The 56,763-nt window shown below is 70.8% G+C and carries 54 protein-coding genes and 1 riboswitch (2 of these 55 cut by a window edge); of the genes, 27 read left to right on the top strand and 27 right to left on the bottom strand.

Annotated features, from left to right (window positions below; all coding sequences use genetic code 11):
• Together DEU34_RS05200 and DEU34_RS05195 are read right to left on the bottom strand one after the other, a co-directional pair.
• A protein-coding gene (locus DEU34_RS05200) for a glycine cleavage system aminomethyltransferase GcvT (RefSeq protein WP_121149738.1) crosses the window boundary here: on the bottom strand, nt 1–766 show its 5' portion. Its footprint begins 416 nt before the window's first position; 766 of the gene's 1,182 nt are visible here — the first part of the coding sequence; its start codon is at nt 764–766; its stop codon lies beyond the left edge, outside the window.
• Between the two features lie 155 nt (nt 767–921).
• Nucleotides 922–1,017, bottom strand: a riboswitch (glycine riboswitch).
• A 74-nt stretch (nt 1,018–1,091) separates the two neighbouring features.
• On the bottom strand, nt 1,092–2,264 hold the full coding sequence (locus DEU34_RS05195; protein WP_121149106.1) for a MarP family serine protease: 1,173 nt from the start codon (nt 2,262–2,264) through the stop codon (nt 1,092–1,094).
• Between the two features lie 101 nt (nt 2,265–2,365).
• Here DEU34_RS05195 and DEU34_RS05190 point away from each other — a divergent pair, with 101 nt between their 5' ends.
• The 7 genes from DEU34_RS05190 (at nt 2,366) to DEU34_RS05160 (ending at nt 9,958) form a co-directional block, all read left to right on the top strand.
• Nucleotides 2,366–3,082, top strand: a complete 717-nt coding sequence (locus DEU34_RS05190; protein ID WP_121149105.1) for an NrtR DNA-binding winged helix domain-containing protein — start codon at nt 2,366–2,368, stop codon at nt 3,080–3,082.
• Nucleotides 3,083–3,093: 11 nt separating this feature from the next.
• Nucleotides 3,094–4,422, top strand: coding sequence for a quinolinate synthase NadA (gene nadA / locus DEU34_RS05185; RefSeq protein ID WP_121149736.1), 1,329 nt, complete (start codon nt 3,094–3,096; stop codon nt 4,420–4,422).
• Nucleotides 4,419–6,026, top strand: coding sequence for an L-aspartate oxidase (nadB, locus tag DEU34_RS05180; protein WP_259460032.1), 1,608 nt, complete (start codon nt 4,419–4,421; stop codon nt 6,024–6,026). The genes nadA and nadB overlap by 4 nt, the downstream gene beginning before the upstream one ends.
• A complete protein-coding gene (nadC, locus tag DEU34_RS05175) occupies nt 6,023–6,880 on the top strand; it encodes a carboxylating nicotinate-nucleotide diphosphorylase (RefSeq protein WP_121149104.1) in 858 nt (285 codons plus the stop codon). Before nadB ends, nadC begins: the two co-directional genes overlap by 4 nt.
• A gap of 3 nt (nt 6,881–6,883) precedes the next feature.
• Nucleotides 6,884–8,023, top strand: coding sequence for a cysteine desulfurase family protein (locus tag DEU34_RS05170; RefSeq protein WP_121149103.1), 1,140 nt, complete (start codon nt 6,884–6,886; stop codon nt 8,021–8,023).
• Entirely contained in the window at nt 8,020–8,916 is an 897-nt protein-coding gene (locus tag DEU34_RS05165; protein ID WP_121149102.1) for a glycosyltransferase family 2 protein, read from the top strand. The genes DEU34_RS05170 and DEU34_RS05165 overlap by 4 nt, the downstream gene beginning before the upstream one ends.
• 154 nt (nt 8,917–9,070) lie before the next feature.
• Nucleotides 9,071–9,958, top strand: coding sequence for a DUF559 domain-containing protein (locus DEU34_RS05160; RefSeq protein ID WP_121149101.1), 888 nt, complete (start codon nt 9,071–9,073; stop codon nt 9,956–9,958).
• A gap of 60 nt (nt 9,959–10,018) precedes the next feature.
• On the opposite strand, the gene DEU34_RS05155 is transcribed toward DEU34_RS05160, so the two are convergent.
• Both DEU34_RS05155 and DEU34_RS05150 read right to left on the bottom strand, forming a co-directional pair.
• A complete protein-coding gene (locus tag DEU34_RS05155; protein WP_121149100.1) occupies nt 10,019–14,503 on the bottom strand; it encodes a glycoside hydrolase family 97 protein in 4,485 nt (1,494 codons plus the stop codon).
• Between the two features lie 228 nt (nt 14,504–14,731).
• Nucleotides 14,732–16,612 carry an ABC transporter ATP-binding protein gene (locus tag DEU34_RS05150; RefSeq protein ID WP_396652111.1) on the bottom strand — a complete coding sequence of 627 codons (1,881 nt, stop codon included), beginning with the start codon at nt 16,610–16,612 and terminating at the stop codon, nt 14,732–14,734.
• A gap of 170 nt (nt 16,613–16,782) precedes the next feature.
• Between DEU34_RS05150 and DEU34_RS05145 the strand changes: the two genes are divergently transcribed.
• Nucleotides 16,783–18,276 (top strand): DHA2 family efflux MFS transporter permease subunit, encoded by a 1,494-nt coding sequence (locus DEU34_RS05145; protein WP_121149098.1) that lies wholly within the window; start codon nt 16,783–16,785, stop codon nt 18,274–18,276.
• A gap of 104 nt (nt 18,277–18,380) precedes the next feature.
• Here DEU34_RS05145 and DEU34_RS05140 read toward each other — a convergent pair whose 3' ends face one another.
• From DEU34_RS05140 to DEU34_RS05130, 3 genes are all read right to left on the bottom strand, one after another.
• Complete coding sequence (locus DEU34_RS05140) at nt 18,381–19,193, bottom strand: DNA-formamidopyrimidine glycosylase family protein (RefSeq protein WP_121149097.1); 813 nt, start codon at nt 19,191–19,193, stop codon at nt 18,381–18,383.
• A 132-nt stretch (nt 19,194–19,325) separates the two neighbouring features.
• Nucleotides 19,326–20,219: an SDR family oxidoreductase gene (locus tag DEU34_RS05135; RefSeq protein WP_121149096.1), complete on the bottom strand. Its 894-nt coding sequence runs from the start codon at nt 20,217–20,219 to the stop codon at nt 19,326–19,328.
• 78 nt (nt 20,220–20,297) lie between these two features.
• Nucleotides 20,298–20,855 (bottom strand): Dps family protein, encoded by a 558-nt coding sequence (locus tag DEU34_RS05130; protein ID WP_121149095.1) that lies wholly within the window; start codon nt 20,853–20,855, stop codon nt 20,298–20,300.
• 171 nt (nt 20,856–21,026) lie between these two features.
• Here DEU34_RS05130 and DEU34_RS05125 point away from each other — a divergent pair, with 171 nt between their 5' ends.
• From DEU34_RS05125 to DEU34_RS05115, 3 genes are all read left to right on the top strand, one after another.
• Nucleotides 21,027–22,835, top strand: a complete 1,809-nt coding sequence (locus DEU34_RS05125) for a glycoside hydrolase family 15 protein (RefSeq protein ID WP_259460031.1) — start codon at nt 21,027–21,029, stop codon at nt 22,833–22,835.
• A 65-nt stretch (nt 22,836–22,900) separates the two neighbouring features.
• Nucleotides 22,901–23,791 carry an SMP-30/gluconolactonase/LRE family protein gene (locus DEU34_RS05120; protein WP_121149093.1) on the top strand — a complete coding sequence of 297 codons (891 nt, stop codon included), beginning with the start codon at nt 22,901–22,903 and terminating at the stop codon, nt 23,789–23,791.
• Between the two features lie 86 nt (nt 23,792–23,877).
• A complete protein-coding gene (locus DEU34_RS05115; protein WP_116646195.1) occupies nt 23,878–24,372 on the top strand; it encodes a DUF1269 domain-containing protein in 495 nt (164 codons plus the stop codon).
• Between the two features lie 95 nt (nt 24,373–24,467).
• Here the strand turns inward: DEU34_RS05115 and chrA are convergent, their stop codons facing one another.
• Entirely contained in the window at nt 24,468–25,658 is a 1,191-nt protein-coding gene (gene chrA, locus DEU34_RS05110) for a chromate efflux transporter (protein ID WP_121149092.1), read from the bottom strand.
• A 3-nt stretch (nt 25,659–25,661) separates the two neighbouring features.
• A complete protein-coding gene (locus tag DEU34_RS05105) occupies nt 25,662–26,075 on the bottom strand; it encodes an arsenate reductase ArsC (protein WP_121149091.1) in 414 nt (137 codons plus the stop codon).
• Nucleotides 26,076–26,161: 86 nt separating this feature from the next.
• Between DEU34_RS05105 and DEU34_RS05100 the strand changes: the two genes are divergently transcribed.
• From DEU34_RS05100 to DEU34_RS16190, 4 genes are all read left to right on the top strand, one after another.
• Nucleotides 26,162–27,193, top strand: a complete 1,032-nt coding sequence (locus tag DEU34_RS05100) for an acyl-CoA dehydrogenase family protein (protein WP_121149090.1) — start codon at nt 26,162–26,164, stop codon at nt 27,191–27,193.
• Nucleotides 27,190–28,542, top strand: a complete 1,353-nt coding sequence (locus tag DEU34_RS05095) for a PIG-L family deacetylase (RefSeq protein WP_121149089.1) — start codon at nt 27,190–27,192, stop codon at nt 28,540–28,542. Before DEU34_RS05100 ends, DEU34_RS05095 begins: the two co-directional genes overlap by 4 nt.
• Nucleotides 28,539–29,249, top strand: coding sequence for a glycosyltransferase (locus DEU34_RS05090; protein WP_259460030.1), 711 nt, complete (start codon nt 28,539–28,541; stop codon nt 29,247–29,249). The genes DEU34_RS05095 and DEU34_RS05090 overlap by 4 nt, the downstream gene beginning before the upstream one ends.
• Nucleotides 29,250–29,325: 76 nt before the next feature.
• A complete protein-coding gene (locus DEU34_RS16190; RefSeq protein WP_183042366.1) occupies nt 29,326–29,487 on the top strand; it encodes a hypothetical protein in 162 nt (53 codons plus the stop codon).
• 16 nt (nt 29,488–29,503) lie between these two features.
• Here DEU34_RS16190 and DEU34_RS05085 read toward each other — a convergent pair whose 3' ends face one another.
• The gene (locus DEU34_RS05085; protein ID WP_121149088.1) at nt 29,504–30,106 is read right to left on the bottom strand and encodes a hypothetical protein; all 603 of its coding nucleotides are present in this window, start codon (nt 30,104–30,106) and stop codon (nt 29,504–29,506) included.
• Nucleotides 30,107–30,245: 139 nt separating this feature from the next.
• On the opposite strand from DEU34_RS05085, the gene DEU34_RS05080 reads away from it, so the two are divergent.
• A complete protein-coding gene (locus tag DEU34_RS05080; RefSeq protein WP_121149087.1) occupies nt 30,246–31,628 on the top strand; it encodes a flotillin family protein in 1,383 nt (460 codons plus the stop codon).
• A gap of 141 nt (nt 31,629–31,769) precedes the next feature.
• Here DEU34_RS05080 and DEU34_RS05075 read toward each other — a convergent pair whose 3' ends face one another.
• On the bottom strand, nt 31,770–32,489 hold the full coding sequence (locus DEU34_RS05075; protein ID WP_121149733.1) for an SUMF1/EgtB/PvdO family nonheme iron enzyme: 720 nt from the start codon (nt 32,487–32,489) through the stop codon (nt 31,770–31,772).
• Between the two features lie 63 nt (nt 32,490–32,552).
• On the opposite strand from DEU34_RS05075, the gene DEU34_RS05070 reads away from it, so the two are divergent.
• A complete protein-coding gene (locus DEU34_RS05070) occupies nt 32,553–32,903 on the top strand; it encodes a LysR family transcriptional regulator (protein WP_121149086.1) in 351 nt (116 codons plus the stop codon).
• A gap of 28 nt (nt 32,904–32,931) precedes the next feature.
• Here DEU34_RS05070 and abc-f read toward each other — a convergent pair whose 3' ends face one another.
• Together abc-f and DEU34_RS05060 are read right to left on the bottom strand one after the other, a co-directional pair.
• Nucleotides 32,932–34,581 carry a ribosomal protection-like ABC-F family protein gene (abc-f, locus tag DEU34_RS05065; RefSeq protein WP_121149085.1) on the bottom strand — a complete coding sequence of 550 codons (1,650 nt, stop codon included), beginning with the start codon at nt 34,579–34,581 and terminating at the stop codon, nt 32,932–32,934.
• Between the two features lie 33 nt (nt 34,582–34,614).
• Nucleotides 34,615–35,394, bottom strand: coding sequence for an alpha/beta fold hydrolase (locus DEU34_RS05060; RefSeq protein WP_121149084.1), 780 nt, complete (start codon nt 35,392–35,394; stop codon nt 34,615–34,617).
• Nucleotides 35,395–35,625: 231 nt separating this feature from the next.
• Between DEU34_RS05060 and DEU34_RS05055 the strand changes: the two genes are divergently transcribed.
• Nucleotides 35,626–36,279 (top strand): histidine phosphatase family protein, encoded by a 654-nt coding sequence (locus DEU34_RS05055; RefSeq protein ID WP_121149732.1) that lies wholly within the window; start codon nt 35,626–35,628, stop codon nt 36,277–36,279.
• A 22-nt stretch (nt 36,280–36,301) separates the two neighbouring features.
• Here DEU34_RS05055 and DEU34_RS05050 read toward each other — a convergent pair whose 3' ends face one another.
• Entirely contained in the window at nt 36,302–36,724 is a 423-nt protein-coding gene (locus DEU34_RS05050) for a DUF2000 domain-containing protein (protein ID WP_121149083.1), read from the bottom strand.
• 97 nt (nt 36,725–36,821) lie between these two features.
• Here DEU34_RS05050 and DEU34_RS05045 point away from each other — a divergent pair, with 97 nt between their 5' ends.
• The gene (locus tag DEU34_RS05045) at nt 36,822–37,562 is read left to right on the top strand and encodes an AraC family transcriptional regulator (protein WP_259460029.1); all 741 of its coding nucleotides are present in this window, start codon (nt 36,822–36,824) and stop codon (nt 37,560–37,562) included.
• A 101-nt stretch (nt 37,563–37,663) separates the two neighbouring features.
• On the opposite strand, the gene DEU34_RS05040 is transcribed toward DEU34_RS05045, so the two are convergent.
• The 3 genes from DEU34_RS05040 to DEU34_RS05030 form a co-directional block, all read right to left on the bottom strand.
• Nucleotides 37,664–38,248, bottom strand: a complete 585-nt coding sequence (locus DEU34_RS05040) for a GNAT family N-acetyltransferase (RefSeq protein WP_147424007.1) — start codon at nt 38,246–38,248, stop codon at nt 37,664–37,666.
• Nucleotides 38,249–38,285: 37 nt separating this feature from the next.
• The gene (gene ychF, locus DEU34_RS05035) at nt 38,286–39,359 is read right to left on the bottom strand and encodes a redox-regulated ATPase YchF (protein ID WP_121149081.1); all 1,074 of its coding nucleotides are present in this window, start codon (nt 39,357–39,359) and stop codon (nt 38,286–38,288) included.
• Nucleotides 39,360–39,420: 61 nt separating this feature from the next.
• A complete protein-coding gene (locus DEU34_RS05030; protein WP_121149080.1) occupies nt 39,421–40,170 on the bottom strand; it encodes a class I SAM-dependent methyltransferase in 750 nt (249 codons plus the stop codon).
• A 152-nt stretch (nt 40,171–40,322) separates the two neighbouring features.
• On the opposite strand from DEU34_RS05030, the gene DEU34_RS05025 reads away from it, so the two are divergent.
• Entirely contained in the window at nt 40,323–40,928 is a 606-nt protein-coding gene (locus tag DEU34_RS05025) for an exonuclease domain-containing protein (RefSeq protein ID WP_121149079.1), read from the top strand.
• 33 nt (nt 40,929–40,961) lie between these two features.
• Nucleotides 40,962–42,242, top strand: a complete 1,281-nt coding sequence (locus DEU34_RS05020; protein WP_121149078.1) for a DNA recombination protein RmuC — start codon at nt 40,962–40,964, stop codon at nt 42,240–42,242.
• Nucleotides 42,243–42,279: 37 nt separating this feature from the next.
• Here DEU34_RS05020 and DEU34_RS05015 read toward each other — a convergent pair whose 3' ends face one another.
• Entirely contained in the window at nt 42,280–42,531 is a 252-nt protein-coding gene (locus DEU34_RS05015; protein ID WP_121149077.1) for a UDP-N-acetylmuramyl pentapeptide phosphotransferase, read from the bottom strand.
• Between the two features lie 151 nt (nt 42,532–42,682).
• The gene (gene glpX / locus DEU34_RS05010; protein ID WP_121149076.1) at nt 42,683–43,672 is read right to left on the bottom strand and encodes a class II fructose-bisphosphatase; all 990 of its coding nucleotides are present in this window, start codon (nt 43,670–43,672) and stop codon (nt 42,683–42,685) included.
• A 186-nt stretch (nt 43,673–43,858) separates the two neighbouring features.
• On the opposite strand from glpX, the gene fbaA reads away from it, so the two are divergent.
• Entirely contained in the window at nt 43,859–44,890 is a 1,032-nt protein-coding gene (fbaA, locus tag DEU34_RS05005; protein WP_121149075.1) for a class II fructose-bisphosphate aldolase, read from the top strand.
• A gap of 99 nt (nt 44,891–44,989) precedes the next feature.
• Here the strand turns inward: fbaA and DEU34_RS05000 are convergent, their stop codons facing one another.
• From DEU34_RS05000 to DEU34_RS04980, 5 genes are read right to left on the bottom strand one after another with little or no spacing between them, the layout of a single operon-like run.
• Nucleotides 44,990–45,538 carry an MOSC domain-containing protein gene (locus DEU34_RS05000; protein WP_121149074.1) on the bottom strand — a complete coding sequence of 183 codons (549 nt, stop codon included), beginning with the start codon at nt 45,536–45,538 and terminating at the stop codon, nt 44,990–44,992.
• Between the two features lie 30 nt (nt 45,539–45,568).
• Nucleotides 45,569–46,246 (bottom strand): zf-HC2 domain-containing protein, encoded by a 678-nt coding sequence (locus tag DEU34_RS04995; RefSeq protein WP_121149073.1) that lies wholly within the window; start codon nt 46,244–46,246, stop codon nt 45,569–45,571.
• A complete protein-coding gene (locus DEU34_RS04990) occupies nt 46,243–46,749 on the bottom strand; it encodes a sigma-70 family RNA polymerase sigma factor (protein WP_116646174.1) in 507 nt (168 codons plus the stop codon). The genes DEU34_RS04995 and DEU34_RS04990 overlap by 4 nt, the downstream gene beginning before the upstream one ends.
• Nucleotides 46,750–46,792: 43 nt before the next feature.
• Entirely contained in the window at nt 46,793–47,416 is a 624-nt protein-coding gene (locus tag DEU34_RS04985) for a DUF6264 family protein (protein ID WP_121149072.1), read from the bottom strand.
• Nucleotides 47,413–48,456 (bottom strand): 4-hydroxy-3-methylbut-2-enyl diphosphate reductase, encoded by a 1,044-nt coding sequence (locus tag DEU34_RS04980; protein WP_183042363.1) that lies wholly within the window; start codon nt 48,454–48,456, stop codon nt 47,413–47,415. The genes DEU34_RS04985 and DEU34_RS04980 overlap by 4 nt, the downstream gene beginning before the upstream one ends.
• Before the next feature lie 69 nt (nt 48,457–48,525).
• Here DEU34_RS04980 and xseA point away from each other — a divergent pair, with 69 nt between their 5' ends.
• Genes xseA through DEU34_RS04955 form a run of 5 tightly spaced genes read left to right on the top strand, consistent with a single transcriptional unit; the run spans nt 48,526 to nt 52,789 of the window.
• Nucleotides 48,526–49,812, top strand: coding sequence for an exodeoxyribonuclease VII large subunit (xseA, locus tag DEU34_RS04975; protein ID WP_121149071.1), 1,287 nt, complete (start codon nt 48,526–48,528; stop codon nt 49,810–49,812).
• A gap of 31 nt (nt 49,813–49,843) precedes the next feature.
• Entirely contained in the window at nt 49,844–50,089 is a 246-nt protein-coding gene (locus DEU34_RS04970) for an exodeoxyribonuclease VII small subunit (protein ID WP_121149070.1), read from the top strand.
• Nucleotides 50,089–50,721: a DUF4245 family protein gene (locus DEU34_RS04965; protein ID WP_121149069.1), complete on the top strand. Its 633-nt coding sequence runs from the start codon at nt 50,089–50,091 to the stop codon at nt 50,719–50,721. Before DEU34_RS04970 ends, DEU34_RS04965 begins: the two co-directional genes overlap by 1 nt.
• 38 nt (nt 50,722–50,759) lie before the next feature.
• A complete protein-coding gene (locus DEU34_RS04960; RefSeq protein ID WP_121149729.1) occupies nt 50,760–51,359 on the top strand; it encodes a carbonic anhydrase in 600 nt (199 codons plus the stop codon).
• A 35-nt stretch (nt 51,360–51,394) separates the two neighbouring features.
• Complete coding sequence (locus tag DEU34_RS04955; protein ID WP_121149068.1) at nt 51,395–52,789, top strand: aspartate ammonia-lyase; 1,395 nt, start codon at nt 51,395–51,397, stop codon at nt 52,787–52,789.
• A 273-nt stretch (nt 52,790–53,062) separates the two neighbouring features.
• Here the strand turns inward: DEU34_RS04955 and DEU34_RS04950 are convergent, their stop codons facing one another.
• From DEU34_RS04950 to DEU34_RS04940, 3 genes are all read right to left on the bottom strand, one after another.
• Entirely contained in the window at nt 53,063–53,719 is a 657-nt protein-coding gene (locus DEU34_RS04950) for a response regulator transcription factor (RefSeq protein WP_121149067.1), read from the bottom strand.
• Nucleotides 53,716–55,119 carry a HAMP domain-containing sensor histidine kinase gene (locus tag DEU34_RS04945; protein ID WP_259460028.1) on the bottom strand — a complete coding sequence of 468 codons (1,404 nt, stop codon included), beginning with the start codon at nt 55,117–55,119 and terminating at the stop codon, nt 53,716–53,718. Before DEU34_RS04945 ends, DEU34_RS04950 begins: the two co-directional genes overlap by 4 nt.
• Nucleotides 55,120–55,532: 413 nt before the next feature.
• Nucleotides 55,533–56,763: the 3' portion of a PhoH family protein gene (locus tag DEU34_RS04940; protein ID WP_121149065.1), read on the bottom strand. The gene runs 125 nt beyond the window's last position; the window shows 1,231 of its 1,356 coding nt (coding positions 126–1,356); the start codon falls outside the window, past its right edge; the stop codon is at nt 55,533–55,535.

The raw sequence follows: 56,763 nt of genomic DNA, 5'->3' as shown, positions 1-56,763 counted from the left end.
CCGCGAGGCCGGCGGGCACGAGGCCGAACGGTCGGCCCGCGGCGAGCAGGGCGTCCCACAGGGCGACGGCCACTCGGTTCGGCACGAGGAGTTCGAAGCCGTCCTCCCCGGTGTACCCGGTGCGTGCGACGAGGAGGGAGGCACCGGCGAAGGTGCCGCCGGTCCAGGCGTAGTACCCCACATCGGCGAGCGCGGTGCCGGTGATGTCGACGCCGGCCGTGGCCTCGACGATCGCGCGCGCCCGCGGCCCCTGCACCGCGAGGAGCGCGGTCTGATCGCTCACGTCTTCGACACGGGGCAGCTCCCCTCCGAATATGCCGGCGAAGTTCCCCTCGACGGGTCCGTCACGGAAGGCGCGCACGCGGGCCCAGGCGGCGAGCGCCGCATCCAGCGCCGCGGCGACGGCCGCACGGTTTCCGGCGTTGGCGACTACGAGGAAGTACTCCCCGCCCGTGCGGTAGACGATGACATCGTCGACGATGCCGCCGTCGTCGGCGAGCACGAGCGAGTACTTCGCCTTGCCGACGCCCATTGCACAGACGCGACCGGCGAGGGCGTAGTCGAGGAAGTCGGCGGCGCGGCCGTCGTGCACCCAGAATTCGGCCATGTGCGAGATGTCGAAGAGTCCGGCGGCCTCGCGGACGGCTCGATGCTCGGCGAGGTCGGAGGCGTAGCGCACCGGCATGAGCCACCCGCCGAAATCGGTGAACGCCGCGCCGAGCGACTCATGGCGCTGATGAAGCGGGCTGGAGCGGGGTTCTGACATCGAGTTCTCCCGGCGGTCGGGTGCCACCTCGCGATGGCGGGAACTCCCCCTCTGTCATGGGCCTGAGAGTTTCAGCTCGGCATCGAAGAGCGGATGCTGCGCCTTTCACCGTCGGCGGATGTCGAGCACCGCTCGGCATCGCTTTCCAGAGTGGCCCGATCGGCGCGGTACGCGTACCTGAGAGATTGGCGGGGAGGCTTGCTCCTTCGGTGCCCGGCAGGATTGTGCCGAGGCTCTCCCGCAACGATCATGGGGCCGTATGGACTTGTCGCGCTCAGCATAGCGGGAGCTGCTCGCCGTGGCGGGAGCTGCTCGCCGCGCCGCCTCAGGCGGTGCAGGCCCCGGAGGCGACCGGGGCGCCGAACTCGCCCAGGCGCGCGATCACGGGGTCGAGTTCGACCGGGGTCATGGCGTATCCGACGTCGTCGTCGCTGTCGGACCGCGCGAAGACGACCCCGGCCACCTCGCCCGACGGGGTGAGGAGCGGCCCTCCGGAGTTGCCGGGACGCACGATGGCCGACAGCGCGTAGATGTCGCGGGGTGCCGAACCCGAGTCGTAGATGTCGGGGACGCTCGGCGCGCCGACCGAGACGACCTGCGCGTTGCCCGAGGTGAACGGACCGCCGTGAGGGTAGCCCTGCACCACGGCGGCCGATCCGACCGGGAGGGTGTCGGCGATCGCGAGGGGCGTCGCGTCCAGTCCGTCCACCGCGATGACGGCCAGGTCGTCGACGGGGTCGAAGTAGACGATGCGTCCGTCCTGCGCCGGGCGTCCGGGCAGTTCGACCACGGGCTGCTCGACCCCGGCCACCACGTGGGCGTTCGTCACGATGCGATCGGGTGCCACGGCGAAGCCCGTGCCGGTGGCCGTGATGCCGCACGCGTACGCGACACCGGTGATCTTCGCGACCGACTGGGCTGCGGCGGTGAGCGCGGGGTCGTCGAGCGACACCGCGGGGGCGGCCGGCACGAGCGCCGGCTCGAGCAGCTCGCCCAGTCGCGGAAGGCCGTCGCCGAACACCGAGCCGCGCAGCTGGGCGAGGGTGGCCCGCACGGGCGCGGGGGTGACGGTGTCGATGGTGCGCAGAACGGTCGATGACGCGAGCGCACTGGAGATCACGGGGGTTCCGGTGGAGACCAGCGCTCCGCCGAGGAACGAGATCGCGAGCGCGGCGCCGACGAAGCTGGCGAGTCCTCCGAGGATCCGTTCCGGCACGCGGAGCTTGATGCGGTCGACGCCTCGTCGCAGCGAGCGCCCGATGGCGGAGCCGACGGCCGCGCCCAGGAGCAGCAGGCCGATGCCGACCGAGATGACCGTCACGAGACGCCACGACGGGTCGGAGACCCACGACCCGGCCAGCGGCATGAGCCAGTAGGCCACCGCCGCGCCGAGCGCGATGCCCGCGAACAGCCCGACGCTGGCGAGCAGGCCACGGCGCAATCCGACGATCGCCGACACGACGAGCAGCACGATGAGAACGACATCGACGACGAGCACGGGTACCTCCTCCGGACAGCGTAGGGGTGGTGGCTGAGCGGGTCCTGGTTTGTGCTTCGAGTCGCTGTGACTATAAGATCGTCCGCGAGGTAATAGTCATCATGACACAAAGCACACCCCCCGAAGCCGCCCGCGTCGCCGTCTCCACGGTGATCTTCAGCCTGCGGCGCACCGACGACTCCGCGCCGGCCGAGCTGATGCTGCCGCTCGTCCGTCGCACGCGCGATCCGTTCGACGGCCTGTGGGCGCTGCCCGGGGGCTGGCTCGATCCCGCCGAAGAGCTGGAAGACGCCGCATCCCGCACTCTCGCCGAGACCACCGGACTCTCGGCCAGCTACCTCGAGCAGCTCTACGCGTTCGGCGGCGTCGACCGCTCCCCCGCTCGTGTCGTCTCGATCGTCTACTGGGCGCTGCTGCGCGCCGACGAGGTCGACGCCCAGGTCGCCGCGCACGCGGCCCAGGGCGATGCCCCCGAGAACGTCGAGTGGTTCGACGCCGCCTCGCTCCCCCGCCTCGCCTTCGATCACAACGAGATCGTCGAGTACGCGCTCTGGCGACTGCGCTCCAAGGTCGGCTACAGCCGGATCGCACACGGGCTGCTGCCGCCGGAGTTCACCCTGGCGGAGCTGCGCGAGGTGTACGAGTCGATCCTCGGCCGCCGACTCGACCCCGCCAACTTCCGCCGCCAGGTCGAGGGCTCGGGCACCCTCTTCCCCACCGACCGCTTCCGCACCGGGAGCCACCGCCCCGCCCGCCTGTACCGCTACGACCCCGACGTCGAGCTCGCCGAGCGCGGTCCGTTGACCGCACGCCACTGATGGGAGCCCCCATGACCGCGACACCCCTGACCCTCGACCTTCGCCGCGGCGACGGCCCCCCGCTCGACCCGTCGGTCGACCACGAGATCCAGGCGATCGTGGCCGGCGCGTCACTCAACTCCACCTGCACCACTGATCTCGCCGCGGGTCCGTGGAACTTCGACACCCGCCCCGGGTACGGTCCCGGGTCGTCGATGGGCGACGTGATCCCGACGGGTTCGCCGCGTCAGGGCGAGCTGCCGCAGGAGTATCGCGATGCCTCCGACGACGAGCTCGACGCCCGCGTACGAGCCGCAAAGGCGACCCTCGGCGACCGCGCCGTGGTGCTGGGGCACTTCTACCAGCGCGAAGAGGTCGTGCGCCACGCCGACTACGTGGGCGACTCCTTCCAGCTCGCCAACGCGGCCAAGGCCCACCCCGAGGCGGAGGCCATCGTCTTCTGCGGCGTGCACTTCATGGCCGAGACCGCCGATCTCCTCTCCCGGCCAGAGCAGGCGGTCATCCTCCCCAACCTCGCCGCCGGATGCTCGATGGCCGACATGGCCGACATCGACCAGGTCGAGGAGTGCTGGGAGCAGCTCGAAGACGTCTACGGCGACCTCGAGGCGGTCGACGCCGACGGGCGCGTGCCGGTGATCCCCGTCACTTATATGAACTCCTCCGCCGCCATCAAGGGTTTCGTCGGACGCCACGGCGGCATCGTCTGCACGTCGTCGAACGCGCGCACCGTGCTCGAGTGGGCGTTCGCCCGCGGGCGCCGGGTGCTCTTCTTCCCCGACCAGCACCTCGGCCGCAACACGGCCAAGGCGATGGGCGTGCCGCTGGAGCAGATGCCGATGTGGAACCCCCGCCGGCCCCTCGGCGGCAACGACGGCGCGACCCTCCTCGACAGCCGCGTGATCCTGTGGCACGGCTTCTGCTCGGTGCACCGGCGCTTCTCGGTCGAGCAGATCGACAAGGCGCGCGTCGAGCACCCGGGAGTCCGCGTGATCGTGCACCCCGAGTGCCCGATGGACGTGGTGGATGCGGCGGACGAGGCCGGATCCACCGACTACATCCAGAAGGCCATCGCCGCTGCGACCGAGCCGACCACCTTCGCGATCGGCACCGAGGTGAACCTGGTGCAGCGTCTGGCCGCGCAGTACCCGCAGCACGAGATCTTCTGCCTCGACCCCGTCGTCTGCCCGTGCTCGACGATGTACCGCATCCACCCCGGCTACCTCGCCTGGGTGCTCGAGGCGCTCGTCGCGGGGGTGGTGCTCAATCGCATCACCGTTCCCTCATCGGTGTCCGAGCCCGCGACGGTCGCCCTCGAACGCATGCTGGCGGCCAAGCCGTGAGCGATTTTCCGCGCCCCGGCGTGTCCCGCTCGTCGGTGGTGGTGGTCGGATCCGGTATCGCCGGGCTGACCGCGGCGTTGCATGCGCTCGACGCGGGCTGCCACGTCACCGTCGTCACCAAGGGAGCGGTGAGCGAGTCGAACACGCGGTACGCCCAGGGCGGCATCGCCGCGGTCTGGACCCCGACCGACAGCGTCGACGACCACGCGCACGACACGCTCGTCGCCGGCGCGGGCCTGAACGACGAGACCGCGGTGCGCACGCTCGTCACCGAGGGTCCCAGGCGCGTCGAAGAGCTCATCGCCCGCGGCGTGGCCTTCGACCGCGACCCCGACGGCACGGTGAGCGCCGGGCTCGAGGCCGCGCACTCCGCACCCCGCGTGCTGCACGCCGGCGGCGATGCCACGGGCGCGGCCATCGAGGCGGCGCTCGTCGCACGGATGCGTGAGAGCGCGGCGACGCTCGTGGAGCACGCGCTGGTCACCGACCTCGTCCTCGATCGCGGTCGTGTCGTCGGTGTCGAGGTCTTCCACGGCGGCGAGCGCCGCGGGATCGACGCCGACGCGGTCGTGATCGCCACCGGCGGCGCCGGGCAGCTGTACGCCCACACGACGAACCCGACGGTGGCGACCGGTGACGGGATCGCCCTGGCCCTCCGCGCCGGTGCAGCGGTCGCCGACCTCGAGTTCGTGCAGTTCCACCCGACCGTCCTGCCGGCGCGCGCGGGTCTCGCCGGCGACGCCGCCGCGCCGTTCCTCATCTCCGAGGCCGTGCGCGGCGAGGGCGCGGTGCTGCGCGACGCGACGGGGCGCCGGTTCTCCTTCGACGCGCACCCCGACGGCGAGCTGGCCCCGCGCGACGTGGTGGCGCGCGCGATCGACCGCGCGATGGCGGCCCAGGGCGGCGCGCCCGTCGTGCTCGACGCCACCGCTCTCGGGGCGGAGTTCCTCGCCCGACGCTTCCCGACCATCGACCGCACCGTGCGCGAGCGCGGCTACGACTGGTCGCGTGAACCCATCCCCGTCACTCCCGCCGCGCACTACCTCATGGGCGGCGTCGTCACCGACCTCGACGGCCGCACGACCGTGCCCGGCCTGTACGCGGCGGGTGAGGCGGCGCGCACCGGAGTGCACGGCGCCAACCGACTCGCGTCGAACTCGCTCCTGGAGGGCGCGGTGTTCGGCGCGCGGGTGGGCGATGCGGTCGGCGCCGACGCGGCATCCGGTCACTGGCCCGTCGCCGCGGCGTTCCCCTCGCCTCTCCTTGAGCCGCCCATGACCGCTCGCGCCGAACCGTTCTCGCGCGCCGCGTTGCAACGGCTGATGTGGGCGGATGCTGCGCTCACCCGCACCGCCGAGGGTCTCGGGCGCGCCGCATCCGTGCTCGCCGCCTGGTCGGCCGAACCGCGCGCGCCCCGCACCGTCGCCGATCACGAAGACGCGCACCTGCTGCTCGTCGCCGCGCACGTCGTCGACGCCGCCCGCCGTCGCCCCCTGTCGGTCGGAGCCCACCACCGCGCCGACGGCGCGACCCCGGGCACACGGCGCCCCGCCGCAGCGTCGCACGCTCCCCTGCGCCGTGTTCTCGAAGGGACCAACGCATGATGAACCGCGCCCAGATCGACAGCGTGGTCGCCGCCGCCCTCGACGAGGACGCCCCCTGGGGCGATCTCACCAGCGAGAGCCTCATTCCCGAGACGGCCACGGCACGGGCCGACCTCGTCGCGCGGGAGAGCGGGGTCTTCAGCGGCGGGGAGGTCTTCGCCGCCGCGTTCCGCCTGACCGACGACCGCATCGCCGTCGAGCTGCTCGCCGGCGACGGCGCCGCCTTCGCGCCGGGCGACGTGCTCGCCCGGGTGACGGGGCCCGCGCGCGGCGTGCTGACCGCCGAGCGCATCGGGCTCAACTTCACCCAGCGGATGTCGGGGATCGCAACCCTCACCGCCGCGTACGTCGCCGAGGTCGCCCATACCGGCGCGCGCATCGTCGACACCCGCAAGACGACTCCCGGACTCCGCGCGTTCGAACGGCACGCGGTGCGCAGCGGCGGCGGTCACAACCACCGCTTCTCGCTGTCCGACGCGGTCATGGCGAAGGACAACCATCTCGCCGTCCTCACCGCGACAGGACTCTCGGTCACCGCCGCCCTGCAGGGTGCCATCGCGCGCCTCCCCCACACCGCGCACGTGGAGGTCGAGGTCGACCGGCTCGACCAGATCGACGCGGTGCTCGCCGCGGGGATCGGCACGATCATGCTCGACAACTTCTCGCTCGACGACCTGCGCGCCGGCGTCGAGCGGGTCGCCGGTCGTGTCACGGTCGAGGCATCCGGCGGCGTGAACCTCGAGACGGTGCGAGCGATCGCCGAGACCGGGGTCGACGTCATCTCGGTGGGGGCCCTCACCCACTCCGCGCGCGCGCTCGACCTCGGACTCGACATCGCCATCGACGCGGGCTGAGCCGTGCGGTATCTCGACAACGCCGCGACCACCCCGGTGCGCGCCGAGGTGCTCGAGGCGATGATGCCGTTCCTGACCCGCTGGTTCGGCAACCCGTCGAGCCACCACACCGTGGGCGAGGCCGCAGCATCCGCCCTCGACGACGCGCGGTCGCGGGTCGCGGCCGTTCTCGGCATGCGTCGCGGCGATGTCATCTTCACCTCCGGCGGTACGGAGGCGAACAACCTCGCGCTCAAGGGGATCGCGATCGCGGCGCAGGCGCATCGCGGCGCGAGGCGCGTCGTGACGACGCCGATAGAGCACGAGTCGATCCTGCAGTCGGCCGACTACCTGCGTCGGATCCACCGGTTCGAGGTCGATGTGCTGCCCGTCGACGCGTCCGGCCTCGTCGACGCGGAAGAGCTCGCCGCCGCAATCGCCGATGACACCGCGCTCGTGTCGATCGGGTACGCGAACAACGAGATCGGCACGATCCAGGATGCTGCGGCCCTCGCCGCTGCGGCGCGGGGTCGAGGGGTGCCACTGCACCTCGATGCCGTGCAGGCGGCCGGCTGGCTGCCCCTGCGGGATCTGGGGGCCGATGCCCTGACGATCGCCGGCCACAAGCTCGGCGCACCGAAGGGTACGGGCGTGCTCGCCGTGCGCGGCCGCATCCCGCTCGAACCGCTCATGCACGGGGGCGGCCAGGAGCGCGGCCGCCGGTCGGGCACCGAAGACGTCGCGGGTGCGGTCGGCATCGCCACCGCTCTCGAACTCGCCGAGGCCGAGCGCGAGGAGTCCGCCGCCCGAGTGGGCGCGTTCCGCGACGCGTTCGTCGCCCGGGTGCTCGCGACGGTCCCCCGGGCCGCCCTCACCGGCCACCCCGCGAGGCGCCTTCCCGGCACGGCGAGCTTCGTCTTCCCCGGAACCAGCGGTGAGGCGATCCTGCTGGAGCTCGAGCGGCGCGGGGTCGTCTCCTCCAGCGGGTCGGCGTGCGCGGCCGGGAGCGACGAGCCGTCGCACGTGCTGACCGCGCTCGGCCTCGACGCGGACGTCGCCCGAACCGCGGTGCGGTTCACCTTTCCTCACGACCTGAGCGCTCCTCTCGACGACGTCGCCGCCGCCCTCGCCGCCTCGGTCGCGGTCGTAGGATCGGGCGCGTGAGCGCCATCACGATCGTCGTCCCCGGGTACGACGTGGCCGAGTACGCCGCCGAGGCGCTCGACTCCCTGCGGGCGCAGACCCGCGCCGACTGGACGGCCGTGCTCGTCGACGACGGGTCGACCGACGACACCGGGGCGATCTTCGCCGCGGTCGCCGACGCCGACCCTCGCTTCCGCGTGGTCACCCACGCCCATCAGCGCGGGCTCGGCGCCGCACGCAACGCCGGGCTCGACCTCGTCGAGACGCCCTTCCTCGGCTTCCTCGACGCCGACGACCTGCTGACACCGATAGCGCTCGAGACGCTCCTCGGCACGCTCGAGGGCTCCGGCAGCGACTTCGCCGCGGGCGCGTACGTGCGCCTGCGGCCCGACGACGAAGGGCACTACCGCCCCGGGGTCGTCCAGTCGTGGGTGGCCGCGGCGACCGACCCCGCGCGCGTCGCCACGACGCTCGAGGCACACCCCGCAGCATCCGGCAACATCGTGGCGTGGTCGAAGGTCAGCCGCACCGACTTCTGGCAGCGGACAGGACTGCGCTTCCCAGAGGGGCGCCTGTACGAAGACCAGGTCGTCGCGCAGCTGATGTACACCCGGGCCCGCGCGTTCGACGTCGTCCCCGAGGTCGTCGTGCACTGGCGCCAACGCGCCGACGGCTCGTCGATCACGCAGCGCACGGCCCGCCTCGACGTGCTGACCGACTACCTCGAGGCGCTGCGGGCGGGCATCGGAATCCTGGATGCTGCGGGCCACACCGCCGCCGTCGCCGAGCGCGTGCGTCTCGTGCGGGCGATGGATCTGCCCCCGCTGCGCGAGATCGCCCACAGCCACCCCGACGACGCCTACCGCCAAGCGGTGGAGGCCTTCGAGCGCGGCCTCGCCGCCCTCTCGCGCTGAGTTGCCGCAATCCGGGCCCTCCCGCGCGGAGTGAGCCCGCATCGCGGCAACTCGGCGAATCGGGCTCGCCTCCCCAGGTCGTCGGGCGGGCCGGGTCGTCCACAACGAGGGGCGGATGCGGCGCGGTACGGCGAGTGCGCGGGAGGCTGGCCGCATGCCCGCCGCACCGAGACCGCTGCCGCCGGGGCTCCGCGGCGTCCCCTTCACGGTCGCCGACGCGCGACGGCACGGGGTGTCGCCCGACCGGCTGCGCGCCTCCGATCTCGCCGCTCCCTTCTACGGGGTGCGCACGGGTGTCGGCGAGCCCTCGCTGATCGAACGGTGTCGCGCCAGGGCGACCAGGCTCCCGCACTTCGCCGCCTTCAGCCACGCGACCGCCGCCGGTCTGCACGGCCTCCCCCTGCCGCCGGAGATGACACGCCGGTCCGACCTCCACGTCAGCGTTCCCCGCGGAGCACGCGCGCCACGCGGCGCCGGCACGATCGGCCACCAGGTCTCGTGCCGTCGTGACGACGCCGACCGGCGCCACGGGGTGCTCTGCACGACGCCGGCCCGCACCTTCTGCGATCTCGCCGCCGTCCTGAGCCTCCGAGAGCTGGTCGCCGTCGGCGACGCCCTGCTGCACCGGCGTCTCGCGACGATCGCCGACCTCGCAGCCGCCGCCGCAGCGTGGCCGGGCCGGCGCGGACGACCCCGTCTCGACGCCGCCCTCGAGCTCCTCGACGGTCGCGCGGAGTCGCCGAAGGAGTCGGAGCTGCGGGTCGTCCTCCACGAGGCGGGCGTGCTCATCCCGGAGGTCAATCACGTCGTGCGTGATGACGCGGGGCGGTTCGTGGCCCGGGTCGACCTCGCCTACCCCGAGCGCAAGATCGCCATCGAGTACGAGGGCGACTACCACCGCGACAAGGACCAGTGGCGCAGAGACATCGCGCGCCGCCGTCGCCTCGAGGCCCTGGGCTGGACCGTACTGCAGGTCACCCAGCGGGATCTCCAGGACCCCACCGGGTTCCTGTCCGACCTGTCCGCCGCCCTCTCGCGCTGAGTTGCCGCAACTCGGGGTCACCCTGCCGGGTAAGCCCCCGAGTTGCGGCAACTCGTGCGCTCAGCCGAGCGCCGTCAAGGTCAGCGTGCCGCGGTAGGTGCCGTCGGCGACCTCGGCGGGGAGCTTGAACAGCAGGTCGGCGCCCAGTCGCGCCGAGCCCGCCGCGTGCCCGGAGTCGGCCGAGCCGAGCGTGGCGGAGACGGCGAGTCCGGGGCCGCCGTCGAACGCCGGTGCCACGGCGGCTCCGGCACGGGCGCCCGCGCCCGGTTCGACGATCTTCGGGGTCCACCCGAGGTGCTCCGCGCCGAACGTGCCGGCGGTGCCGGCGAAGTCGCCCACCTGGCCCGACAGCGACCACGATGCTGCCGAGCGACGGGTGTCGGTCACGCGGATCGGATGGATCTCGCCCCGCGCCTCGAAGTACCCGGGCCCCTCCACGGCCTCTCCCAGGTCGACGGTGTCGTTGGATCCGTCGATGCTCCAGACGAACTCGCCCTCCACGATCTGCGGCACCGCGACCTGCACCTGCTGCGAGGCCGTCGACGGCCCGGAGGCGACCGCTTCATCCACCGCTCGGAGAACCGGGCGCCCCCTGTCGGCGTCGAACTCCCACACCTCCGAGAAGTCCCACCCGATCGCCTCGTACGTCGAGGCGGTGGCGAGTTCCTCCGCGGTGCGGTCGGCGCCGTTGCGGTTGCTCGCGGTGCCGCCGGTCACGGCAGCGCCGTTCACCTGAGCTGTCGCGAGCGAGAGGTTGTCGCCGTAGGTGGGCACGCCGTTCTCGCGAGCCACGATGCGGCCCCGCGGAGCGTTCGCCGTGGTGATCGATCCGCTCACGATGACGTTGCCTCGCACCTGCGTGCCCGAGTAGCCGTACCCGGTGAGGATGCCTCCGTTCTGCACGTCGGCGCGCACGTCGGCGCCGACGACGTAGTTCTTCGTCAGCACGCCCGTCGCGGAGTTCCACGCGACCAGGCCGCCGGCCTCCCAGTTCGATACGACCTTCGCGTCGACGGTGTAGCTCGAGCGCACCTCTCCGGTGTTCTCGGCCGCGATCGGCGCCGTCCGCCATCCGCCCGTCACCTCGGCGCCTCGCACGAAGACCTCGTCGATCAGACCCGCGTTGGCCACCGCGACCACGGCGACGCGTGTGGTCTGCACGTACGGTGCGGGAACCGTCGAGACCGGATCGACGAACCCCAGCCGGCGGATCACGCCCGAGTTGTTGACGATGAACGCCTTCGACGCGCCGCCCTCGACCTCGAGCCCGACGATCTTGTGACCGTTGCCGTCGATGGTGCCGAGGAAGGACGGCACCGGGGTCCAGGGCTTGGTCAGGGTGATGTCGGCGGTGAGGGTGAAGGTGGCCATCGGATGCTGCGCGATGAGCGCGAGGTCGGCCTCGTCGTCGATCGTGTAGCCGTTCGTCCCGCCCTCGCCGAGCGGGTTGTCGATCGCCCGGGTCGTGATGCGGGCGAGGAAGCCGCCGCCGTTACGCACCTCTGCGGTGAGCGTCGAGGCGCTGTCGACCTGCGACACCGTGCGGCTCATCGCGGCCGACGCGCTCTTGTCGGCGTAGACGTCGGCGTTGTAGGTCGTGCCCGAGGGCAGGAAGTCGAGCGGGATCGACATCTCGCCGCCGGCGTCCGCCCCCGCCGTCACGGCGATCCAGAACTCCCCGTCCGCCGTTTCGCGAACGACCGCGGTGGTCGCGCCGATCGCGCTCTGCGGCAGCATGCGGCTCTGCTTCCACGTGGTCGGCAGGTTCGCGATGACGTCGCCGACGAGGTCGTGGTACTGCCCGCCGGGAGCGAGATAGTCGGGGCGCTCGGAGAGCTGCAGGTACGGCATCGAGTAGACGACCGTCGAAGCGAGCTGGTGCGCCCAGGTGACGTTGCCACCCGATCCCGACAGCAGGAAGGGCGTGTAGTCGGCGGTGCCGGCGATCAGGCGTGTGAACGGCGCGAGGGTCTGCTGGTTCGCGCTGTAGCCCGACTGGAGGCCCTTGATCGCTTCGCGCCCGAGTTCGTTGGGGTAGGTGCGGTTCAGACCGGTCGGCTCGAGCGGGTTGTGATAGATCACCATGAGCCGGCGTGCCGCGGAGTCGCGGGCGAAGTCGCGGAAGAAGGTGACCTTGGTCTCGGTCTCTTCGTTGGTGTGGTCGACCTTCGTGCCGGCGATGCCCGTTGATCGCACGAGGTCGAGGTAGGCCTCTCGCAGGTCGGGGTTCTGCAGGCTCACCTGCGGGTAGGGGCTCGCCGAGTCGTACGTGACACCGGCGGTGAACGTGCTGTCGACGCCGGCCGCCTTGTCGTAGTCGGTCCACAGCCACACCGAGACCGGGAACGCCTTCGCCTTCCCGCGCTCGACGAGCGCCGCGATGTTCGCGAACCGCTGAGCGGTGGTCGACCCCCACGAGGAGTGCGCGAGGTTGCCCTCGATGAGGATCCCGGGGATCCGGGCGTCGGATGCTGCGTCGAGGAGCGCCTGCATGCCGGCGACGCTCTGATCGTTGGTCGTCAGCGTCGACCAGGCGTTCGTGCCGGGTTCGATCCAGCTCGTGTCGCCGCCCGGGAACACCGAGGTGTCGATCGGCGGGTTCACGGCGGTGACGATGTCGGAGTTGGTGAAATCGGTCAGGTTGTCGGCGATCGTGATGACACGGAACGGCGAGTGCGGACTCTCGGCCTTCACGGCGAACGTGCCCTGCCCGTTGTCGGTCGCCCAGTAGTAGGTCGAGATGACGCCGCCCCGGGTGGTCTTCAACGCGATGGCGGGCCAGTCGAGGATGTTCGCCTCGGTGATGTTGGCGACGTGCCCGTCGGGGGTCTCCACCGTGGGGAGCACCGTGATGTCGCGGTCGCCGGCGGCGTCGAAGCTCGACCGGGCGAAGCTGTTCTGCAGGTCGTCGATGGTACTGGCCGTCACCGCCTGGTAGGTCAGGGTCGACGCCGGGTCGAACGAGAACGCCGTGTCTTCGCGCGAGACGACCGCGCCGACCAGGGAGGGGTCGAGCACGTAGCGGACGGCGACGCCGGTATCGAATGCGCGAACCTCGACCGAGACGAGCGACCCGTCGGCCTTCCGCAACGGGATCACGCTGGTGTTCCGGTGGTCGCGTCCGGTGTCGTTCAGACCCATCAACGGGTACGACTCGTCGGTCGTCGAGGTCGCGGCGGCGCCGAGGGAGACGCCCTGCCCCCAATCGACGCCGTCGACGACCAGGCCGAGGGCGGAGTCGCGGACGATCGTGCTGCCGTCCTGCGTGACGGAGTAGGTGAGGTCTCCCGCGGCGTCGGTGCGCAGGGTGGCCACCGTCTTGCCGTCCGGGCTGGTCACGGCGGAGGACGACGTGAGGTCGGCGACCGTCGGGGTCGGGGTGGGCGTGGCGGTGGGCGTCGAGACGACGGGCGCCGCCTTCTCGGAGACTCCTCCGAGGTGCGGGCGCAGCGTCGCCGCATCCATCCGCCAGGTCGACGCGAAGTCCCAGCCGATGGCCTCGAACGTCGACTGCTGGGTCAGCTCGGCGGAGGTCTTCGACAGGCCCTGCCGGTCGGCGGCGGTGCCCGTGACCGTCACGCCCGCCGTGCCCGTGGTCAGACGGAGCGAATCGAGCGCGAGGTTGTCGGCGTAGGTCGCACCGCGGCTGCCGACGCTCGTGTTGTTCTGACCGTTGATGCGACCGATGTTGTTCGCGGACTGGCCCGAGCCCTGCGTGACCGAGCCGTCGAGGGCGACCGCGCCGCGGATGGTGGCGGTGCTGTAGCTGTAGCCGGCGATCATGCCGATGTTGCGGGTCGCGGTCGAGACCGTGCCGCTGACATAGACGTTCGTGATCTTCTCGACGCCCGCGTTGTCGTTGCGTGCGGTGATCCCGCCCGCCTCCCAGCCCGAGACGACCGACCCGCGGAAGTAGCTGTTCTGGATCGTTCCGCCACCCATGTTGTCGGCGACGAGACCGCCGGTACGCCACCCGCCGTCCACCGAACCGAGCGCGTAGACCTGATCGATGAGTCCGTAGTTGTGCGCGGCGACCGTCGCCTTCTTCGTCGCGGTCGTCTGCGACTCGGCCGCGCTGGTGCCCGTGATCGAGACCTGGCTGAAGCCGATCCGCTCGACCGTTCCGCGCTGCGCGTTGATGAGGGCCGCGGTCTTGTTGACGCCGTTCGATGCCTGGTAGGCCGCAGACGTCGAATAGTCGATCGAGAGTCCGAAGACCGTGTGTCCGGCACCGTCGAGCACGCCGGCGAAGCTGTTGATCATCGGCATCGGTGCGGTGAGAGAGATGTCGGCGCCGAGCTCGTAGTGCGCGGCGGCGGCGCCCGTTCCGGCCGTGTCGGCGTTGACGTTCTGGATGAAGGTCGAGAACTCCGCCGCATCGTCGATGACGTAAGGGGTCTCGGCGGTTCCGGAGCCCTCGAGAGCGGATGCGGCGCCGCCCGAGAGGGTTGCGACGAGAACCCCGGCGACGACCACCGCGACGGTGACACCTCCGCCGAGGAGAAGCGGAAGCCGACGCTTCGGGGCGGCGAGCAGAAGAGGCATGGTTCTCCCTGGCTGGCGGGCGCACGCGAGGCGCGTCCGCGGGGACGGTGGGTTCGGGTACCGTCACCGTCCCGCGGCGCGGAGAACGGGCGATATGCGCGCAGGTGAACGAGACCTCGCGCGCGGACGAACACTCCGCGCACCCGGGTCACCGAGTTGCCGCGAGCGGGGGTCTCCGGCACGCTCCATGCCCCGATTCGCGGCAGGTGAGCCGCCGTCAGCCGACCGTCAGCCCGCCGTCTGCTCCTCCGTCAGCACGCGGGTCGCCGCCAGCTGCTCGGCGGCGAGGCTCGCGTACAGGCCCCCCGCGGCGAGGAGCTGCGAGTGGGTGCCCGACTCCACGATCCGTCCGTCATCGACGACGTGGATCACGTCGGCACCGATCACCGTCGACAGTCGATGGGCGACGGTGAGCGTCGTGCGGCCGCGGGCGACAGCATCCAGAGCCTCCTGCACGATGCGCTCCGACACGGTATCGAGCGCGCTCGTCGCCTCGTCGAGGAGGAGCACCGGCGGATCTTTCAGCAACACGCGAGCGATCGCGATGCGCTGCTTCTCTCCGCCCGACAACCGGTAGCCGCGCTCCCCGACCACCGTGTCGTACCCGTTCTCGAATCCGGCGATCACGTGATGGATGTTCGCCGATCGGCAGGCGGCCTCGAGCTCGTCATCGGTCGCGTCGGGCCGGGCGTAGCGGAGGTTCTCGCGGATCGTGGCGTGGAAGAGGTAGGTCTCCTGCGACACGATCCCGATCTGGTCGATCACCGACTCGGCGCGCAGGTCGCGCACGTCGGCCCCGGCGAACACCACCGCACCCCCGGATGCCTCGTACATGCGCGGTGCGAGGTAGAGGATCGTCGTCTTTCCGGCCCCCGACGGGCCGACGAACGCCACGTGCCGCCCGGGCTCGGCCACGAACGACACCCCGTCGAGGGTGGGACGCGCCGCCTCGGCCGCATCGGGGTAGCGGAACCGCACATCGCGGAACTCGAGGCGCCCGAGCGGCCCCGGGGCCCGCGTCACGTCGATCGCGTCGGTCTTGTCGGTGATCGCGGGAACCAGGTCGAGGTACTCGAAGATGCGGGCGAACAGTGCCGCCGACGTCTGCAGATCGAGGGCCACGCGCATGAGTCCCATCAGCGGCATGAGCAGTCGCGCCTGCACGGTGGTGAAGGCGACGATCGTTCCCGCCGTGACCGTGCCGCCGTCGCCACCGGTGACGAGGAACCCCGCCACGAGGTAGATGACGGCCGGCACGCTCGCCATGAGCACCTGCACGACGGCGAAGAAGCCCTGCCCGCTCATGGCGCGGCGCACCTGCAGGCGCACCTGGTTGGTGTTCTCGTGGGCGAACCGCCCCGACTCGGCGCGCTGGCGGTTGAACGACTTCGACAACAGGATGCCCGAGACGCTGAGCGTCTCCTGCGTGATGGAGGTGAGCTCCGACAGCGACTCCTGGGTCTCGCCCGCGATGCGCGCCCGCACCTGGCCGACCCGCCGCTGCACCAGCACGAGGATCGGCATCATCACCACGGCGATGAGGGTCAGCCGCCAGTCGATGAGCACCATCGCCACGAGTGAGGCGACGACCGTGACGGTATTGCCCAGGATGCTGGTGACCGTGTTCGTCAATACGCCGGAGACTCCCCCGACGTCGTTCTGCAGGCGCGACTGGATCACGCCGGTCTTGGTGCGGGTGAAGAAGCCGAGCTCCATGGCTTGGAGGTGGTCGAACAGCCGCAGGCGGAGGTCTCCCGTCACCGCGTTGCCCACGGTGGCGGTGAGCCAGGTCTGACCCACGCCGAGCACCGCCGAGAGGAGGAAGAACGCGATCATCAGCACGACGAGCCGCACGAGCACCGGGATGTCGGGTGGGCCGCCGGCGACGGGGAACAGACCGTCGTCGAAGATGCGCTGCACCAGCAGGGGCGGCACGACCGCGACCGCGGCGCCGAGGACGACCAGGAGCGCCGTGATCGCGATGCGCCAGCGGTAGGGGCGGAAGAGCGCGACCACCCGTCTGCCGAGATTCGCCACCCGTGGGGCGTCGGCGTTGCGCTTTCGCTGCGCCTCGATGTCGACGCCGCGGAATCCGACGCCGCCTGCCATGCTCATGCCGGTCAGCCTACGTCCGCCCGCCGACACCGGGCCGGGGAAGCGCACCCCCCGCCAAGATTGTTCGCCGTCGAGGGAATGTCGCGCCACCCACCGACGTTACGGAGTTGGTGCCACCGGTCCGGTGGCGACCAGCGCCCCGATTGCACGATGAGGAGCCACCTATGGCCGCCCCCGCCACCGACAGCATCCGACAGCCCCAGTCCGTCACGTCCGCGTCGGGCGTCTCACCCGAGCAGAGCCGGGTCATCTGGCTGCTCCTGGTCGCCGCGTTCGTGGCGATCCTCAACGAGACCACCATGGGCGTGGCGATCCCCGCCCTCATCGAGGATCTCGGCATCACCGCGGTCGCCGCGCAGTGGCTCACGACCGCGTTCATGCTGACCATGGCCGTGATCATCCCCATCAGCGGGTTCCTTCTGCGACGCTTCAGCACGCGCCAGATGTTCATCGCCGCGATGTCCCTCTTCTCGACCGGAACCCTCGTCGCCTTCCTCTCGGTCGGCTTCCCCATGCTGCTCGCCGCGCGCGTCATCCAGGCCTCGGGCACGGCGATCATGATGCCGCTGCTCATGACCACCTTGATGACGGTGGTTCCTCCGCACCTGCGCGGCCGCATGATGGGCCGGGTCAGCATCGTCATCTCGCTGGCCCCCGCGATCGGTCCGACGGTGTCGGGCTTCATCGTCGACACGATCGGATGGCACTGGAACTTCGGCCTCGTGCTGCCCATCGCGCTCGTCTCGCTCGCCATCGGCGCCACCTGGATCCGCAACATCTCCGAGACCGAGCACAACCGCATCGACATCCTCTCGGTGCTGCTGTCGGCCATAGGTTTCGGCGGCATCGTGTTCGGCCTCAGCCAGCTGGGTGGCCACGGCGAGGCGGATGCGGCGAGCGAACCCTCTTCTCCGCTGGTGCTCATCGTCGCCCTCGTCGGCGGCGCCATCGCGCTCGTGCTCTTCGGCTGGCCGCAGCTCCGTCTGCAGCGCACCGACGACGCGCTGCTGGATCTGCGCGTGTTCCGGGTGCGCAACTTCTCGCTGGCCGTCGCCCAGCTCGGCGTCATGTCGCTGGCGTTCTTCGGCACGATCACGCTGCTTCCGCTGTACCTGCAGCAGGGCCTGGGTCTGAACGCGGCCGAGAGCGGGCTGGTACTCCTCCCGGGTGCGCTCGCGATGGGTCTGGCCGGTCCGATCATCGGCCGTATCTACGACCGCCGCGGCACGAAGGTGCTCCTCGTCCCCGGCGCCGTCCTCGTGAGCGCCATGCTGTGGGCCTACGCCCTCCTGAGCACCACCACGACGCCGATCTGGATGATCGTCATCATGCAGACGCTGCTCTCGCTCGGTCTGGCGCTCTCCTTCACGCCGCTGATCACCGCTTCGCTCGGATCGCTCCAGCCTCGCCAGTACTCCTACGGCTCGGCCATCGTCAACACGCTGCAGCAGGTGGCGGGTGCGGCCGGCATCTCGATCCTCATCACGACCATGGCCTCCGTCATGGGCGCATCGACCGAGACGGCCGCGGCCGCCGAGGCGGCGGGCGCGCGGGGTGCCTTCCTCGTCGCCGCGATCATCTCGCTGCCGCTGCTCGTGGGCGCGTTCCTCATCATGAAGCCTGCCGACGCCCCCGCCGAGCTCCCGATGGCGCACTGACGACCCTCCGGCTCGGTCGCCTGTCCTCGCGCAGACGGCCGAGCCCGATCTCGCGCCCCGGCCCGTGATCGTCGCACCGGCACACCGAGTCGGGCCGCTGACCCTCACTCGGGAAGACGCACTCCCCCGGTCTGGCAGGTCGGGCAGTACTGCGCCGCGCCTTTCGAACCGGGCACGTCCTGCACGGTGCCCGCGCACACCGGGCAGGGTTCGCCGGTTCGCCCGTGCACGCGCATCGCGTCGACCTTCGCCGCTTTCTGCCCGGAGGGCAGGATGCCGCGGCGTGCCGTGACCGCCGCGCGCAGAACCTCGACGACCGCAGCGAACAGCCGGTCTCGGTCGTCGTCGCTCAGATCGACCGCGTGCGCGACGGGCGACAGCTTCGCGACGTGCAGGATCTCGTCGGAATAGGCGCCCCCGATGCCGGCGATCGACTCCTGCTCCTGCAGGAGGGCGCGGATCTGCTTCCGCCGCGAGCCGAGCGCGGAATCGAACGGGGCGCGGGAGTAGGTGGGATCGAGGGGGTCCGCACCGAGCTTGGCGATCGAAGCGACGTCGCGCACGTCGTCCACGATCGAGAGCCCCAGCGACAGGAACGAGCCGGCGTCGATCACCGTGAGGGACCCACCGCCGTCGAACTCGAGGCGCGCGAGCACCGGCGCATCCGTCTGCTCGTCGAGGAGCGCCCATCCCGCGCGCCCGAAGCTGATCACCAGACCGGCGCCGTCGGTGACGATCTCCAGGTGCTTGCCGAAGCGCCGCACCCCCGACACGGTCGCACCGATCAGTTCGTCCAACGGTCGTGCGCGGGTCTTCAGCGCGCGGAACTCCTCGAGGTCCACGCCGATGATCCGCTGCGCGACGAGGTGACGGTCGAGGTACTCGGCGAGGGCCTGCACTTCCGGTGACTCGGGCATGACAGCATCCTCCTCCTCGTCGGCACCGCACCGCCCCTTCGACAGCTCGGGAACCGGTCGTACCGGCCCGCACAGCGAAGCCCCGGACGCCGAGTTCGTCGGATCGTCCGGGGCTGTGCCGTGCGGCTACGGTCAGTGCGTGGGCGATCCGCCCGTGACCGCGATGGTCTCGCCGATGACGTAGCTCGACTCCTGGGAGGCGAGGAAGACGAACGGCGGCGCGAGCTCGACAGGCTGACCGGCCCGGCCGATCGGCGTCTCCTCACCGAACGACTCGATCTTCTCGTTCGGCACGAAGGCGGGCTGCAGCGGCGTCCAGATCGGACCGGGCGCGACGCCGTTCACGCGGATGCCGCGCTCGATGAGCTGCTGGGCCATCGCACGTGTCCAGTTCGCGATGCCGGCCTTCGACACGGCGTACTCCGCGAGCGACGGGGACGGCACGAAGCCCTGGATGCTGGACGTCGTGATGATCGACGCTCCCGGCTTGAGGTGCGGGGACGCCGCCTTCGTCAGCCAGAAGAGCGGGTAGATGTTGGCCTTCAGCACGTGGTCGAGGGTCTTCGTCTCGAAGTCGTCGATGCTGTCGACCGTCGGCATCGTGCCGGCGTTGATCACGAGGATGTCGAGACCGCCGAGCTCGGCGACCGTCTTCTCGACGATCTCCTTGTCGACGCTCTCGTCCTGCAGGTCTCCGGGGAGGAGCACGGCCTTACGGCCCTCCTTCTCGATCAGAGCGGCGACCTCTTCGGCCTGCTCCTGCTCCTCGGGCAGGTAGCTCAGCGCCACGTCTGCACCCTCACGAGCGTACGCGATCGCCACGGCCCGGCCGATGCCGGAGTCGGCGCCGGTGATGAGGGCCTTGCGGCCCGGCAGGCGGTTGTTGCCGATGTAGCTGGTCTCACCGTGGTCGGGGGCGGGATCCATCTTGCGGATGTCGCCGGGGCCGGTCTGCTGCTGCGGGGGGAACGGCGGCCGGGGGAACTGGGTGTTGGGGTCTTGGGGCGTATACATGTTGTCGGCCATTCCGTCACGCTAAAGCGAGCGACCGCCGCCGCTCCCGGGGGTTGCGGCGGCGGTCGAAGCCGTCTATGCGGGCGCGGTTCAGCGCTTGCGCGGGGTGCGGTTCTCGGCGCTGACCATCCACGCGAGCTGCTCGAGGCGCTCGAGGATCGAGTGGAGGATGTCGGCGCTCGTGGGGTCTTCCTCGTCGACGTCGTCGTGCACCTCGCGCACGGTCGACGTCGCCGACTCGAGGCGCTCGGTGACGAGGTCGACGACCTCGCTCGTGTCCACCTCGCCCTGCGGGAACTCCGGCAGAGTCGTGGTCTCGGCGATGGTGTCGCTGCGTCCATCGGGAAGGGCGTGCAGGGCGCGCATGCGCTCGGCGACGGTGTCGCTGAATTCGCGCGCAGCCTCGATGACCTCGTCGAGCTGCAGGTGGGTGTCGCGGAAGTTCTTGCCCACGACGTTCCAGTGCGCCTGCTTGCCCTGGATCGAGAGCTCGATCAGGTCGACGAGAACACGCTGGAGGTTCTCGCTGAGCTTGGCCGATGCGGTGAAGCCGCTCTCGGCGTTCTCGGTCGCGGTGAGGCCGGCGCCGCTTCCGCCCTTCGCGGGGCGACGGCGGTTACGGGGGGCTGTCTTCGAGTCGGTTGCCATGATGTCTCCTGACGGTCGCAACGGGTACCTGATAGACGCTAGACCCGCTCCGCTCCGACGCCACGGGGGTTGTCGATGCATCCGTTCGTTGTTAGTGCGTACCGGCTAGTCGGGGCCGGGTGTTCGCGCAAGCCCGCACTCTCGACGGCCGGCTGTTCGTACGGTGGGACGGTGCACGACACCCCCGCCTCCGCCGACCCTCTCAGTTCCTACGCACCCATCGGCGACGGTCGCACGGTCGCCCTGATCGGGATGCGCGGACAGATCGACTGGATGCCGCTGCCGAACCTGGATTCGCATCCGGTGTTCGCCCGCCTGCTCGACGCCGAGACCGGGGGCGCGATCGACCTGCACCCCACCGGCGAGTACGAGGTGAAGCGGCGCTACATCCCTCGGACGAACGTGCTCGAGACGACCTTCACGACCGCTGCAGGGAAGGCGCGGCTCACCGACGCGATGGTGACCGGGGTGGCCGGGCGGCTGCCGTGGGCGGAGCTCGCACGCCGGGTCGACGGCATCGAGGGCGAGGTCGACTTCGAGTGGGTCATCCGCCCCGGCACCCAGCTGCAGACCGCATCGCCGTGGATCGAAGACATCGACGGCGCGTGCGTGATGCGGGTCGGCGAGATCTCCTTCGCGATCGTCGGCAGGAACCACGGTCGCGACGACCCCGAGCCCGGCTCGGCATCGTCTCCCCGCATCCAGGGACGCTTCACGACGTCCACCGACTCCCGGCATCTCATCGTGCTGGCCGCGACAGACGACGAGCCGCTGCACCTCCCCGACCCCGACAACGTCGACCGCGGCATCGACCGCACGATCGACGGGTGGCGCACGTGGTCGAAGGAGTTCTCCTACGAAGGCCCCTGGGCCCGCGATGTGCAGCGCAGTGCGCTCGCGCTGAAGCTGCTCGTCTACTCACCCACCGGGTCGATGGCGGCGGCGGCGACCACGTCGCTGCCCGAGAACCCGCGCGGCGGGAAGAACTGGGACTACCGCTTCGCCTGGGTGCGCGACCTCGCGTACGCCTCTCACGCCCTCATCCTGTTCGGCCTGCGCGAAGAGACCCACGCCGCGATCTCGTGGCTGCTGCGCACCATTCGCGAGAACGGTCCCGATCTGCACGTGATGTACACCCTCCGCGGCGGCACCAGCACCGACGTGCAGACCTTCGATGTCGAGGGGTGGCGCGGCATCGGCCCGGTCGTCACCGGCAACCCGGCCCAGGGCCAGTTGCAGCTGGGCGTCTACGGCGACCTCTTCGCCATCTGCCGCACATACGTCGACTCGGGGAACGTGCTCGACGTGGCGACCGGCCGCATGCTCGCCGACACCGCCGACCGCGTCTGCGACCTCTGGCGCAACCCCGATTCGGGGATGTGGGAGCTTCCCGAGATCCGCCACTACACCTCGTCGAAGATGGGATGCTGGCAGGCCCTCAACGACGCGGTGGCCCTCGCCGAGTCGGGGCAGATCCCGGGAAGCGCGGCCCGGTGGGCGTCGGAGCGCGAGCGCATCCGCCAATGGATCGAGGAGAACGGCTGGTCGGAGGAGGCACAGGCCTACGTCATGTTCCCCGGTTCGACCGACCTCGACGCCTCCGTCCTGCTGCACGGCCCCAGCGGCTACGACCGCGGCGAACGCATGTCGTCGACGATCGACGCGATCACTCGCGACCTCGGCGCCGGCAACCTGCTGTACCGGTACTCGGGCGTCGACCAGGAGGAGCACACGTTCGTCGCCTGCGCGTTCTGGCGGGCCGCGACGCTGGCCTGCGTCGGACGCCACGATGAGGCGATCGCGGCCATGGACGACCTCGTCACGCGCGGCAACGACGTCGGCATCTACGCCGAGATGATCGACGAGTCCGACGGCGAGTCGTGGGGCAACCTCCCCCAGGCGCTGAGCCACCTGGCTCTGGTCACCGCGGCCCTGACGATCCGAGACCTGGCACCTGCGAAGAAGCTCGAGGGACACTGACCTCCCCCGCCCCGACCCGCGCATCCGCAGCATCCGCTCTCCACGAACACGATCGAAGGCTCCCGATGAACGCTGACCCCCAGCTCTTCCGCCACCTGGATTCGGTGCTCGTGGAGAGCATCTTCTGGGATGAGCGCTACGACGAGCTCTCATGGGTCGACATCACGACCGGAACATTCCATCGGGCGCGGCTCGACGGTGCGGTCGACGGGACGGACGACCGCGTGGTCGCGCTCCCCGCACCCATGAGCGCGGTGCAGCCCGCGAGAGGGGGCGGGTTCGTCGCGGCGCTGAAGGATCGCGTCGTATCGCTCGACGCGGACGGCGCGATCACCGGCACGATCGCCGAGGTCGAGCACGCCCACGCGGGCATCCGCTTCAACGAGGGCAAGGTCGACCCCTTCGGGCGGTTCATCGTGGGCGGCATGGACGTCACCTCCGGAGACCCCGATGCGGCTCTCTACGCCTTCAGCGCCGACGAGGGCCCCGAGGTGCTGCGGGGCGGCTTCGGCGTTGCGAACGGCTTCGAATGGACAGCCGACGGCGGCGAGATGTTCGTCACCGACACATCGACGAAGACCGTCTACCGCGCGCCCTACGGTCCGGGTCGCGGCGAGCTCGGCGAGCTCGAGCCGTATCTGCGCGGCTACGACTCGGACGGTCTCGTGCGCGACGTCGACGGATGCTTCTGGAACGCCGTCTACGGCGGCGGCGAGGTGCTGAGATGGAGCCCGGACGGCGACGTGATCGCGCGTCTCGCCGTGCCCGCACCCAACCTCACATCGGTCGCCCTCGGCGGTCGGGAGCGGCGGACGCTCTTCGTCGGTTCGGCGCGGGAGAACCTCACGGAGGACGATCTTCGTGCGGCCCCGCTCAGCGGTTCGATCTTCACGTTCGACGTCGACACGGCCGGGCGCGCGGTGGGCGTTTTCGGCGAGACCTCTCCCGCGGATTGACGTCTGTCGCCGTTCTCCACGGTCCACTAGGGTCGCACTCGAACCCGCCGTTCGGGCGGACCGGACCCTTGAGCAGGAGATGCGACATGGCAGATCTCATCGTTATCGCGTTCGACAAAGAGAGCGAGGCCGAGGCGGCCTACGCGAAGGTTCAGGAGCTTCAGGACGACCTGATCGTCCAGCTCGCGGGACTCGCCCTCGTCAAGGTCGACGAGGAGGGGAAGACGAAGGTCGAGTACCCGGGTTCGGGTGCGCGGATCGGTGCCGGCGCGGCCGGCGGAGCGCTGTTCGGCACCCTCATCGGCATCCTCTTCTTCGTTCCGCTCGCGGGCCTGGTCTTCGGGGGGCTCTTCGGCGGACTGTTCGCCGGCCTCGACAAGACCGGTCTCGACGCGCAGTTCCGCGATCGCGTGAAGTCGACCGTGTCGGAGGGCAAGTCGGCGATCGTGATCTACGCCACGAAGATCACCGAAGACAAGTTCGCCGCCGCCCTCGCCCCGTTCAACGGCAAGGTCGTCCAGACGTCGCTGTCGGAGGACGTCGAGCGCGAGCTGATCCACGACCTCAACAACGCTCAGTAACCGCCGCCCGTCCTCGACGCAGGATATGGGCCCGGCGTAGGACGATCCCACCGCGATCGTCCTACGCCGGGCCCTTCTCCTACCTCCGGCGCGGCTCAGAGGAACGCGAGCAGCACGCCTCCCGCGGCGCCGACGAGCACGACGATCCACGGTGCGACCCGCCACGACACGAGCAGCACGAAGCAGACGAGGGCGAGAGCGAACGAGCCGCCGTCGACGACGCCCGACACGAAGACCGGGTCGTACAGGGCGGCCGCCAGGATGCCGACGACGGCGGCGCTCGCGCCGCGCAGCAGCGCACCGGCCCACGGGCGGGCGCGCAGGACGTTCCAGAACGGCATCACGCCGACCAGCAGCAGGAAGCCCGGGAGGAAGATCGCCCCGAGCGCGATCACGCCGCCGGCCACACCCCCCGGTCCGACCGACGAGAGCGTGCCGAGGTACCCCGCGAACGTGAAGAGCGGTCCGGGCATCGCCTGCGCGAGTCCGTAGCCGGCGACGAACCGGTCGGCCGCGACCCACCCGGTCGACACCACACCCGCATCCAGCAGGGGCAGCACGACGTGTCCGCCGCCGAAGACCAGCGCCCCGGCCCGGAAGAACGCGTCGAAGAGCGACACCGCGCCGCCGCCCGCGAGAGCGGCCACGACGGGCAGCCCGATCAGCAGCGCGACGAGGAGCGCCAGGCAGATCCACCCGACCGTCCGCGAGACCGGGAACCGCAGCATCCCCGCCCCCGGCTCCGACCCCGTGCGGCAGAGCCACAGGCCGGCGAGCGCTCCGATCACGATCGCGAGCACCTGCCCGCCCGCGCCGTACAGCAGCACCGCGACCGCGGCCGCGACGACGGCGATCGCCGCGCGCTGGCGGTCGGGCGTCAACGTCTTGGCCATGCCCCACACCGCCTGGGCGACGATGGCGACCGCGACGATCTTCAGCCCGTTCACGATCCCGCCTCCGACGGGTCCGCCCATCACGCCCGCCCCGTAGGCGGCGGCGATCATCAGCACCGCCGACGGCAGGGTGAACGCGATGAAGGCGGCGAGCGCCCCGGCGACGCCGGCACGCAGCATTCCGAGCGCGAAGCCGACCTGGCTGGAGGCCGGGCCCGGGAGGAACTGGCAGAGCGCGACCAGGTCGGCGTAGCGCTCGTCGTCGATCCACCGCCTCCTCGTCACGATCTCGTCGCGGAAGTAACCGAGATGGGCGACCGGTCCGCCGAACGAGGTCAACCCGAGCTTGGCGAAGACGCCGAACACCTCGGCGGCCGACCCGGATCGGGACACGGCTCAGGCGTGCGGTGCAGCCGGCACGAGCGAGGCGATGAGCGTCTCCACGCGCGCGCGGATCTCGTCGCGGATGGGGCGGACCGCGTCGATGCCCTGACCGGCGGGGTCGCCGAGCTCCCAGTCCTCGTAGCGCTTACCGGGGAAGATCGGGCACGCGTCGCCGCAACCCATGGTGATCACGACATCTGATTCGCGGACGGCCTCGACGGTGAGCACCTTCGGGGCGTTGCCCGCGATGTCGATGCCCTCCTCGGCCATGGCCTCGATCGCGACCGGGTTGATCTCGTCCTTGGGGGCGGAGCCGGCCGAGCGCACGTCGATCCGGTCGCCGGCGAGGGCCTGCAGGTAGCCCGCGGCCATCTGGGAACGGCCGGCGTTGTGAACGCACACGAACAGGACGGTGGGTGTAGTCACGTGTCCAGTATGCCTGGCGGCTACCAGCCGGCGAGGCAACGGGCAATGCCGGACACCGAGAGTTCACCCGCGCTTAGGCTCGCGCCATGGACGACGTCGATGTGACCCTCGGCCTCGAGGGTCCGTCGGATCTCGCGGCCGCGATCTCGAGGTCGGCGCGCGCGGCCGACGGCTTCGGCCTCGACGTCGACGCGACGCTCGCGTGGGTGCGCTCGATCGGCTCCGACGTCGCGTCTGCACCGCACTCCGAGGGATGGGAGTCGCTCGCCGCCGCGGCGGCGGTCGACGTCGCGGGAGCGCGGATGCTGGAGCCCCACGTCGATGCGTTGCAGATCCTCGCGCAGGCCGCCCGTGCCGGCGCCGCGAGCACCGACGCGGTCGCGGGCGAGGACGCGACGTGGGGGGTCTTCGCCGCAGAGGGGAAGGACGTCTCGGTCCGCGCCTTCGCGCGCGGGGGGCGGTGGGTGCTCTCGGGCACCAAGCCCTGGTGCTCCCTGGCGTCGTATCTCAGCCACGCGCTCGTGACGGCCTGGACGGGGCCCGACGAACGTCGGCTCTTCGCCGTCGATCTCCGCGCCCCCGGCGTGCACCCGCACGCGGGCCCCTGGGTCTCACGCGGCCTCGCGCAGGTCGTGAGCGCGCCCGTCGACTTCGACGATGCGGCGGCGGCGCCGGTCGGCGACGACGGGTGGTACCTCCGGCGGCCCGGGTTCGCCTGGGGCGGTATCGGCGTGGCCGCCGTGTGGTGGGGCGCCTCCCTTCCGTTGACGGATGCGCTCGCGCAAGCCGCGGCGCGCGACGGAGCCGACCAGCTCGCGGCGGCGTACGCCGGCGAGGCGGATGCCGCGTCGTGGGCCGCCCGCGCGGTTCTCACCGACGCGGCGCGGCGCGCCGGCCGCGGTGTCGACGCGCCGGCGGTGCTCGCCCACCGCGTGCGCGCCACGGTCGCCGACACCGCTGAGCGCATCGTCTCACTCGCCGAGCAGGCGCTCGGACCCGCCCCGCTCACGACCGACGAACCGTTCGCACGCAGGATCGCCGACCTGCGCATCTATCTGCGGCAGCATCACGGACGGCGCGACCTCGCGGGACTCGGCCGCAGGCTGGTCGCATCGTGAGCGTCGCCTTCGACCATCGCGACCCCGGGACGCTCGAGCAGACGTGGGCGGATGCTGCGCCCTGGCGCTCCGCTCCCCCGCTGCGGCTCGACGCGGACGCCGTGGTCGTCCTCGCCGCGCACCCCGACGACGAGACGCTCGGCGCCGGCGGCCTCGTCGCGCGGTGCCACGCCGTCGGCATCCCGGTCACGGTCGTCGTGGTCACCGACGGCGGAGCGTCGCATCCCCTCCTCGGCGACGAGCGCGACCTCGCGCGCGAGCGGCGGCGCGAGGCGGTCGACGCGATCGCCGATCTCGCCCCGTCGGCGGCGCTCGTCTTCCTCGGGTTCGACGACGGGCGTGTCGACGAGCAGCGCGCCGACATCACCCGGCGCGTCGCCGCCGTGCTGTCGGAGTTCCCGGACCGCGCGGTGCTCGTCGCGGCGCCCTGGTGGGGCGACGGCCACCGCGATCACCGCGTGCTCGGAGAGATCGCGCTCGAGCTGGGTGCGCCGATGGTCGAGGTGGTGGGTTATCCGATCTGGCTCTGGCACTGGGCGACGCCCGATGCCGTCGACGCATCCGGCTGGCGGGTGCTGCACCTGACCGACGCGGAGCGCACCGCGAAGACGGGAGCGATCGCCCGTCACCGCACACAGGTCGAGCCACTGTCACCCCTCCCCGGCGGGGAGGCGATCGTGCACGACGGCATGCGCGCGCACTTCCTCCGCGACGAGGAGGTGTATATCGGCGCTCCCCTCACCGAGGAGACGAGCGCCGACATCGCCGCGTTCGACGATTTCTTCCGCCGGCACGACGACCCGTGGGGGTTCGAGTCGCGCTGGTACGAAGCGCGCAAGCGCGCGGTGCTGCGGGCGTCGCTCCCGCGCGCGTCGTTTGTGACCGCGCTCGAACTCGGGTGCGCCAACGGCGTCCTGACCGCCGAGCTCGCCGGTCGGTGCGACGATCTCCTCGCCGTCGACGCCTCCGAGCCCGCGGTGCGCGCGGCGGCGGAGCGCACCCGCGACCTCGAGAACGTGCGGGTCGAGCAGTTCCTGCTTCCGGGCGCCTGGCCTCACGGACGCTTCGACCTCGTGGTCGTGTCGGAACTGGCCTACTACCTGGGCGCGGACGACAGGGACCTGCTCGCGCGACGCATCCGGGCGTCACTCACCGACGACGGTGTCGTCGTCGCGTGCCACTGGCGTCGTCGCATCGGGGACGCGGCGACGACCGGTGACCGCGTGCATCACGAGCTGTCTCGCTCGCTGGGCCTGCACCGGACCGCGCGCCACGAGGAGGCCGACTTCGTGCTCGAGGTCTTCGCGACCGCGCCGGGGTCCGTTGCCGAGAGGGAGGGTCTGGCGTGAGTCACGGTATCGACGCGATCGCCGTCATCGTTCCCGCGCACGACGAGGAAGAGCTTCTCGGCGGTTGCCTGCGCTCCGTCGCCGTCTCCATTCGATCGGTGCGCCACGTGCCCGTGGCCGTGGTCGTCGTGCTCGATGCGTGCACCGACCTGTCTGCGGCGATCGCCGCGGGGCACGACGTCACCACCGTGGTCATTGAAGAGGGGAAGGTCGGCGCGGCCCGCGCCGCGGGGGCCGCGGCGGCGAGCGCCGTCTTCTCCGGCATCGACCCCGAACGCCTGTGGACGGCGCACACCGACGCCGACTCCGTGGTGCCGCCGAACTGGCTCCCGCACCAGCTCGATCTCGCCGCGGCCGGTGCCGACGTCGTCGTCGGGACCGTCCACCCCGACCTGCGCGACCTCGACGATCACCAGCGCCGTGCGTGGCTCGCGACCTACGAGATCGGTGTCGCGAACGGGGCCGTGCACGGCGCCAACCTCGGCATCCGGTCATCGACGCTGCGGGCCGCGGGCGGCTTCGCGCCCGTGCCCGAGCACGAGGACGTCATGATCGTGGATCGGGCGCGCTCCCTCGGCGCGACGGTCATCGCCTCCGCACGGGCCAACGTCGTCACGAGCGGGCGTTCGGAAGGGCGCACCCCGGGCGGGTACGCGCGATACCTGCGCGAAGACCTCGTCGCTCTCGCGGCGTCCGCCGACGGTTGACGCAGATGTGTCAAGGGCGTGCGCGCCGGGGACCCCGGGCGTAGCGTTCGAGACCTCATACCCCGAGGAGGCGGCCATGACCGACCACAAGCACCCCGAAGACGCAGCCAAGCGCGAGACCACCGACGAAGGCGAATACACCGACGTCGAGACGCCCGACGGCCGCGACACGCACAAGGACGACGTGACCCCCGGCGAATACACCGACACCGACCTCGGCGACGCGTCGAGCCGCTAGAACACGGCCCGCGCCCTCAGCCGAAGATGCCCGAGACGATCTCCGACAGCAGGGCGCGGCCGTTGCGGTTCACCGTCGCGTAATAGATCCAGACGTCGTCGCGAGCGACGATCGCCTCCTCCGTGTCGGTGCCGTTCCCCGGCAGCAGGCAGTACTGAGCACCGAAGTCTTCCGCGGCTTGGCACGTGTATCCCTCCGACGCGAGGCCCGGGAGTGCAGCGGTGACGTTCGCTGCGGGCGCGGTGCTGATGAGCAGCAGCACCCCTGCCCCCTCGCCGACGATCCAATCGCACCCGAGAGCGAGCGTCGCCCCCTCGGGCGCGGGCCGGGTGAAGCCTTCTCCGTTGCTCTGCAGCGTCATGTCGCCGACCGTCTCCGCGCGCGTCGCGGCGGAGCCGAGCTGCGCGCAATCCGTCGGCAGCGTCTCGGCGGAGGTCGTCGGAGTCGGTGTGGCCGTGGGTGAGGGTGTCGACGTGGGCGTCGGTGGGGCGGACGTCGCCGTCGGCGAGGCCGACGACGACGGGCTCCCACTCGGATCGGCGCCGCCGGCGCATCCGGCGAGGAGAAGAGCGGTCGCCGCGGCGGCGACGCTGAGGGCGATGACGCGACGACGGATCATGCGGCCACTCTAGGGCCGCCCACCGCTGCGGCGTGAGCGTTCCGTGGCCCCGATTGACTCCGTGTCATAGGCGACGGATAGATTGGACGTGGCCGGCATACCGCCGCGTCGACTATCGACGCACGACGGAAGAGACCCCATGGAAATCGCAGGAATCGGAATTCTGGTTCTGATCGGAGTAGGGGTGGCCTTCGTCGCCCTGATCCTCATCGCCCTCCTGATCCGCGCGTGGTACCGCGTGGCGAAGGCCGACGAAGCCCTCGTCATCGTCGGTAAGCGTCAGCGCAGCACCGACGGCGTGACCTCGTCGCGCATCACCGTCATCACCGGCGGCGGCGCGATCGTCAACCCGCTCACGCAGCGCGCCGAGATGATCTCGCTGCGCGCCCGCCAGATCAAGATGGAGCCCACCGCCCAGTCGTCGACGGGTGTCACGGTCAACGTGAGCGGCGTCGCCCTCGTCAAGATCGGCTCCGACCCCGAGTCGGTGCGCCGAGCGGCCGAGCGCTTCGCCTCTCAGGACAAGGCCATCGAGCAGTTCACCACCGAGCAGCTCGAGGGCGCGCTGCGCGGCGTGGTCGCCACGCTGACCGTCGAAGAGCTCATGCGCGATCGGCAGCGCCTGTCGGATCAGATCGCCGAGGGCATCAAGCAAGACCTCTCGTCGCAGGGTCTGATCCTCGACTCGTTCCAGATCCAGGGCATCACCGACCTCAACGGCTACATCTCCGCCCTGGGTGCGACCGAGGTCGAGCGCGTGAAGCGCGAGGCCGAGGTGGCCCGCATCAACGCCGTCCGCGAGATCCGGGCCCGACAGATCGCGACCGACGAGGCGAACCTCATCGAGCAGACCGCGCTCGACAAGAACAACGCCGCCGCCAAGGCCGAGGTCGGCCGCGCGAACGCCGAGGCCGAGCAGGCCGAGGCCCTCGCCCGCGCCGAGCGCCAGCAGGCGGTGCTCGTCCAGGAGGCTCAGAACACCCAGGCCCGCCTGGAGTCCGAGGTCAGCCGCGTCGCCGACGCCGACCTCTACCAGCGCAAGCAGGAGGCCGACGCCGAGGCGTACGCGCAGGTCAAGGCGGCCGAGGCGCGCGCGCAGATCGCGGCGCAGGAGGCGACGGCCGTGCGCCTGAAGGCGGAAGCCGACGCCGACGCCCTCCGTCTGACCGGTGAGGCCCGAGCCGCGGCGATCAGCGCCGAGGCCGAGGCGCTCTCGCTCAACCAGCAGGCGCTTCTCGCTCAGCGGGCGCTCGAGACGCTCGTGCCGATGATGAGCGAGTTCGCCAAGGGGTACGACAAGGTCGGTTCGATCACCGTGCTCGGTGGCGAGGGCGCCAGCGGGCACCTCGCGACCGAGTCGGCGACGGGGCTTCGCGCATCGTTCGACGCGGTGCGCGCGGCGACCGGAATCGACCTGACCGCCATCATCCAGGGCCGAGCGGTGGGAGAGGCGTTCGCCGATGCGTCTGCCCGCCGTCCGGGCGAAGCGCCGGAGGCGGCTCCCGCCCCGGCCGACGCCTGAAGCCGGGCCCTGCCGGAAGTCGGGCAACCCTCGCCGCCCAGGAGGGGGCGTCCTTTGAGAAGGGGCAGTGAGGGTTGCCCAACTCGGAATACTCTAGTGTCTTGTCCCCCATATGGGGGACACGGGCGGCTGTGAGATTCGTTAGCGCGAGTCTCCGGCCGCGCCGCGTTCGGCATCGAGCGCCGCCGACCACCCCTGCGCAGCATCCGTACCGTCGAATCCGCCTCTCGCGAGACGGAATCCGACGTCGTCCTGGCCCTCTCGAGGATGCCCTCCGCGTCGCGTCGACGCACGCACGGTGAACGCATCGTCCGCGAACCCGCCGCCTCGGAACACCCGGTACTCGCCGTAGCGAGCCGGGTCGAGCAGATCCCAGCACCATTCCCACGCGTTGCCGAGCGTGTCGAAAAGTCCGTTCAGGTTCGGATGCTTCGCGCCCACGTCTTGCGGAGACGTCACCCCGTCGACGCTCGTCCACGCGACCTCGCGCAGCGGGCCGTAGTGCGAGCCCGTCGAACCGGCGCGGCAGGCGAACTCCCATTCCGCCTCGGTCGGCAACCGGAAGCCGTCGGAATCGAGATGCCAGGTCACCTCCTCACCGTCGAACGAGTAGGCGGGGTCGAGCCCTTCCCACTCCGAGGCCGCATTGCAGAACCGGATCGCGCGTAGCCAGCTCACCCCCGTCGCGGGCCGTCGCGGGTGGGGCGAGGGGGCGCCGATGATCTCGGACAGCTGCTCCTGGGTGACCGGGTAGACGCCGATCTCGAAGGGTTCGAGCTCCGCCGTCCACCGTCGTTCGAGGCGGGCGTCGTACAGAACCACAGCCCCTCCGCCGATCCGGGCCATCTCGATGTCTGTCACCTCGGCAGTCTGCCACGCGGCCACCGGGTCGGGGCGGGCCGGTCGCCAGGCTAGATTCGAGAGGTGAGCCGTCTCAAGTCCCTCGTGCGGTTCGTCGCCGCCGCAGAAGAGCTGCATTTCCCGCGCGCCGCGGAATCGCTCGGCATCTCGCTCCCCGCGCTCTACTCGGCGATCCAGAAGCTCGAGACCGAGATCGGGCACCCGCTCTTCACGAAGGCGAACGGCAAGACGACCCTGACACCCGCCGGCGAGCTGTTCCTCGACGAGGCCCGCCGGCAGATCGCCGAGACCCCCGTCTCGTCGGGCAACGCGCCCGCACCCGCGGGCGGCAAGGCGAAGGCCTCGAAGGGAACGGGGCGGGCCCCCGTGGTCAAGGGGCAGCCGAAGCCGTTCAAGAAACGCCAGGGGCGCTGACCAGGTCAGACCCCGATGCCTCGCGGCCTCATGCCTCGGTGACCCGGCCGCCGTCGACGTGCCAGTGGCGGTCGGTCTGCACCGCATCCAGCATCCGCCTGTCGTGCGTGACGAGCAGCAGGGTTCCGTCGTACGACTCCAGTGCCTGCTCGAGCTGCTCGATCGCCGGCAGGTCGAGGTGGTTCGTCGGCTCGTCGAGCACCAGCACGTTCACGCCCCGCGCCTGCAGCAGCGCCAGCCCCGCTCGCGTGCGCTCGCCCGGTGACAGCTCGTCGACCGGTCGGCTCACATGATCGGCCTTGAGTCCGAACTTCGCCAGCAGCGTGCGCACGTCCGCCGACCCCATATCGGGCACGAACGCCTCGAAGGCCGTGGCTAGAGGCTGGGTGCCCGCCAGCAGTGAACGGGCCTGGTCGATCTCCCCGATGCGCACGTTGGCACCGACACTCGCCGTTCCCTCGCTGGGCTCCTGACGCCCGAGGAGCGCCCTGAGCAACGTCGACTTGCCGGCGCCGTTGGGCCCCGTGATACCGATCCGCTCCCCCGCGTTGACCTGCAACGACACCGGACCGAGCGCGAACGCCCCCTGCGTGAAGACGGCTGAACTCAGCGTCGAGACCACCGAGCTCGAACGCGGCGCCGCACCGATCGTGAACTCGAGCTGCCATTCCTTGCGCGGCTCCTCGACCTCGTCGAGGCGCGCGATGCGACTCTCCATCTGACGCACCTTCTGCGCCTGCTTCTCGCTCGACTCCGTCGCGGCCTTCCGCCGGATCTTGTCGTTGTCGGGCGCCTTCTTCATCGCGTTGCGCACACCCTGGCTCGACCACTCGCGCTGGGTGCGCGCGCGGGCGACGAGATCGGCCTTCTTATCGGCGAACTCGTCGTACTTCTCGCGCGCGTGACGGCGCACCGTCGCGCGCTCCTCGAGATACGCGTCGTACCCGCCGCCGAACACACGGTTCGACCCCTGGGCGAGATCGAGCTCGAGCACCCGAGTGACGCACCGCGCGAGGAACTCGCGGTCGTGGCTCACCAGCGCGACGCCGCCCCGCAGGCCGCGCACGAAGGCTTCGAGCCGCTCCAGACCGTCGAGGTCGAGGTCGTTCGTGGGCTCGTCGAGAAGGGCGATGTCGAACCGCGACAGCAGCAGGGCCGCGAGTCCGACCCGCGCCGCCTGACCGCCCGACAGCGACGTCATCTCGGTCTCGCTCGCGAGATCGAGGCCGAGGTCGGCGAGCACCGCCGGGATCCGCTCGTCCAGATCGGCCGCGCCGCTCGCGAGCCACCGCTCGAGCGCGACCGAGTAGACGTCGGCCGGGTCGGCACCGTCCGGGGGCGTCGGATCGGCGAGCGCGGCGGCCGCAGCATCCATCTCTTGCGTCGCCCGTGTGCAGCCGGTACGGCGTCCGACGTATTGCGCGACGGTCTCACCGGGGATGCGTTCGTGCTCCTGGGGCAGCCACCCGACGAAGGCGTCGGTGGGCGCAAGGGTGATGGTGCCGGCCTGCGGCTCGTCCACTCCGGCGAGAAGGCGCAGCAGCGTGGACTTGCCGGCGCCGTTCGCCCCGACGACGCCCACGACGTCGCCCGGGGCGATCGTGAGGTCGAGCGCGTCGAAGAGCGTGCGGTGGCCGTAGCCGCCGGCCACACCGCGAGCGACGAGTGTCGCGGTCATCTTGTGTCCTGTCGTGTGCGTCCGAGGGGCGGGTCAATCCCAGCCGAGGTAGTCCTCGATCTCGGCGCCGATCTCGCCCGGGTGCGTGATCACCGCGAGGTACCCGCCGCCTTCGATGCTCGCCAGGCTCGCCCGCGTCGGGGCCGTCGCGCGCAACTTCTCGGCCGTCTCGGGAAGGTCGATGCGGTCGTGGGTGCCCTGGATGATGTTCACCGGGATGCGCTCGGCCAGCGGCTCCCAGTCCTCGACGGGGGTGGCCGCCCGTGCGGCCGCCTGCAGCGCGCGCGCCTCGTCGTCGCGCAGGCGCGAGAAGACGTTCCACGCGAAGTCCGCGTCGACCGCCTCGCCCGCGAGAACGCGCATGGCGTCTTTCGCCTCGGCCGCCGTCTGCGCGGCGAAGGCCGAGTCGAGAGCGGCGGACACCTCGGCGGAGACGGGGTCGGACCCCTCGACGCCGAGCAGCACGAGGCCCTCGACGCGGTCGGCGTGGTCGCGGGCGATCACGCGCGCGAGCGTGCTGCCGAAGCCGTGGCCGCCGATCCAGGCCTGACCGATGCCGAGGTGGTCGAGCACGTCGACGACATCGTGGCCGAGGTCGTGGAGGGTGACCGGTGCGGTGTCGGGCGCCTGCGCGCGCACGCCGATGCGGAGGATGCGGAAGCCCTCCTCCTCGAGCACGTGCGCGAGCGTGCCGAGCGAGGCGATGCTCAGACCCTGACCGGGCAGGAGCACGAGCAGGTGCCCTTCGCCCTCGTCGACGAAGGGGATGGAACGGCCGTCGGGTTCGAAGGTCTGCGGGGCGCTGATCGTCATGCTCCCATTCTCCCCGACCGCCGGGGCCGGTGACGGACGCCGGCCACCGGGCGTCTGCTCCCCCTTCCGACCAGAACGCAGGATGGATGCTGCGCTGCCCCGTGCGCGCCCTGGAAACATGCGGATCTTGCCACCGCGACGCACCTCTCATCCTGAGTTATGGCCGGCGGGTCGCAGCGCCCGCCCGATCGGCGCCGTTCCCGCCCCGGCGGACAGTACGGTTGCGGTGTGATCACCAACGACCCGCTGCCCGACCGGCCCGCCCCCGACAACCCCTCGGGCAAGCTCGTCCTCCTCCGCCACGGCGAGACCGAGTGGTCCAAGAGCGGCAAGCACACCGGACTCACCGACATCCCCCTCACCGCTCGCGGCGAGGACCTCGCCCGCGGCGCCGGCCGTCTGGTCTCCGGGTACGACTTCTCGCTCGTGCTCACCTCTCCCCTCGAGCGCGCGCGGCGCACGGCCGAGCTCGCGGGCCTGCAACCCGAGGTCGATCCGCTGCTCGTCGAGTGGGACTACGGCGGATACGAGGGCCGCACGACGCGCGAGATCCGCGAGGAGCTCGGCTACAACTGGAGCGCCTTCACGCACGGCGTGATCCGCGGCGAGACGCCGGGCGAGACGGTCGAAGAGGTCGCCGGTCGCGCGTCACGCGTGCTGACGCGCGTGCTGCCGGCGATGGTCGACGGCGACGTGGCACTCGTGGCCCACGGCCACTTCCTCCGCATCCTGACCGCGGTGTTCCTGCGGATGGCGCCGCGATTCGGGGCTCAGATCACGCTGGATGCCGGATCGGTGTCGGTTCTGAGCTTCTACCGCGAGCAGCCCGCCATCATGTCGTGGAACTACGGACTCGAACTGCCCATGGAGCCCTCAGAGTCCTGACCGCCGCCCCGCCGCCGGGCCCTCACCGGTGGCGGGGAACGCCCTTCAGGACGCGATCCACGGCGTTCTTCGGCCCGTGCACGGCCACACCGACGAGGTCGAGGTCGACACCGGCGGATGCGGCGACGACCTCGCGGTTCGCCGCGTCGTGGGTCGTCCCGAACATCCGCCGGTCGTAGACCGACACCCGCAATTGACGCGCCACGGCTCTCGCCCTCACGCCCTGCAACACGTCGCCGTCCCCTTCCAGAACGATCACTGGCTGCCCGAAGATCGCCAGATACTCGGTGCCATCTGCATCGAGATACGGCTCGCCGAGCAGCCCGGTGTCAGCGGCGACGCCGCTCGCGAGGAACGCGGCCACGTTGACGCTCTGCCACGGCTCGAGATCGTCGCGGAGGATGAGGGCGATGCGGGTGGGAAAACGCACGGGTTCGTCGGTCATGGCTCCACGATCCGGCACGGGGCCGCACGGAGTCTTGTACGTTTCTCGCATGGCGGAGCGCACCCAGATGCATGCGTGGACATCCGAGGTGCCCGGGGTGAGAGAAGTCCTCCACGCGCGGATGACGACCCACGCCTATCCGTTGCACGCCCACGCCGACTGGGCGCTCATGCTGGTCGACGAAGGCGCGGTGGTCTACACCCTGGGCGGCCGAGCGCATATCGCCGACGACGCCGCCGCGACGCTGCTTCCGCCGGGAGTCGCCCACGACGGACGCGCCGCTCCCGGCGCGGCCGGCTTCGCCAAGCGCGTGGCGTATCTCGACGCGTCGTGGGTCTCCCGGTCCGGAATCGGGGCCGTCGTCGACCGGCCCACCCGGGTCGATCTCCTGGCCGGCACGCGTCGCGCACATCGGGCGTTAGCGACCCCCGGCGAAGGCCCCGCCGCGGAACAGGCCCTCATCGAGCTCTCGGATGCTGTCGCCTCACGCGCCGACGACACCGGCCCGTCGTTTCGCGACCATGGCCTTGCCCGCCGTCTCCGCGAGCTCCTCGAGGCACGACTGCCCGGCGCCGTGTCGCTCGCGGAGGCGAGCGAGCTGCTGAACAGTCATCCGAGTCATCTGTCGAGGTCGTTCGTGGCGGCCTTCGGCCTGCCGCCCCATCGCTACGTCACCGGGCGGCGCGTCGACCTCGCACGCCAACTCCTCATCAGCGGGCACCGCCCCGCACGTGCGGCCGCTCAGGCGGGATTCCACGATCAAGCGCACCTCACGAGGCACTTCGTGAAACTGCTGGGCACCACGCCCGCCCGTTTCCGCTCATCCCTCGCGCGTTGACCCGCGGCCTGGCCCGCACACCGGGCGCGTCGCCCGTCACCAGCGCCCGCCGGGGCATCGGCCCGGGGATGAGACGACGACATGGTCCTGAGCCTGCCCGCTCATCGTGCTGATCGTCCTGCTGCCGCCGCGGCATTGTCCGAGCGGGCGTCGTCTGCGGGTGAACGCCTCTTCTCGAACGCGAACATCAGATCCGCGCCGGATGCTTCGCCCGCGCTCCCGGCGCGAGGAGGTTCGCCCGGATCGGGGTGACCCGGGTGGAAGAACTCGACGATGTGGAAGCCGCAGGTGTTGACGTAGAAGTGGATGTTCCTGGTGTCTTCGTACGGGGTCATGGTTCTCCAGACCTCGACGGCGGGATAGCGGGCCTCGATGCAGGCCCACACCCTTTGGCCGAGGCCTCTCCCCTGCTCGGCCGTGTCGATGAACAGCAGGTCCAGGGATGCTCGGCGCCCGTCTTCCCCGATCGCGACGACGGCGCCGCCCACGCGTCTGCCGTCGTGTCGTACGTCCCACGTTGCGGCACCCGGCTGATCCATCGACTGCCGGATCTCCGCGTCGGAGATCACCGGCTCGTCCGATTCGCTGCCGAAGGCGGCTGCACCGGCATCGAAGGCGGCCTGCAGGCGCGTGATGAATTCCGGACGATCAGAGATCTCGAGCGGGTGCAGCACAGGAGCGGTCACGTCGATACCCACACCGCTCTTGCCCTGCCTCGACACCTCAGTTGTTGAAGCGGAACTCCACCACGTCGCCGTCCTGCATGACGTAGTCCTTGCCCTCGAGGCGGGCCTTGCCCTTCGCGCGGGCCTCGGCGACCGAGCCGAGCTCCAGGAGGTCGGCGAAGGAGATGACCTCGGCCTTGATGAAGCCCTTCTCGAAGTCGGTGTGGATGACGCCGGCGGCCTGCGGGGCCTTTGAGCCCTGCGGGATCGTCCACGCGCGCGCTTCCTTCGGGCCCGCCGTCAGGTAGGTCTGCAGTCCGAGGGTGGCGAAGCCGATGCGGGCGAGCTGGTCGAGGCCCGACTCGTCCTGGCCGGTCGAGGCGAGCAGCTCGGCGGCGTCCTCGGGGTCGAGGTCGATCAGTTCCGACTCGATCTTCGCGTCGAGGAACACGGCCTGGGCCGGAGCGACGAGGGCTGCGAGCTCTGCCTTGCGCCCAGCATCGGTCAGCACCGCCTCGTCGACGTTGAACACGAAGATGAAGGGCTTGGCGGTCAACAGACCCAGCTCGCGGATCGGCGCCAGATCGATCGACGTGGCCGAGAGCACCTCGCCGCGCTGCAGCGCGTCACGCGCGGCGGTGGCCGTCTCGAGCACGGCGGGGTCGAGCTTCTTGCCGCGAACCTCCTTCTCGTACCGGGTGATGGCCTTCTCGAGCGTCTGGAGGTCGGCGAGCTGCAGCTCGGCGTTGATCGTCTCCATGTCGTTCTGCGGGTTGACCGCACCGTCGACGTGCACGACGTCGCCGTCGGCGAATCCGCGCACGACCTGTGCGATGGCGTCGGCCTCCCGGATGTTCGCGAGGAACTGGTTGCCCAGCCCCTCCCCCTCGCTCGCGCCGCGCACGATGCCGGCGATGTCGACGAACGACACGGCGGCGGGCACGGTGCGCTCGCTCGAGAAGACCTCGGCGAGCTGGTCGAGCCGGGGGTCGGGGAGGTTCACCACGCCGACGTTCGGCTCGATCGTGGCGAACGGATAGTTCGCCGCGAGAACCGTGCTCTTCGTCAGAGCGTTGAACAGGGTGGACTTGCCCACATTGGGAAGTCCGACGATCGCGATGGTAAGAGCCACGGGCACCAAGTCTAGGCGGGCGGATGCTGCGCCCTTCCCCCCGCGCGTCGCGGGCGACCCGTCAGGGGCGCAGGAAGCGGAACGCCTCCGTCGTGTACGGGAGCTCGACGACCGCGTCACCCGTCGCGCCGATGTCGTCGAACAGCTCGCCGAGCTGCGCGGTCATACGGCCGCGGGTGGCATCGTCGACCGTCGCCGAGTAGCTGCGCGAACGCGCCATGGCCAAGAGCGTCTCGCGCGTCATGGGCCGGGTCCACGTCCAGCGCCGATGCTCGAACCCGCCGAAGGGCGGGCCGACGGGCGGCGCGCCCTGGGCGAGCATCAGCTCGGCGTTGCTCGGCGTCATCACCTCGGTCATGCGGCGCACCCAGTCGACGCTCTCGTCGCGGAGATTCCAGACGAGCCCGAGCACTCCGCCGGCCCCGAGCACGCGCGCGACCTCGGCCGAGGCGACCTCCGGGTCGACCCAGTGCCACGCCTGCGCGACCAGCACGGCGTCGAGCGAACCCCCGGCCAACGGGAGGTTCTCGGCCGTGCCCGCGTGGGTCGGGACGCCGGCGACGTGGGCGCGCAGCGTGTCGAGCATCCGGGCGTCGGGATCGACCGCGACGACCTCCGCCCCCGCCGCCACGGCCACGCGGGTGAGCTTGCCGGTGCCCGCCCCCACGTCGGCCACCTGCGGCGTGCGCCCCGGACGACGGATGGGCTCCAGCATCCACTCGACCGCCTCGAGCGGGTAATCGGGACGACCGGCCTCATACGCGGCGGCTTCGGCCCCGAACGATCTCGACATCTCCGTGCGATCGGCCATGCATCGACCCTACGACCGACGTCGCCGCATCAGAACGGTCGTCTCGGCCCCCGCACCGCGAACCGCCGCTCCCGCGACCGGCGGCGTCCGGAGTTGAGCCGGCAGCGGCGCGCCTCCCCCGGGTGCCCACCCCGGCATCCGACGCTGGATGCGTGCCCCTGGACTTCACCGCTATCGACTTCGAGACGGCGAACTCCAGCAGTGCGTCGGCGTGCTCCGTGGGACTCGCCCGTGTGCGCGACGGAAGGGTCGTCGCCACCGCGGGATGGCTGATCAAGCCCCCGCCGGGCCACGACGAGTTCCTCGATTTCCACATCGGCATCCACGGCATCCGCCCCGAGCACTGCGCCGACGCCCTCGGCTGGTCCGACCAGCTCACCCAGTTGGCCGCCTTCGCGGGGGCCGACGTGCTCGTCGCGCACAACGCCGGGTTCGACATGGCCGTGCTGCGCCGGGCCTGCGAGGCGACGGGCGACGAGTGCCCGCCCTACCGCTACCTCTGCAGCCTGCAGCTCGCGCGCAAGACCTACGATCTCCCGTCGTACCGGCTGCCCTTCGTGGCCGCCGAGGCGGGCTTCGGCGAGTTCGACCACCACGACGCCGTCGCCGACTCCCTCGCGTGCGCGCACATCGTCATCGACGCCGCGCGGCGAGCCGGCGCGAGCAGCATCGCCGATCTCGCAGCATCCGCGGGCGTGCGCATGGGTCGGATCGCCGTCGCCGAGCCCGCCGTTTCGGCCCTCTCCGCCGTGGCGTGAGGCGATGTCGGAGGGCTGCGGCATCCTGACGACATGGACGCACCTGTTCTCCTCCTGACGCTGGTCGCCTGCGTCGCCCTCGGCCTCGTCGCCGGTTTCGTCGTCGGCACGAGTCGCGCGAACGTGCGTGCGGTGCGCGATCAGGCGGATGCTGCGGCCCGGCTCGCCGCGGCCGAAGCGGCCAGGATCGGTGTGCAGGCGCAGCTCGACCACCAGCAGCTGCTCTACCGCGACCTCGCCGGTCATGCGCGCGCCGATCAGGCCGCGCGCGAGGAACGCGAGCGTCGTGAGCAGACGGTGCTGCGGGCGCTCGCCCCCGTGCGCGACTCCCTCGAGACGATGCAGCGCAAGGTCGAAGAACTCGAGCGCGAACGCGGGGTGCAGTTCGGATCGCTGAGCGAGCAGCTGCGGCGCTCGCACGAATCCGACGAGGCGCTGCGCTCGACGACCGAGGCTCTCGCGTCGGCGATGCGCTCGAGCAGCACCCGTGGCGTGTGGGGCGAGACGCAGCTCCGCCGCGTCGTCGAGGCGGCGGGTCTCATGCGGTACGTCGACTTCGACACCCAGGCGACGATCTCGACGATCGCCGGCGCGGGGCGTCCCGACATGATCGTGCGGCTCCCCGGCGATAAGACGCTCGCGATCGATGCGAAGGTGCCGTTCGACGCCTATCTCGAGGCGAGTGCGATCCCCTTCACCGCCCAGGGCGAGGAAGCCGCGCGACGTGCGTCGCTGCTCGACCGCCATGCCCGGGCCGTGCGGGCGCACGTCGACGCCCTAGCGAGGAAGAGCTACTGGTCGGGCTTGGCCTCCAGTCCCGAGTTCGTGGTCTGCTTCATCCCGAGCGAATCCCTCCTGTCCGCCGCGCTCGAGCACGACCCGGCGCTGCTCGACTACGCCTTCGGCAAGCGGGTCGCACTCGCCTCGCCGGTGAACCTCTGGGCCGTCCTGAAGACCGTGGCCTACACGTGGACGCAGCAGGACGTCTCGCAAGAGGCGCGGCAGCTCTTCGCCCTGGGCACCGAGATGTACGAGCGCATCGGCACCCTCGCCGGTCACGCCGACGACCTTCGCCGGGCGATCGAACGCACGGTCGACTCGTACAACAAGTTCGCGGGATCGCTCGAAAGCCGTGTGCTCGTCAGCGCGCGCAAGTTCCCCGGTATCGACGACACACGCCTCGAGGCGGCCTCGGCCCCCGCGGTGATCGACCGCAGCACGCGCCGGTGGACGGCGCCCGAACTCCTCGACGGCCTCGACGATCCGGCACCGTCGACGATCGCCGACCTCGGCGACGTTCGCGGACGGCTCTAGGGAGCCGACGTGGCGCCGGGCGTCGTAGCGGGGTCGGTCAGCCTGCTCCGCCGGGCACGAAGCTCAGGAGCGAGATGACGGCGCCGGAGACGACCACGAATGCGCCGATCATCCACCAGACGCTCGGCTCGTGGCCCTCTTCCCGACGCACGCGGAACAGCACATCGGGACGACGCGCGGGGTCGATCGGAGCCGCAACGGCCGCGGCTGCGGCGGCGTGTGCCACGGCGTCGGCGACGACGGCCTGGGCACCTGTCTGCGGTGCGGACTGGCTCGACTGAGCGGACATGTCCACTCCCCTCACGTCTGTGATCACGGAAGCATCGCCGTTGACACCGGGGTCAATTTTGCCATGCATCACCCGAACGGGTCGTCACGACTCGGTCACGACGGCGGGTCCGCGCGTCGATGCCGCTCACGGCGCGGTCACGAACGAGCGGTCACAGCCACTTCGATGTGAGGTGCTCCGACGAGATCCACCGGAGGGTTCCCGACGCCCCGCGCAGCACGACGCTCTCCGTGTAGAGGAAATCGCCCTCGCGGCGCACCCCACCCACGAGCTGACCGTCCGTGACGCCCGTGGCCACGAAGATCGTGTTCTTGCCCCGCACGAGGTCGTCGGCCTCGTAGACGTAGTCGTCGAACCTCAACCCGGCGTCGGCGCCCTTCTGGCGCTCCTCGTCGTCGCGCGGACGCAGCCGACCCTGGATGTGGCCGCCGAGCGCTTTGATCGCGCACGCCGTCACGATGCCCTCGGGGCTTCCGCCGACCCCGACGCACATGTCGGTGCGCGCGTTGTGGCGGGCCGCGTTGATGCCGCCGGCGACGTCGCCGTCGCTCATCAGCCGGGTCCCGGCGCCGGCCGCCCGGATCTCCTGGATGAGCTGCTCATGGCGGGGGCGGTTGAGCACCGACACCACCATCTCTTCGACGGGCTTGCCGAGCGCCTTCGACAGGAGGCGGATGTTCTCGCCGATCGGCAACCGGATGTCGACGACGCCGACACCTTCCGGACCGGTGACGAGCTTGTCCATGTAGAACACCGTCGAGGCGTCGAGCATGCTGCCGGCATCGGAGACGGCGATGACCGAGAGCGCGTTCTGGCGCCCCGCGGCGGTGAGAGTCGTGCCGTCGATCGGGTCGACGGCGACGTCGCACTGCGGCCCCCGGCCGCTGCCGACCTTCTCGCCGTTGTAGAGCATGGGGGCGTTGTCTTTCTCGCCTTCGCCGATCACGATCGTGCCGTCGAAATCGACGGTCGTGAAGAACGCCCGCATCGCGTCGACGGCGGCGCCGTCCGCGGCCTCCTTGTCGCCGCGACCGACGAACGGCACGGCGCGGATCGCCGCCGCCTCCGTCGCCCGAACGAGCTCGAGTGCGAGGTTGCGGTCGGGATGCAGCGGGCTCATGTCCGCGGTAAGGCTCACCATGCGGCCAGCCTACGCGGCATGATCACACCGATCTGGAGAATTGACGCCGAAAGAACACGAAGGAATCGCAGTTCTTAACCACACAGCATCCGGCGTCGATCCGGTCGCGCCGACGACCTCCCGGTGGGCCGTGGCCCCCTTCGGTAGGCTGAGCGAAGACCCTCGTCTAACCCAAGGAGCACGACTATGCCCGTCGCCACACCCGAGCAGTACGCCGACATGCTGGACCGCGCGAAGGCCGGCGGCTTCGCGTACCCGGCCATCAACGTGTCGAGCTCGCAGACCATCAACTCGGTCCTCCAGGGCCTCACCGAGGCCGGCTCCGACGGCATCCTCCAGGTGACCACCGGCGGCGCCGACTACTTCGCCGGTCAGAGCGTCAAGGCCCGGGCGACCGGCGCGCTGGCGTTCGCGAAGTTCGCGACCGAGGTTGCGAAGAATTACCCCATCACGGTGGCGCTCCACACCGATCACTGCCCGAAGGACGCCCTCCCCGGCTTCGTGCTCCCGCTCATCGAGGCGTCCGAGGAAGAGGTTCGCGCGGGCCGCAACCCGATCTTCCAGTCGCACATGTGGGACGGCTCGGCGGTGCCCCTCGACGAGAACATCCAGATCGCGAAAGACCTGCTCCCGCGCCTGAAGAACATCAACGCCATCCTCGAGATCGAGGTCGGCGTCGTCGGCGGCGAAGAGGACGGCGTTCAGCACGAGGGCTCGAACGAGGCTCTGTACACGACCGTCGCCGACGTGACCAAGGCCGTCGAGGCCCTCGGTCTCGGCGATCAGGGTCGCTACATCTCGGCTCTGACCTTCGGCAACGTGCACGGTGTCTACAAGCCCGGCGGCGTGAAGCTGCGTCCGGAGCTGCTCGGCGAGATCCAGGCCGGCATCGCCGAGCGCTTCGGCACCGGTCCGAAGCCCCTCGACCTCGTCTTCCACGGCGGCAGCGGCTCGACCGACGAAGAGATCGCCCTCGCCGTGGCGAACGGTGTCATCAAGATGAACATCGACACCGACACGCAGTACGCGTTCACCCGCTCGATCGCCGGCTACATGTTCTCCAACTACGACGGCGTGCTGAAGCTCGACGGCGAGGTCGGCAACAAGAAGCTGTACGACCCGCGCGCGTGGGGCAAGGTCGCCGAGTCGGCCATGGCCGTCCGCGTCGTCGAGGCGACGAAGCAGCTCGGCTCGCACGGCAAGTCCCTCGCCGCCTGACCCGATCCGCAGCATCCGCGAGACCCGTTCTGCGCGGCGAGACCCCGACATTCTGCGGGGGTTTCGTCGCGGAGGACGGGTCTCGCGGTCGTTACGGTCTCAGGCGCCGCGGTAGCCGTCGAGCAGCGCGGGCGCGCCGTCCGGTGCCGGGACCACGACGATCTCGTCACCGGCACGGATGCTGCCCGCCCGTCGCACGCGCAGGTACGGCCCCAGGCGGCGCTCGGCGTCGAAGCGCTTCACCCAGCCGCGCGCGGCGCTGCCACCCACCCACCGGGCGAACGTCGCGCAGGGCGTGCGCGGCATCGTCACCTGCACCTCGAGGCGGTCACCGATGCGCCATACCTCACCGATGCGCGCCGCGTTCACGTCGAGTCCCTCCACACGCAGGTTCTCGCCGAACCAGCCGGGCGGCAGCGCCCGGCCCAGTTCGCCCTCCCAGAACTCGGCGTCCTCCTGCGCATAGGCGTAGAGCGCTTTGTCGAGACCCCCGTGGTGTTTACGGCTCGCCTGAACGTCGCCGCGCACGCCGAAGGGTCCGACCTTCACCGCACCGTCGAGCGGGCGCTTGTCGATCGCGGTGACGCCGAGCGACCCCGAATCAGGACGCAGCTGATGCACGGCGCAGACGGCGAGGAGTCGGGGCATCGCACGATCCTACGACCCCGCGCGCGTCGCTCACCGATCGGCCTCGTAGCGCATGAGCACGCGTTCGCCGGTGATCGTGCGGATCTCCACCGCCCCGATGTCGCCGACGCCCAGGTCGGTCCCCGCGCTCAGCTGCGTGGTCGACCCGGGTTCCGCCCGCCACGTCGAGAGGGTCGTCGAGGCGCCGTTCGCATCGACGACCGCGAGCGCGTACGGCCACCCGCCCTCGGGTGCGTCGAGCACTTCGCCGCTGTACCGGCAGACCAGATCGATCTGGGTTCCCCAGGCGGCGTCCGTGAGCCGCACGGATGCTTCCAGGGGCGCGTTCGCGAGGTCTTCCAGGGCATAGACGCTCCCCTGCTGCGTCGCGTTCTCGATCGTCAGCGGAACGGCGACGGCCGCGACGACGATCGCCGCGGCCGCGACGCTCGCGCCCACCCACCACGCCCGCCGACGGCGCGCGCGGCGACCCGCGATCGACACGAGCTGCGCGCGGTGCGCAGCATCCGGCTCCTCGTCGCGCTCGGTCAGGGGTGGCGCGGCGACCCGCGACAGCAGGCCGACGGTGGGGGCGACCTCGCCGACCGCACGCGTGCATTCGGCGCACTCCGCCAGGTGGTCTTCGTAGTCACGTCGGTCGGACGCCGACAGGGCGCCCAGCACGTAGGCGGCGTCCCATTCCGCGAAACGCGAGTGATCGGGGTTCATCGTGTGACTCCCTTCTCCTGCAGGGCGAGCTTCAGCGCTCGCAATCCATAGTGCAGCCTCGACTTGACGGTGCCCTCGGGGATCCCGAGGGCGGCGGCGCACTGGGCCACGCTGCGGCCGCCGTAGTAGGCGGTCACGATCACGGCTCGATGATCGGCACTGAGCGCCGCGAGCGCCTCCTCGATGAGCAGCGCGTCGAAGAGTGCGTCGGTGTCGTCGGAGGTGGCACGGTCGGGGATGTCGGCGACGGGGTTCTCATGCCGGCGCCGCGCGCTCCGCGCCTCGTCGACCACGAGGTTGCGAGCCACGGTGATCATCCACGAGCGGAGGGCAGCGGGGTCGTCGGCCATGATGCGGGGCGTCCGCCATGCGCGCAGCAGGGTCTCCTGCACGATGTCGTCGGCACCCGCGCGATCACCCGTCAGCGATACCACGTACCGCCACACGGGGGCCGCGTGCGCGTCGTAGAGCGCCGCGAGCTGTTCCGCCTCGTCTGCACGCATCGACCGCCTCCTCCTCAGAACACGAGACGGAGGAGCCGGAGGTTCAGCGGCCCGGCGACGCGACCTGGTTGAACAGTTCGCCGAAGGCGGGGTCGTTGAGGATCGGGACCGTGATGAAGATCGAGACCGCGATGCTGACGACGAGCGCTCCGGCCACGGGGATCCAGAACGCGATGCGTCCGCGGCGCAGCTGACCCCACGTGAGGGCGGCCGTCAGCAGCCACCCGACGATCATCGTGATGCCGGCGACGGTTCCCCACAGCTGGCCCTGCGCCACATTCGTGAAGGCCTGGTCGACGCCGAACAGTCCGAGGATCGTGTTCGCGTACTGCTCGAACGAGAAGAGCTGCACCGACGTGGCGATGACGTTGAAGAGCCCGTAGGCGAGCAGACCGAACGTGACGATCCGGTCGGCGAGACGCCAGCCGGTGAGAGGGCGCGCGAGCGCCGACGTCGAGGGGGGCGACGCGGTTCGCCGCGTCTGCTCGGCGAGGGTCGCAGGCGGCGCGGACGAGGCGGGCGCGGGGGTCGCGGGAGCATCGAGGGCCTGGCCCGCGAGCAGAGCATCGGTGGCATCGGGCTGACGGATGCGCGCCCGCTGCTCCTCCGCCGAGGCGTATTCGCCGTACTGCGGACGCGGCCGATCGTCGGGGTCGGGAGTGCTCACGCGCGGCTCCGACCGCCGAGGGCCCGGTCGTCCGACCGCAGTTCCTTCGGAAGCGAGAACAGGAGGTCTTCCTCGGCGGTCTTGACCTCTTCGACGTCGCGGTAGCCGGCACCGGCGAGTTCGGCGATGACCTCCTCGACGAGCACCTCGGGCACCGATGCGCCGCTGGTGACGCCGACGGTCTCGACACCCTCGAGCCATTCCTGCTTCACCTCGTCGATGTAGTCGACGCGGTAGGCGGCCTTCGCTCCGTACTCCAGCGCGACCTCGACGAGACGCACGCTGTTGGAGGAGTTCGCCGAGCCGACGACGATCACAAGGTCGGCGTCCTGCGCGACCTTCTTGATGGCCACCTGACGGTTCTGGGTGGCGTAGCAGATGTCGTCCGACGGCGGATCCTGCAGCTGCGGGAATCGCAGGCGCAGACGCCGCACGGTCTCCATCGCCTCGTCGACCGAGAGGGTCGTCTGCGAGAGCCATACGACCTTCGACGGATCGCGCACCTCGACGGTGTCGGCCTCGTCGGGAGAGTTCACGATCGTCACGCGGTCGGGCGCGTGGCCGGCCGTACCCTCGACCTCCTCGTGGCCCTCGTGGCCGATGAGCAGGATCTCGAAGTCGTCGCGCGCGAAGCGCACGGCCTCGCGGTGCACCTTGGTGACGAGAGGGCACGTGGCGTCGATCGCCTGGAGCTGACGCTCGGCGGCCGCGTTGACGACGGCCGGGGAGACGCCGTGGGCGCTGAAGACGAGGTGCGACCCGGGCGGAACCTCGTCGACCTCTTCGACGAAGATCGCCCCGCGAGCCTCGAGCTCGCGGACGACGTGGATGTTGTGCACGATCTGCTTGCGCACGTAGACGGGCGCACCGAAACGGTCGAGCGCCTTCTCGACCGCCACGACCGCGCGGTCGACGCCGGCGCAGTAACCGCGGGGGGCCGCCAGCAGCACCTTCTTGTGTCCGGGCACCGGGATATCCTGGAGCCGTCCTCGACGCCCCGGTATGCGGGGCAGGGGCAGCTTGACGACAGGAGTACTCACCCCTCGATTCTACGGGGGTACCCCTGGACGACGGCCGATACCCGCCACACCCCGACGAACCCGGAGCACATGACGACGTTCCAGCCCGAGGCCGTTCCGGGACAACCGCCGCCGCCCGACTCCGTGCCGCCGCGCGACTCCACCGCTCAGGCCCCCACCTCGGTCGCGCGCCTCAACGACACGATCCGCGGGTTCGTCGAGAAATGGGGATCGGTCTGGGTCGAGGGCGAGATCACGTCGTGGAACCAGCGCGGCGGCAACGTCTTCGGACGCATGAAAGACCTCGCCACCGACGCGACCATCTCGTTCCGCATCTGGTCGAGCACGCTGCAGCGCCTCCCCCGAGACCTGAAGGTCGGCGACCACATCATCGCGTGCGTCAAGCCCGACTACTTCCCCCGCACCGGAGACTTCAGCTTCTCGGTGTCGGCGATGCGCCACGTCGGTCTCGGCGATCAGCTCGAGAAGCTCGAGCAGCTGCGACTCGCGCTGCGAAGAGAGGGCCTCTTCGATCCCTCGCGCAAGAAAGCGCTGCCGTTTCTCCCCCGGCACATCGGTCTCATCACGGGAGAGAACTCCGACGCCGAGAAAGACGTGCACCGCAACGCCGAGCTGCGCTGGCCGCACGTGCTCATCCGCACCAAGCACGCCGCCGTGCAGGGCGACCGGTGCGTGCCCGAGACCATCGCGGCGCTGAGGGCGCTCGACGCCGACCCCGAGATCGACGTCATCATCATCGCTCGGGGCGGCGGCGACCCGCAGACGCTGCTCGGATTCAGCGACGAGCGGATGCTGCGCGCGGTGGCCGCCGCATCCACCCCCGTCGTGAGCGCGATCGGTCACGAGAACGACCACCCGCTGCTCGACGACGTCGCCGACCTGCGCGCCTCGACGCCCACCGACGCGGCGAAGCGGGTCGTGCCCGACGTCTCGGAGCAGCGGGCGCTGGTGGCGCAGCTGCGCGCGCGGTTGGTCGGGCGCCTCTCGCAGCGCGTCGGCCACGACATCGCGCAGCTCGACCAGCTGCGCTCGCGACCGGTGCTGCGCACCCCCGAGACGACCCTCACCGCGCGTGCCCAGGAGATCTGGATGCTGGCGAGCCGGGGGCGCGACCTCGTCGAGCGCGACCTCTCGCTGCGTGAGCGACGCACGATGGAACTGCGCGCATCCCTGCGCGCCCTCTCTCCCGTCGCGACCCTCGCCCGCGGCTACGCGATCGCTCATATCGGCGACGGCGTGATCGTGCGCGACGCCGCGCAGGCGCCGGCGGGCACCGCCATGACGATCACCGTGGCACGCGGATCGGTGGCGGCGCGCTCCGACGGCGAGGTCGAGGAGTCGGCGACCGGAGCCTGAGCCGTCGGAGCCCCGCCCTAGAATGGAACCCATGACCGCGTCGCCCTCGGAACCCACCGCCGACGTCGCGACGCTCTCGTTCGAGCAGGCCCGCGACGAGCTCGTGCGCGTCGTCGCCGAACTCGAGCAGGGTGCGCCGACGCTCGAGCACTCGCTGGCGCTCTGGGAGCGCGGCGAATCCCTGGCCGCCCGCTGCGAGGAGTGGTTGCTCGGAGCCAAGCGGCGCCTCGACGCCGCCCGCGGCGAGGCGTCGACCGACGCACGCGCGGAGGCATGATGGCCCGCGTCGTCGCAGAGCTCGGCAGACCCGAGACCGCCGAGGAGACCGCGGCCCGCAAGGCCGAGTTCTCGCGCCGCTACCGGTCGAGCAAGACGTTCCCCAGCCTCCTCGCGGCCATTCTCGCCACCCTGGCGATCATGTTCGTCGTGGTGATCGGCGTTCCCCGCGGCACGCCCGCTGAGGCTCCCCCCATCGATGTCACCTCCGAATCGGCCGCTCTGGCCGCCGACCTCGGACGCCCCGTGATCGACCCCGCCGTGCCCGACGACTGGCGCGTGAACGCCGCTCGCATCGAGGGCGGCAGCGTCGATGCCTGGACCATCTCGTACGCTCCGCGCGCTGAGCGCGGCTTCCTCAACATCGCCCAGGGGTTCGGCGCGAGCGAGTCATGGCCGGCCGAGATGTTGCGGGGCGCGACGCCATCGGCCGCCGTCACGATCGACGGCATCGAGTGGGCCGAATACTCCATCTCCGATGCCGCCGGGGCCGGCAACATCTCTTACGCGCTCGCCACGACCGCCGGAGACGACCGCGTTCTCGTCTACGGCACGGCTGCGCCCGACATCGCGAAGGCGGCCGCATCGGCCGTCACCGCAGACATCCGCGAACTCCGAGAGGCAACCCCGTGACGACGACTCGACTCACTCCGCGCCAGGTCTGGGACGAGATGCGACTCGGCAACGAGCGCTTCGTCGCCGGCGAGCCGCAGCACCCGCGCCAGGACGTCGAGCGACGCCACGATCTCGCCGCGGGCCAGACGCCGCGCGCCGCGCTCTTCGGGTGCGCCGACTCCCGCCTGGCCGCCGAGATCATCTTCGATGAGGGCCTGGGCGATCTGTTCGTCGTGCGCAACGCCGGTCAGGTCATCTCCGACTCGGTGATCGGCAGCCTCGAATACGCCGTCGCGGTGCTCGACGTGAAGCTCATCGTCGTCCTCCGGCACGACGCGTGCGGAGCTGTGAGCGCGGCCATCGACAGCACGGGCCTCGACGCCCCCGACCTCCCCGCGGGGATCTGGAAGCAGATCGCCCCGATCGTGCCCGCGGTGCGGCGCGTGCTGCGCGCGAACGAGGGCCCCGCAGACCCCGAGCTGGTAGGCCGCGAGCACCTCCGCGACACCGTCGGAGAGCTGCTGCACTCCTCGGAACTCATCAGCGAAGCCATCGCCGAAGGACGCGTCGCGATCGTCGGCGCCAACTACCGCCTCAACGAAGGCCTGGTCGAGCCCGACGTCATCGTGGGCGACGCCGGCGATTCGCACCCGTGACCAACCCCGCACATCGGCAACTGGAGGACGACGACGTGACCGACACCGAGTACCGCATCGAACACGACACCATGGGCGAGGTGCGCGTTCCGAAGAACGCGCTCTACGCGGCGCAGACGCAGCGCGCGGTCGAGAACTTCCCCATCTCGGGTTCGGGTCTCGAGACCACCCAGATCGCGGCCCTCGCCCGCATCAAGAAGGCCGCCGCGCTCGCGAACAAGGAGCTGGGCACGCTGGATGCGGCGATCGCCGACGCCATCGCCGGTGCGGCCGATGACGTCATCACCGGGCAGCACGACGCGCACTTCCCCGTCGACACGTATCAGACCGGCAGCGGCACCTCGTCGAACATGAACATGAACGAGGTGCTCGCGAACCTCGCGACCCAGCGCCTCGGGTCGCCCGTGCACCCCAACGACCACGTCAACGCGTCGCAGTCGTCGAACGACGTGTTCCCGACGTCGGTGCACATCGCCGTCACCCAGGCTCTGATCGACGACCTCATCCCCGCGCTCGACCACCTCGCCGTCGCCCTCGAGGCCAAGGCCGACGAGTGGAAGTCGGTCGTGAAATCTGGCCGCACCCACCTGATGGACGCCACGCCCGTGACGCTCGGCCAGGAGTTCGGCGGCTACGCCCGCCAGATGCGCCTGGGCATCGAGCGCGTGCAGGCCGTCCTCCCCCGCGTGGGCGAGGTGCCTCTCGGCGGAACCGCGGTCGGCACGGGTATCAACACCCCGCTCGGCTTCCCGCAGAAGGTCATCGAGCTGCTCGCCGCCGAGACCGAGCTGCCGATCACCGAGGCGAAGGACCACTTCGAGGCGCAGGCGAACCGCGACGGCCTCGTCGAAGCATCCGGTGCGCTGCGCACCATCGCCGTCTCGCTCACGAAGATCAACAACGACATCCGGTGGATGGGCTCCGGACCGAACACCGGCCTCGGCGAGCTGCACATCCCCGATCTGCAGCCCGGGTCGTCGATCATGCCGGGCAAGGTGAACCCGGTGGTTCCCGAGGCCGTGCTCATGGTGTCGGCCCGAGTGATCGGCAACGACGCGACGGTCGCGTGGGCCGGAGCATCCGGGTCGTTCGAGCTCAACGTCGCCATCCCGGTCATGGGCACCGCCCTGCTCGAGTCGATCCGCCTGCTGTCGAACGCGATGCGCGTGCTCGCCGACAAGACGATCGACGGGCTGCAGGCCAACGTCGACCGCGCCGCTGCGTACGCGGGCATGTCGCCCTCGATCGTCACGCCGCTGAACAAGCTGATCGGCTACGAGGCGGCCGCGAAGATCGCCAAGCACTCGGTCGCGAACGGCATCACCGTGCGCGAGGCCGTGATCGACCTCGGCTACGTGGAGCGCGGTGAGCTCACCGAGGCGCAGCTCGACGAGAAGCTCGACCTGCTCTCGATGACCCACCCCGGCTGAGCCGTACGTCCGCCGACCGCCGTCGCCCTCCGGGGCGGCGGCGGTTTCGCGTGTCCGCAGCATCCGTCCGCGCCCCGCGCCTGCGCGACCGGCGCGTGCGCGGCCGCGCGACCGGCGCGTGCGCGACCGCGCGACCGGCGCGTGCGCGACCGGAGCCCGCGAATGGCGAAGTGCGCCAATTTCCGGCGACTGACCGTACAGATCGATGGCGTCAGTCACAGGAATGCGCCACATTCCGGTCGAAGGGGGAAGCGGGCGGCGGCGCGGGCCGGGTCACTCCCAGCGGTATCCGGCTCCGCGCACCGTGGTGATGCGGTCGTGGCCGAACTTGCCGCGGAGGTACCGCACGTAGACGTCGACGATGTTCGAGCCGGGGTCGAAGTCCATGCCCCAGACACGACTGAGCAGCTGCTCGCGGCTGAGCACTTGCCCGGGGTGACGAAGGAACTGCTCGGCGAGCGCGAACTCGCGGGCGCTGAGGTCGACCTCCCGCCCCGACACCGTGGCACGGCGCGTCAGCACGTCGAGGCTCACGTCGAGGTGCGACACGGCGATCGTGGCGGTCGCGACGTTCTCGCGCAGGCGCGAGCGCACCCGAGCCAGCAGCTCGTCGAACTTGAAGGGCTTGGCGATGTAGTCGTTGGCACCGGCGTCAAGGCCGTCGACCGTGTCACTCGTGCTGGAGCGCGCGGTGAGCATGATCACCGGGAGCGTCGACCCCTGCCCGCGGAGGTGACGCAGCACCTCGAACCCGTCCATGGTGGGCAGGCCGATGTCGAGGAGCATCAGGTCGACCTCGCCCGACATGGCGCGCTGAAGAGCCTCCTCGCCGTCCTCGACGACGGCGGTCTGGTACCCCGCGGACTCGAGCCCACGGGCGACGAAGGCCGAGATGCGGCTCTCGTCTTCGACGATGAGGATACGAGTCATCCGGCGGCCTCTCGCTGGAGCACGACGTCACCGGCGCGCACGGGGGCCGGGAACCCGGCGGGTGCCGTGTTCCGTCCCAGGGGAAGGTGGATCGTGAAGGTCGCGCCGCCGCCGGGGGTCTCGGTGACGGCGCAGTGGCCGTCGTGCCCCTTCGCGATCGCGTCGACGATCGCGAGTCCGAGCCCGGAGCCGCCGACGGTGCGCTTGCCGAGAGCGCGGTCGAACCTCCGGAAGATGCGGTGACGGGCGGCCGGCGGGATGCCCGGTCCGTGGTCGCGCACCCACAGCAGCGCTCCGCGATCGTCGACGGAGCTGCCGATCTCGACCGGCGACCCTCCGGGCGTGTACTTCGACGCGTTGTCGGCGAGCTGCAACCACGCCTGCAAGAGCCGGTCGTAATCGCCCTCCACCCGGCCGCGCCCGCGCTGCTCGACCGACCAGGGGTGCCCGGGGATGACCGCGACCAGTTCACCGACCCGGGCGGTGAGCGCGTCGACGTCGACGACGCCCATCGAGAACCCGCCTCCCTCGACTGCGGCGAGCAGGTCGATGTCGTCGACGAGACGCGTCATGCGGTCGAGCTCGGAGATACCGATCTCGCGGGCGTTCGCTACGTCGGCCGGATCCGAGGCATCCATCATCTCGAGGTGACCACGCACGATCGTGATCGGTGTCTTGAGCTCATGCCGCACGTCGTCGAGCAGCTGTCGCTGCACATCGACCGAGCCCTCGAGGCGATCGAGCATCGAGTTCATCGTGCGCCCGAGGTCGGAGATCTCGTCGGTGCCGTCGGTGGTGATGCGCGCGCCGAGGTCGGAGATGGTGATGGAATCGGCCGTCTCGCGCAGCCGCCGGATCGGCAGGAGCAGCCGACCCGTCACGAACCATCCGACGACGCCGATGGCGAAGAGCACGCCCGCGGCGGCGATCGCGTACGTGCCGACGCCGATGTGCACCAGCTCCATGCGCGCGCTGAGGGAGACCGCGTTGACGATCTCCGCGTCGCCCACCGACACGACGACGTAGCGGTACATCCCGTCGTCGCCGACCGCGGTCCCGAGTCCCTCGGGCGCGCCGATGACCTGCTCCATGAATGCCGCGTCGGCGGCCAGATCCAGACCCGACGCCGGCGATGCCGTGGCCACGACAGTGCCGCCCGACAACAGCAGAGCGCCCTCGGTCGGGCCGCCGACGGTGTCGACGACGATCTCCTCCGCCGCTTCCACACCCGAGACGTTCGTGAACGCGGCGGCGAAGGCCTGCAGCTGGTTGTCGATCGCGGTGACGACGTGGTCGCGCTGCGCCCAGAAGGTGACGCCACCGACGACGATGAGGCCGACGCACGCCACGGCGAGGACGGCCCCGAGAATCCGCGCGCGCGCCGAGAACAGTCTCGGCATGCGACTCATCCTCCGATTATCGCGCTGTTCGAAGGTGCGAGACCGCAGGCGATCACAGGGTGTAAAGGGCCGCCCCGAGACAGAGAGAGCCCCCGGCGCTGGGGGACGCCGGGGGCTATGGGAGAGTCGGAGATCTTTGGGGGAAGATCTCACTCGCCTGTCGCGATACCCGAATCGCGATGACTCCTTCTCCGTGGCGGACCCGATGGGTCCGTACCTCTATGGGGGAATCCGCCGTTGGGCGGTAGAGAGGTTTCCCTCGCTGTTGTCCATCCTCATCTCGACGCGTGAGAGCCCGAGGAATCCGAGGTGAGAGTCCTCTCATGTTCGGCGGTCGACGATCCGAGACGACAGGGGCGGGATGCTGCAGCATCCCGCCCCTTCGTCAGACGCGCCTCAGCGCGGAACGCGGCTCAGGAGAGCTCCCCCGCCTCGAGGAGCTCGGTGACGAGGGCGGCGATCGCCGACCGCTCGGACCGCGTCAGCGTGACGTGGCCGAACAGAGCGTGCCCCTTCAGGGTCTCGATCACCGAGGCGACGCCGTCGTGACGACCCACGCGGAGGTTGTCGCGCTGGCCCACGTCGTGGGTGAGCACGACGCGCGAGTTCTGTCCGATGCGGCTGAGCACGGTCAGCAGCACGTTGCGCTCCAGCGACTGCGCCTCGTCGACGATCACGAACGCGTCGTGCAGCGACCGTCCGCGGATGTGCGTGAGGGGAAGCACCTCGAGAAGACCGCGGGCGACGACCTCCTCCACCACGTTGGGCGAGACGACCGACCCGAGCGTGTCGAAGATGGCCTGCCCCCAGGGGTTCATCTTCTCCTGGGCATCGCCCGGCAGGTATCCCAGCTCCTGGCCGCCGACGGCGAAGAGCGGTCGGAACACGATGATCTTCCGCTGCTCCTGCCGTTCGAGCACCGCTTCGAGGGCGGCGCACAGGGCGAGAGCCGACTTGCCGGTACCCGCACGTCCGCCGAGCGAAACGATGCCGACGTCGGGGTCGGTGAGCAGGTCGATGGCGATGCGCTGCTCGGCCGAGCGGCCGTGCAGCCCGAACACGTCGCGGTCGCCCCGCACGAGCTTGTAGCTCCCGTCCCCGGTCACCCGGCCCAGGGCCGAACCCCGCTCGGAGTGGATGATCAGTCCCGTGTTTACCGGGAGGCCGACGACATCGTCGCTGACGGCGACCTCGCTCTCGTAGAGGTCGCTGATGTCGTCGCCGGAGACGTCGATCGTCGCGATGCCCGTCCAGCCTGAGTCGACGGCCTGCTCGGCGAGGTACTCCTCCGCCGAGAGGCCGAGGGAGGCGGCCTTGACCCGCATCGGAAGATCCTTCGACACGACAGTGACTTCGCTGCCGTCCTGCGAGAGATGCATCGCCACGGCGAGGATGCGGCTGTCGTTGTCGCCGAGCCGCATACCCGAGGGCAGTACGGAAGGATCGGTGTTGTTCAGTTCGACGCGGAAGGTTCCCCCGGTGCCGACCTGAACCGGGAAGTCGAGCCGTCCGTGCTCGACGCGCAGCTCGTCGAGGTGGCGAAGCGCCTGGCGCGCGAAGTATCCGATCTCCGGGTCGTGGCGCTTTCCCTCGAGCTCGGTCACCACGACGACCGGTATCACGACGGAATGCTCGGCGAAGCGG

The organism is Microbacterium sp. AG1240, from assembly GCF_003635115.1.
Lineage (GTDB): Bacteria > Actinomycetota > Actinomycetes > Actinomycetales > Microbacteriaceae > Microbacterium.
The sequence above is the reverse complement of the archived record's forward strand: the minus strand, read 5'-3'. Positions and strand labels throughout refer to the sequence as shown.

Coding starts and splice junctions, on each gene's coding strand:
- DEU34_RS05155 (WP_121149100.1), bottom strand. CDS start 14,503: ATGCCTCTTCTGCTCGCCGCCCCGAAGCGTCGGCTTCCGCTTCTCCTC.
- DEU34_RS05130 (WP_121149095.1), bottom strand. CDS start 20,855: ATGGCAACCGACTCGAAGACAGCCCCCCGTAACCGCCGTCGCCCCGCG.
- DEU34_RS04960 (WP_121149729.1), top strand. CDS start 50,760: ATGCGACTCGGCAACGAGCGCTTCGTCGCCGGCGAGCCGCAGCACCCG.
- DEU34_RS05150 (WP_396652111.1), bottom strand. CDS start 16,612: ATGGCAGGCGGCGTCGGATTCCGCGGCGTCGACATCGAGGCGCAGCGA.
- DEU34_RS05085 (WP_121149088.1), bottom strand. CDS start 30,106: ATGATCCGTCGTCGCGTCATCGCCCTCAGCGTCGCCGCCGCGGCGACC.
- DEU34_RS05115 (WP_116646195.1), top strand. CDS start 23,878: ATGGCAGATCTCATCGTTATCGCGTTCGACAAAGAGAGCGAGGCCGAG.
- DEU34_RS05190 (WP_121149105.1), top strand. CDS start 2,366: ATGACACAAAGCACACCCCCCGAAGCCGCCCGCGTCGCCGTCTCCACG.
- xseA (WP_121149071.1), top strand. CDS start 48,526: ATGACGACGTTCCAGCCCGAGGCCGTTCCGGGACAACCGCCGCCGCCC.
- DEU34_RS05060 (WP_121149084.1), bottom strand. CDS start 35,394: ATGACGATCAGCGCCCCGCAGACCTTCGAACCCGACGGCCGTTCCATC.
- fbaA (WP_121149075.1), top strand. CDS start 43,859: ATGCCCGTCGCCACACCCGAGCAGTACGCCGACATGCTGGACCGCGCG.
- glpX (WP_121149076.1), bottom strand. CDS start 43,672: ATGGTGAGCCTTACCGCGGACATGAGCCCGCTGCATCCCGACCGCAAC.
- DEU34_RS05080 (WP_121149087.1), top strand. CDS start 30,246: ATGGAAATCGCAGGAATCGGAATTCTGGTTCTGATCGGAGTAGGGGTG.
- DEU34_RS04995 (WP_121149073.1), bottom strand. CDS start 46,246: ATGAACCCCGATCACTCGCGTTTCGCGGAATGGGACGCCGCCTACGTG.
- DEU34_RS04965 (WP_121149069.1), top strand. CDS start 50,089: ATGGCCCGCGTCGTCGCAGAGCTCGGCAGACCCGAGACCGCCGAGGAG.
- DEU34_RS05145 (WP_121149098.1), top strand. CDS start 16,783: ATGGCCGCCCCCGCCACCGACAGCATCCGACAGCCCCAGTCCGTCACG.
- DEU34_RS05015 (WP_121149077.1), bottom strand. CDS start 42,531: ATGTCCGCTCAGTCGAGCCAGTCCGCACCGCAGACAGGTGCCCAGGCC.
- DEU34_RS05050 (WP_121149083.1), bottom strand. CDS start 36,724: ATGACCGACGAACCCGTGCGTTTTCCCACCCGCATCGCCCTCATCCTC.
- DEU34_RS05100 (WP_121149090.1), top strand. CDS start 26,162: ATGGACGACGTCGATGTGACCCTCGGCCTCGAGGGTCCGTCGGATCTC.
- DEU34_RS04970 (WP_121149070.1), top strand. CDS start 49,844: ATGACCGCGTCGCCCTCGGAACCCACCGCCGACGTCGCGACGCTCTCG.
- DEU34_RS05140 (WP_121149097.1), bottom strand. CDS start 19,193: ATGCCCGAGTCACCGGAAGTGCAGGCCCTCGCCGAGTACCTCGACCGT.
- DEU34_RS05120 (WP_121149093.1), top strand. CDS start 22,901: ATGAACGCTGACCCCCAGCTCTTCCGCCACCTGGATTCGGTGCTCGTG.
- DEU34_RS05020 (WP_121149078.1), top strand. CDS start 40,962: ATGGACGCACCTGTTCTCCTCCTGACGCTGGTCGCCTGCGTCGCCCTC.
- nadA (WP_121149736.1), top strand. CDS start 3,094: ATGACCGCGACACCCCTGACCCTCGACCTTCGCCGCGGCGACGGCCCC.
- DEU34_RS04945 (WP_259460028.1), bottom strand. CDS start 55,119: ATGCCGAGACTGTTCTCGGCGCGCGCGCGGATTCTCGGGGCCGTCCTC.
- DEU34_RS04990 (WP_116646174.1), bottom strand. CDS start 46,749: ATGCGTGCAGACGAGGCGGAACAGCTCGCGGCGCTCTACGACGCGCAC.
- DEU34_RS05000 (WP_121149074.1), bottom strand. CDS start 45,538: ATGCCCCGACTCCTCGCCGTCTGCGCCGTGCATCAGCTGCGTCCTGAT.
- DEU34_RS04950 (WP_121149067.1), bottom strand. CDS start 53,719: ATGACTCGTATCCTCATCGTCGAAGACGAGAGCCGCATCTCGGCCTTC.
- abc-f (WP_121149085.1), bottom strand. CDS start 34,581: ATGACCGCGACACTCGTCGCTCGCGGTGTGGCCGGCGGCTACGGCCAC.
- DEU34_RS05135 (WP_121149096.1), bottom strand. CDS start 20,219: ATGGCCGACAACATGTATACGCCCCAAGACCCCAACACCCAGTTCCCC.
- DEU34_RS05160 (WP_121149101.1), top strand. CDS start 9,071: ATGCCCGCCGCACCGAGACCGCTGCCGCCGGGGCTCCGCGGCGTCCCC.
- DEU34_RS05030 (WP_121149080.1), bottom strand. CDS start 40,170: ATGGCCGATCGCACGGAGATGTCGAGATCGTTCGGGGCCGAAGCCGCC.
- DEU34_RS16190 (WP_183042366.1), top strand. CDS start 29,326: ATGACCGACCACAAGCACCCCGAAGACGCAGCCAAGCGCGAGACCACC.
- nadC (WP_121149104.1), top strand. CDS start 6,023: ATGATGAACCGCGCCCAGATCGACAGCGTGGTCGCCGCCGCCCTCGAC.